The sequence below is a fragment of the Allobosea sp. genome, assembly GCF_030695125.1.
In the GTDB taxonomy this organism is placed as follows: Bacteria; Pseudomonadota; Alphaproteobacteria; order Rhizobiales; family Beijerinckiaceae; genus Allobosea.
In genome coordinates, this window is sequence record NZ_JAUYTP010000008.1 from 114,393 (window position 1) to 171,379 (window position 56,987).

Annotated in this window: 50 protein-coding genes (2 of these 50 cut by a window edge); 35 read left to right on the forward strand and 15 right to left on the reverse strand. The window is 67.2% G+C overall.

What is annotated here, in order from left to right; all coding sequences use genetic code 11:
* The 5 genes from Q8S38_RS01815 to Q8S38_RS01835 form a co-directional block, all read left to right on the forward strand.
* On the forward strand, positions 1-90 hold the end of the coding sequence (locus tag Q8S38_RS01815) for an acyl-CoA dehydrogenase family protein (protein WP_305678703.1). It extends 1,089 nt beyond the left edge of the window; 90 of the gene's 1,179 nt are visible here — the last part of the coding sequence; the start codon falls outside the window, past its left edge; the stop codon is at positions 88-90.
* A 165-nt stretch (positions 91-255) separates the two neighbouring features.
* Positions 256-2,574, forward strand: a complete 2,319-nt coding sequence (locus Q8S38_RS01820; protein ID WP_305678704.1) for a putative bifunctional diguanylate cyclase/phosphodiesterase — start codon at positions 256-258, stop codon at positions 2,572-2,574.
* A 73-nt stretch (positions 2,575-2,647) separates the two neighbouring features.
* Positions 2,648-3,691: a histone deacetylase family protein gene (locus Q8S38_RS01825; RefSeq protein WP_305678705.1), complete on the forward strand. Its 1,044-nt coding sequence runs from the start codon at positions 2,648-2,650 to the stop codon at positions 3,689-3,691.
* 86 nt (positions 3,692-3,777) lie between these two features.
* Positions 3,778-4,026, forward strand: coding sequence for a DUF1902 domain-containing protein (locus Q8S38_RS01830; RefSeq protein ID WP_305678706.1), 249 nt, complete (start codon positions 3,778-3,780; stop codon positions 4,024-4,026).
* A 1-nt stretch (position 4,027) separates the two neighbouring features.
* The gene (locus Q8S38_RS01835; protein WP_305678707.1) at positions 4,028-4,225 is read left to right on the forward strand and encodes a type II toxin-antitoxin system HicA family toxin; all 198 of its coding nucleotides are present in this window, start codon (positions 4,028-4,030) and stop codon (positions 4,223-4,225) included.
* Positions 4,226-4,250: 25 nt separating this feature from the next.
* Here Q8S38_RS01835 and Q8S38_RS01840 read toward each other — a convergent pair whose 3' ends face one another.
* On the reverse strand, positions 4,251-5,804 hold the full coding sequence (locus Q8S38_RS01840; RefSeq protein WP_305678708.1) for an acetolactate synthase large subunit: 1,554 nt from the start codon (positions 5,802-5,804) through the stop codon (positions 4,251-4,253).
* Between the two features lie 245 nt (positions 5,805-6,049).
* Here Q8S38_RS01840 and Q8S38_RS01845 point away from each other — a divergent pair, with 245 nt between their 5' ends.
* The 8 genes from Q8S38_RS01845 (at position 6,050) to Q8S38_RS01880 (ending at position 14,134) form a co-directional block, all read left to right on the forward strand.
* Positions 6,050-7,012 (forward strand): ABC transporter substrate-binding protein, encoded by a 963-nt coding sequence (locus Q8S38_RS01845; protein WP_305678709.1) that lies wholly within the window; start codon positions 6,050-6,052, stop codon positions 7,010-7,012.
* Between the two features lie 128 nt (positions 7,013-7,140).
* Positions 7,141-7,914 (forward strand): ABC transporter permease, encoded by a 774-nt coding sequence (locus tag Q8S38_RS01850; protein ID WP_305678710.1) that lies wholly within the window; start codon positions 7,141-7,143, stop codon positions 7,912-7,914.
* An 11-nt stretch (positions 7,915-7,925) separates the two neighbouring features.
* The gene (locus tag Q8S38_RS01855) at positions 7,926-8,705 is read left to right on the forward strand and encodes an ABC transporter ATP-binding protein (protein WP_305678711.1); all 780 of its coding nucleotides are present in this window, start codon (positions 7,926-7,928) and stop codon (positions 8,703-8,705) included.
* A gap of 240 nt (positions 8,706-8,945) precedes the next feature.
* A complete protein-coding gene (locus tag Q8S38_RS01860; protein ID WP_305678712.1) occupies positions 8,946-9,725 on the forward strand; it encodes a FadR/GntR family transcriptional regulator in 780 nt (259 codons plus the stop codon).
* A 100-nt stretch (positions 9,726-9,825) separates the two neighbouring features.
* Positions 9,826-10,797 carry a sialic acid TRAP transporter substrate-binding protein SiaP gene (locus tag Q8S38_RS01865; protein ID WP_305678713.1) on the forward strand — a complete coding sequence of 324 codons (972 nt, stop codon included), beginning with the start codon at positions 9,826-9,828 and terminating at the stop codon, positions 10,795-10,797.
* Positions 10,798-10,955: 158 nt separating this feature from the next.
* Positions 10,956-11,534: a TRAP transporter small permease gene (locus tag Q8S38_RS01870; protein ID WP_305678714.1), complete on the forward strand. Its 579-nt coding sequence runs from the start codon at positions 10,956-10,958 to the stop codon at positions 11,532-11,534.
* 7 nt (positions 11,535-11,541) lie between these two features.
* Positions 11,542-12,948, forward strand: a complete 1,407-nt coding sequence (locus Q8S38_RS01875) for a TRAP transporter large permease (RefSeq protein ID WP_305678715.1) — start codon at positions 11,542-11,544, stop codon at positions 12,946-12,948.
* A gap of 37 nt (positions 12,949-12,985) precedes the next feature.
* Positions 12,986-14,134: an oxidoreductase gene (locus Q8S38_RS01880; RefSeq protein ID WP_305678716.1), complete on the forward strand. Its 1,149-nt coding sequence runs from the start codon at positions 12,986-12,988 to the stop codon at positions 14,132-14,134.
* Between the two features lie 8 nt (positions 14,135-14,142).
* On the opposite strand, the gene hutU is transcribed toward Q8S38_RS01880, so the two are convergent.
* From hutU to hutI, 4 genes are all read right to left on the reverse strand, one after another.
* Positions 14,143-15,813 (reverse strand): urocanate hydratase, encoded by a 1,671-nt coding sequence (gene hutU / locus Q8S38_RS01885; protein WP_305678717.1) that lies wholly within the window; start codon positions 15,811-15,813, stop codon positions 14,143-14,145.
* A complete protein-coding gene (hutG, locus tag Q8S38_RS01890; protein ID WP_305678718.1) occupies positions 15,810-16,616 on the reverse strand; it encodes an N-formylglutamate deformylase in 807 nt (268 codons plus the stop codon). Before hutG ends, hutU begins: the two co-directional genes overlap by 4 nt.
* Positions 16,617-16,857: 241 nt before the next feature.
* Entirely contained in the window at positions 16,858-18,393 is a 1,536-nt protein-coding gene (hutH, locus tag Q8S38_RS01895; RefSeq protein WP_305678719.1) for a histidine ammonia-lyase, read from the reverse strand.
* On the reverse strand, positions 18,390-19,622 hold the full coding sequence (hutI, locus tag Q8S38_RS01900; RefSeq protein WP_305678720.1) for an imidazolonepropionase: 1,233 nt from the start codon (positions 19,620-19,622) through the stop codon (positions 18,390-18,392). Before hutI ends, hutH begins: the two co-directional genes overlap by 4 nt.
* A 104-nt stretch (positions 19,623-19,726) precedes the next feature.
* On the opposite strand from hutI, the gene Q8S38_RS01905 reads away from it, so the two are divergent.
* Positions 19,727-21,094: a formimidoylglutamate deiminase gene (locus tag Q8S38_RS01905; RefSeq protein WP_305678721.1), complete on the forward strand. Its 1,368-nt coding sequence runs from the start codon at positions 19,727-19,729 to the stop codon at positions 21,092-21,094.
* A 5-nt stretch (positions 21,095-21,099) separates the two neighbouring features.
* Positions 21,100-21,849, forward strand: a complete 750-nt coding sequence (gene hutC / locus Q8S38_RS01910; RefSeq protein WP_305678722.1) for a histidine utilization repressor — start codon at positions 21,100-21,102, stop codon at positions 21,847-21,849.
* Between the two features lie 75 nt (positions 21,850-21,924).
* Here the strand turns inward: hutC and Q8S38_RS01915 are convergent, their stop codons facing one another.
* On the reverse strand, positions 21,925-22,188 hold the full coding sequence (locus tag Q8S38_RS01915) for a glycine zipper domain-containing protein (RefSeq protein WP_305678906.1): 264 nt from the start codon (positions 22,186-22,188) through the stop codon (positions 21,925-21,927).
* A gap of 302 nt (positions 22,189-22,490) precedes the next feature.
* Between Q8S38_RS01915 and Q8S38_RS01920 the strand changes: the two genes are divergently transcribed.
* The 5 genes from Q8S38_RS01920 to Q8S38_RS01940 all read left to right on the forward strand — a co-directional run bounded on the left by Q8S38_RS01920 (position 22,491) and on the right by Q8S38_RS01940 (position 26,079).
* Positions 22,491-22,892, forward strand: a complete 402-nt coding sequence (locus Q8S38_RS01920; RefSeq protein ID WP_305678723.1) for a PRC-barrel domain-containing protein — start codon at positions 22,491-22,493, stop codon at positions 22,890-22,892.
* 235 nt (positions 22,893-23,127) lie between these two features.
* A complete protein-coding gene (locus Q8S38_RS01925) occupies positions 23,128-24,021 on the forward strand; it encodes a transglutaminase-like domain-containing protein (RefSeq protein ID WP_305678907.1) in 894 nt (297 codons plus the stop codon).
* Between the two features lie 77 nt (positions 24,022-24,098).
* On the forward strand, positions 24,099-24,998 hold the full coding sequence (locus Q8S38_RS01930; RefSeq protein WP_305678724.1) for a diacylglycerol/lipid kinase family protein: 900 nt from the start codon (positions 24,099-24,101) through the stop codon (positions 24,996-24,998).
* 74 nt (positions 24,999-25,072) lie between these two features.
* Entirely contained in the window at positions 25,073-25,753 is a 681-nt protein-coding gene (locus Q8S38_RS01935; RefSeq protein WP_305678725.1) for a phosphatase PAP2 family protein, read from the forward strand.
* Positions 25,754-25,926: 173 nt separating this feature from the next.
* A complete protein-coding gene (locus Q8S38_RS01940) occupies positions 25,927-26,079 on the forward strand; it encodes a hypothetical protein (protein WP_305678726.1) in 153 nt (50 codons plus the stop codon).
* 26 nt (positions 26,080-26,105) lie between these two features.
* Here Q8S38_RS01940 and Q8S38_RS01945 read toward each other — a convergent pair whose 3' ends face one another.
* Entirely contained in the window at positions 26,106-27,320 is a 1,215-nt protein-coding gene (locus Q8S38_RS01945; RefSeq protein WP_305678727.1) for a polyhydroxyalkanoate depolymerase, read from the reverse strand.
* Between the two features lie 177 nt (positions 27,321-27,497).
* On the opposite strand from Q8S38_RS01945, the gene Q8S38_RS01950 reads away from it, so the two are divergent.
* The 3 genes from Q8S38_RS01950 (at position 27,498) to Q8S38_RS01960 (ending at position 30,855) form a co-directional block, all read left to right on the forward strand.
* Complete coding sequence (locus tag Q8S38_RS01950; RefSeq protein WP_305678728.1) at positions 27,498-28,154, forward strand: glutathione S-transferase family protein; 657 nt, start codon at positions 27,498-27,500, stop codon at positions 28,152-28,154.
* A gap of 111 nt (positions 28,155-28,265) precedes the next feature.
* Complete coding sequence (locus tag Q8S38_RS01955; RefSeq protein ID WP_305678729.1) at positions 28,266-29,711, forward strand: aldehyde dehydrogenase family protein; 1,446 nt, start codon at positions 28,266-28,268, stop codon at positions 29,709-29,711.
* A gap of 157 nt (positions 29,712-29,868) precedes the next feature.
* A complete protein-coding gene (locus Q8S38_RS01960) occupies positions 29,869-30,855 on the forward strand; it encodes an alpha/beta hydrolase (RefSeq protein WP_305678730.1) in 987 nt (328 codons plus the stop codon).
* 27 nt (positions 30,856-30,882) lie between these two features.
* Here the strand turns inward: Q8S38_RS01960 and pobA are convergent, their stop codons facing one another.
* The 4 genes from pobA to Q8S38_RS01980 all read right to left on the reverse strand — a co-directional run bounded on the left by pobA (position 30,883) and on the right by Q8S38_RS01980 (position 39,072).
* Entirely contained in the window at positions 30,883-32,055 is a 1,173-nt protein-coding gene (gene pobA / locus Q8S38_RS01965; protein WP_305678731.1) for a 4-hydroxybenzoate 3-monooxygenase, read from the reverse strand.
* A 208-nt stretch (positions 32,056-32,263) separates the two neighbouring features.
* The gene (locus Q8S38_RS01970; RefSeq protein ID WP_305678732.1) at positions 32,264-33,142 is read right to left on the reverse strand and encodes a transglutaminase family protein; all 879 of its coding nucleotides are present in this window, start codon (positions 33,140-33,142) and stop codon (positions 32,264-32,266) included.
* Positions 33,139-35,631 (reverse strand): circularly permuted type 2 ATP-grasp protein, encoded by a 2,493-nt coding sequence (locus tag Q8S38_RS01975; RefSeq protein WP_305678733.1) that lies wholly within the window; start codon positions 35,629-35,631, stop codon positions 33,139-33,141. Before Q8S38_RS01975 ends, Q8S38_RS01970 begins: the two co-directional genes overlap by 4 nt.
* 36 nt (positions 35,632-35,667) lie before the next feature.
* Positions 35,668-39,072: a transglutaminase family protein gene (locus tag Q8S38_RS01980; protein WP_305678734.1), complete on the reverse strand. Its 3,405-nt coding sequence runs from the start codon at positions 39,070-39,072 to the stop codon at positions 35,668-35,670.
* A gap of 245 nt (positions 39,073-39,317) precedes the next feature.
* On the opposite strand from Q8S38_RS01980, the gene Q8S38_RS01985 reads away from it, so the two are divergent.
* The 8 genes from Q8S38_RS01985 (at position 39,318) to eda (ending at position 47,759) form a co-directional block, all read left to right on the forward strand.
* Entirely contained in the window at positions 39,318-40,922 is a 1,605-nt protein-coding gene (locus Q8S38_RS01985; RefSeq protein ID WP_305678735.1) for an ABC transporter substrate-binding protein, read from the forward strand.
* A gap of 112 nt (positions 40,923-41,034) precedes the next feature.
* The gene (locus Q8S38_RS01990) at positions 41,035-42,099 is read left to right on the forward strand and encodes an ABC transporter permease (protein WP_305678736.1); all 1,065 of its coding nucleotides are present in this window, start codon (positions 41,035-41,037) and stop codon (positions 42,097-42,099) included.
* A 7-nt stretch (positions 42,100-42,106) separates the two neighbouring features.
* Entirely contained in the window at positions 42,107-42,997 is an 891-nt protein-coding gene (gene nikC / locus Q8S38_RS01995) for a nickel transporter permease (protein WP_305678737.1), read from the forward strand.
* Positions 42,998-43,002: 5 nt separating this feature from the next.
* The gene (locus Q8S38_RS02000) at positions 43,003-43,854 is read left to right on the forward strand and encodes an ABC transporter ATP-binding protein (RefSeq protein WP_305678908.1); all 852 of its coding nucleotides are present in this window, start codon (positions 43,003-43,005) and stop codon (positions 43,852-43,854) included.
* Positions 43,855-44,011: 157 nt separating this feature from the next.
* On the forward strand, positions 44,012-44,764 hold the full coding sequence (locus tag Q8S38_RS02005; RefSeq protein WP_305678738.1) for an ABC transporter ATP-binding protein: 753 nt from the start codon (positions 44,012-44,014) through the stop codon (positions 44,762-44,764).
* A gap of 119 nt (positions 44,765-44,883) precedes the next feature.
* Complete coding sequence (zwf, locus tag Q8S38_RS02010) at positions 44,884-46,386, forward strand: glucose-6-phosphate dehydrogenase (RefSeq protein WP_305678739.1); 1,503 nt, start codon at positions 44,884-44,886, stop codon at positions 46,384-46,386.
* On the forward strand, positions 46,383-47,075 hold the full coding sequence (locus tag Q8S38_RS02015) for a 6-phosphogluconolactonase (protein WP_305678740.1): 693 nt from the start codon (positions 46,383-46,385) through the stop codon (positions 47,073-47,075). Before zwf ends, Q8S38_RS02015 begins: the two co-directional genes overlap by 4 nt.
* A gap of 39 nt (positions 47,076-47,114) precedes the next feature.
* Positions 47,115-47,759: a bifunctional 4-hydroxy-2-oxoglutarate aldolase/2-dehydro-3-deoxy-phosphogluconate aldolase gene (eda, locus tag Q8S38_RS02020; protein WP_305678741.1), complete on the forward strand. Its 645-nt coding sequence runs from the start codon at positions 47,115-47,117 to the stop codon at positions 47,757-47,759.
* A 123-nt stretch (positions 47,760-47,882) separates the two neighbouring features.
* Here the strand turns inward: eda and Q8S38_RS02025 are convergent, their stop codons facing one another.
* The 4 genes from Q8S38_RS02025 to Q8S38_RS02040 all read right to left on the reverse strand — a co-directional run bounded on the left by Q8S38_RS02025 (position 47,883) and on the right by Q8S38_RS02040 (position 51,783).
* Positions 47,883-48,989, reverse strand: coding sequence for an NAD(P)/FAD-dependent oxidoreductase (locus tag Q8S38_RS02025; RefSeq protein WP_305678742.1), 1,107 nt, complete (start codon positions 48,987-48,989; stop codon positions 47,883-47,885).
* Positions 48,990-49,015: 26 nt separating this feature from the next.
* Positions 49,016-50,188 (reverse strand): M20 aminoacylase family protein, encoded by a 1,173-nt coding sequence (locus Q8S38_RS02030; protein ID WP_305678743.1) that lies wholly within the window; start codon positions 50,186-50,188, stop codon positions 49,016-49,018.
* Positions 50,189-50,260: 72 nt separating this feature from the next.
* Positions 50,261-50,650: a cupin domain-containing protein gene (locus Q8S38_RS02035; protein ID WP_305678744.1), complete on the reverse strand. Its 390-nt coding sequence runs from the start codon at positions 50,648-50,650 to the stop codon at positions 50,261-50,263.
* Between the two features lie 164 nt (positions 50,651-50,814).
* Positions 50,815-51,783 carry a threonine ammonia-lyase gene (locus Q8S38_RS02040; protein WP_305678745.1) on the reverse strand — a complete coding sequence of 323 codons (969 nt, stop codon included), beginning with the start codon at positions 51,781-51,783 and terminating at the stop codon, positions 50,815-50,817.
* Positions 51,784-51,955: 172 nt separating this feature from the next.
* On the opposite strand from Q8S38_RS02040, the gene argE reads away from it, so the two are divergent.
* The 4 genes from argE to Q8S38_RS02060 form a co-directional block, all read left to right on the forward strand.
* On the forward strand, positions 51,956-53,116 hold the full coding sequence (gene argE / locus Q8S38_RS02045) for an acetylornithine deacetylase (RefSeq protein WP_305678909.1): 1,161 nt from the start codon (positions 51,956-51,958) through the stop codon (positions 53,114-53,116).
* Positions 53,117-53,273: 157 nt separating this feature from the next.
* A complete protein-coding gene (locus tag Q8S38_RS02050; protein ID WP_305678746.1) occupies positions 53,274-54,875 on the forward strand; it encodes an ABC transporter substrate-binding protein in 1,602 nt (533 codons plus the stop codon).
* A gap of 175 nt (positions 54,876-55,050) precedes the next feature.
* A complete protein-coding gene (locus Q8S38_RS02055) occupies positions 55,051-56,034 on the forward strand; it encodes an ABC transporter permease (RefSeq protein WP_305678747.1) in 984 nt (327 codons plus the stop codon).
* 184 nt (positions 56,035-56,218) lie between these two features.
* On the forward strand, positions 56,219-56,987 hold the 5' portion of the coding sequence (locus Q8S38_RS02060; protein WP_305678748.1) for an ABC transporter permease. 179 nt of this gene lie beyond the right edge of the window; the window shows 769 of its 948 coding nt (coding positions 1-769); the start codon lies at positions 56,219-56,221; the stop codon falls past the right edge of the window.

A 56,987-nucleotide genomic window follows, 5' to 3' on the forward strand; every position in this document is an offset into this window, starting at 1 on the left:
ATCGAGCGCATGACCCGCGACGCCCGCGTCCAGACCATCGGCGGCGGCGCTACTGAGGTCATGCTGGAAGAGGTGGCCAAGCGATTGTGAGCGGCCCGCGCGACGGTCGACAGACGCCGGTTCGTCCGGGCCCGGCGGCGGCTTTCCCGGAAATGCGCCGGTATGCCTACTGCAAGCCGACGCGAAAGCTCAACGCGTCGGAAGCAAGTGCCTGACTTAACTTCGTTTTGAGGGATTATCGCAGACAAGCCGCTCATGTCTGAGGCAAAACTCAAATTCGGCGGCGAATTTCGCGACACGGCGATCGAGCAGGCCTTCACGACCGCACGTTTCGACGAGACGCTCCGGCAATGCCGGCTGCTCTTTGCGCTTTCGGCCGTGCTCAACACCCTGTTTCTGCTGAGTGATTGGCGCTTCGCCGGCACGCCGCATTTCTTTGTCGCCGTACCCGCCCGCTTGTCGGTCGTCGCCTTCTCGCTGCTATGTGTCTGGCTCGTTGCACGGGCGACCACTGTCGCGCGGGCAGAAGCTGTGACCGTGCTCTGGCAAGCCACGACGGCGGTGGCAGTGGCGTTCCTCGTCAGCTCTCGCAGCGATCTCGCATTGTTCGTCGTCCTGCTGCTGCCGTCGATCTTCTATCTCGTCGCGCCGACCTCGTTCCGCTTCACGCTGCTCATGGGGATCGGCACCAGCGTGCTGATGTTGATGGGTTATCTCGGTCGCGGGCCTTACCCGACGACCTTGCTTGGCCTCGTGCTCGTCCTCGCCATGCTGAACTTCGCGCTCAGCCTGGTGGTGATCCATGCCAACCGCCTGCGCCGGCTGGAGTGGCTCGCCACGCAATCAGAGCGCTCGGCGAGGGAGGCGCTGGAAGAAAGCCAGGCCTTGCTCGAGCGGGTTTTCATGGCGGTGCCGATCCCGCTGGTCGTCACCGCGGTCGCCGACGGCGCCTATCTGCGGGCCAATGCAGCGGCGATCCGCTATCTCGGCGGTCCGGACGCGACCGATCTCGCCGGTCTCGTGATCGCCGACAGCATCGGGCTCGACGATCGCCGCCGTGCCATGGCCGAACTCAGGGAGCGCGGGCAGATCGAGGCGCTGGAGGTCGCTCTGCGTGATGGCTGCGGACGGGCGCGCGACGCCGTCATCACCGCCGCAACGGTCCCGATCGGCCAGAATCAGGCCTTTGCGGCGGGTTTCGTCGACATCACCGAGCGCAACGCGGCTGCTGCCCAGATGCGCTGGCAGGCGACGCATGACGCGCTCACGGGCCTGCCCAACCGCCTGTCGTTCCATGAGAGGCTGACCGAAGCCCTGAGTCGCCGCACGGATGGCTCCGTCGCGCTGTACCTGGTGGACCTCGACGACTTCAAATCGATCAACGACACGCTCGGCCATGATGTCGGCGACCACCTGCTGATCGCCGTGGGCGAGCGTCTGCAGCAGGCGCTGGAGCCGGGGGATGTCGTCGCGCGTCTCGGCGGCGACGAATTCGTGGTGATTGCCGAATTGGCGGGCGGGTTGGATCAGGCGGCCGCCAGGGCCGAAGGCCTGATGCAGGCTTTGTGCAAACCGTTCTCGGGCGTCGAGATCGCCGGGCCGATGCGCGCGAGCATCGGCTACGCCCTGTCGCCGCATCACCATGATGACGTCGGCGAACTGCTCAAGGACGCCGATCTCGCGCTCTACCGGGCCAAGGCGCTGGGCCGGAACATGGCGCTCGTCTATGATCCGGCGATGCGCGAGGCCATGCATGCGCGCGTCGAGATCTGCGCGGCGCTGTGCGATGCGGTCGCCCAGGGACGGGTCGTGCCGTTTTACCAGCCGCAGATCGACCTGCGCAGCGGTGCGATCGATGGCCTGGAGGTCCTCGCGCGCTGGGACCATCCGCAACGCGGGATCGTGCCGGCCGGCGCCTTCCTGCTGGCCCTGCAGGACCCGGAGACGGCGCGTCAGATCGGCGACGCGGTGTTGCGGGGCGCCATGGCCGATTGCCGAGCCTGGCTTGATGCCGGGCTCGTCGTGCCGCGGCTCTGGATCAACCTGGCGCCGGGCGTCTTCCGGGATCCCGCATTTCCAGACATCCTGCTCGACAGGTTGGGGCAGGCCGGCCATGTGCCGGCGCAATTCGGGGTCGAGGTGACTGAAAATGTCCTGCTGACGCGGCAGGGTGAGCAGGCCGGGCCGGCGCTTCAGCGGCTGCGCGCGGCGGGCATCAGCGTGGCGCTGGACGATTTCGGCACAGGCTACGCGTCATTGACGCATCTGCGGCGGCTGCCGGTCGACGTGGTCAAGATCGACCGCGCCTTCGTGGCGCGGGTCGGTGAAGGCGGCGAGGATGCGGCGATCGTGCGGGCGGTCGTTGCGCTGACGGCCGAATTGCGGCTGGACGTCATTGCGGAAGGCATCGAGACCGTGGAGCAGCAGGAATTCCTGCGTGCGCAGGGCTGCCGCTTGGGGCAGGGCTATCTCTATGCTCGTCCGGTGCCGGCCAGCGAGGTCCCGGCGCTGATCGCGCGTGCGGATCTGTGGCCCGCCACCGACGCAGGGCAGGGCGGCGCCGCCACGGCCTGACGCCACGCTCCGGCCTTTGCTAGCCTTGCGCCATTCGACGCCGAACCGCCCGTTGCAGGAGATTCAACGACCCATGCGCGCCTTCTATCATCCCGACCAGTCGCTGCACGATCCCCAGCAATATCTGCGTTACGGCCGCGTCGTGGCGCCCAAGGACCTGCCGGAGCGCACGGCACGCCTGCTCGCGGCGCTGGAGCGGCACGGCATCACACCGGAGCGGCCGGCCTCGCACGGCACCGGCCCGGTGCTGGAGATCCATGATGCCGGCTTCGTCCGTTTCCTGGAGACGGCCTGGGCGCGCTGGCAGGATCTGCCGGCCGAGCGCGGCCCGGAGGTCTGGCCCAGCACCTTCCCCTATTGGAGCGGCCGCCCTGAAGAGGCCGTCCGCCCGCCCTGCCGCCCGACCGGCTTCATCGGCCAGCTCGGCTGGTATCTCGGCGACATGTCGGTGCCGATCGGCGAGCATTGCTGGCATTCGACGCTGCTGTCGGCCGAGACGGCTGTGACGGCGGCCGACGCCGTCATCGCAGGCGAGCGCGCCGTCTATTCGCTCTGCCGTCCCTCCGGCCACCACGCCCGCACTGATCGCGCGACGGGCTTCTGCTACCTGAACAACACCGCCATCGCGGCGCAGCGCCTGCGGTCCAAGTTCGGCAAGGTCGCGATCCTCGACGTCGACGCCCATCACGGCGACGGCACGCAGCAGATCTTCTACCGCCGCGACGACGTGCTGACGATTTCGGTCCATGCGGATCCGTCAAACTACTACCCGTTCTACACGGGCTATGAGGACGAGCGCGGCAACGGCCCGGGGGAAGGCTTCAACCTCAACCTGCCTCTGGCCCATGGCGCGGGCGGCGCCGAGATGGCCGCGGCCGTCGATCAGGCGGGCGAAGCGATCAAGGCCTTCGGCGCCGATGTCGTCATCGTCGCGCTCGGCTACGACGCCCACAAGGACGATCCGATCGGCGTGCTGAAGCTCGACGCCGCCGATTTCGGCACCATCGCCAGCAAGGTGAAGGGCTTCGGCCTGCCGACATTGGTGGTGCAGGAGGGCGGCTACGCGATCGAGGCGATCGGCGAGTGCCTGGATGCGTTCCTGGGTGGGTTCAAATAGGCAGCCGGCCCCGACGTCGACGGACGTTGGAAATGAGCGGATCATGAGGCATGATTGAGCGTGCCTCTCCAGACGCGAGCTGATCGATGGACAGCAAGTTGGCCTTACGGGTCTTCGTTTCGCATGATGCAGCCAATTCCGTTTGGTTCGTCGTGGAATCGGACATCCCCGGTTTGAACGTCGAGGCTCCGAGCCTCGATGCGCTGGTCGAGGCTGTCACCGACCTCGCGCCTGACCTGATCGGCGATAACATGCGGGATCGCGACCGTGCTTCGAGCGAGATTGCGATCTCCATCCGTCATCAATTGACGGTGAAGCCGCTCCAAGCCGCTTGAGATGGGCGGAAACCTCTACCCTGACCTGGTCAGGCTGCTCAAGGCCGCCGGTTGCGAATTGCTTCGTCAGGGGAAGGGGTCCCATGAAATCTGGTACAGCCCCAAGACCGGGTGCAAATTCACGGTGCCTCGCAACACCGTGAAATCTCACACCGCCAACAATGCGCTCAAGGACGCCGGCCTGCCGAAGGCGTTTTGAACGCGTTGGTCATGAGACGGTCGCGTCAGATCACGGCCTCGATCAGGAACGGCCCCTTGCGGCCGAGCGCGCCCTTGAACAGCCTGGTGAACTCCTCGGCCGTGGTCGCACGTGCCGCTTCCACGCCCATGCCGCGGGCCATCGAGACCCAGTCCAGCGCCGGCTCGTCGAGATTCAGCATCAGCGTGGCGTTGCGGCCGAAATCATTGACGCCGACGGCGCGCATCTCGCCATGCAGGATCGCATAGGTCCGGTTGGCGAAGATCACGGTGACGATGTCGAGGTTCTCGCGCGCCTGCGTCCACAGGCCCTGGACCGTGTACATGCCGGATCCGTCGGCCTGCATGCCGATCACCTTGCGATCGGGGCAGGCCACCGCCGCACCGACGCACATCGGGATGCCTTCGCCGATCGCGCCCCCCGTGAGCTGCAGATAATCGTGCTGCGGCGCATTGTGGCACTGCTGGTAGAAGACGCGGCCGGAAGAGACCGACTCGTCGCAGATGATCGCATGCTCGGGGAGCAGGCGCGCCACGATGGTGCAGGCCTTGTCGGCATCGAGAGTGCCCGTGGGCAGCGCCGTATCGGTCTGCGCCTTGGCGATGAAGGCGGGTGCGGCCTTCGTGGCTCCCGTCTCTTCCGCCAGCGCATCGAGCGCGGCGACGAGGTCGTCGCCCATCTTGCCCAGCGTGGTCACGGTGCAGCCGTCATGGATCAGCCGTCCGGGCTTGCCGGGATAGGCGAAGAAGCCGACCGGAATCTGCGCGCCGACGAGCACCAGCAGGTCGATGTCCTTCAACTGCTCCAGCGCCATGTCGATGGGGTAGAACACCTTGGGGATCGCGACGCGCCCGGCGCCCCGCTCGATCCGGCCGTTCGACATCTGCCCGTACATCTTGCAGCCGGTCGCCGCGCAGATCCGCGCCGCGGTCTCGAGCGGCCCCTCCCGCAGGGATGCGCCCGTCATCATCAGCGCCGCGCGCGCGCCGTGTTTGCGCAAGGCTGCGGCGACGTCGCGCACGGTCTCGGCGGCGACCATCTTGAAGGCCGGAACGGGCGTGGCCTTGACCTCGGCCGGCTCGACTGAACCCCAGGCGCAGTCGCCGGGCAGGATCACGGTCGCGACGCCCGGCAGCGACATCGCCGCCGCATAGGCCTCGCCGATTGCGGGGCCGACATCCTCCGGCGTCGTGATCCGGTGCACATAATGCGACATCGGCCGTGCCAGGCTCTCGATGTCGCTGGTCAGCGGCGCATCGTGCTGGAGATGATAGGTCGCATGATCGCCGACGACGTTGAGCATCGGCGTCCAGGCCCGCCTTGCATTGTGCATGTTGGCGAGTGCGTTCGCCATGCCCGGTCCGCAATGCAGCAGCGTCGCCGCCGGCTTGTCGGCCATGCGGGCGTAGCCGTCGGCCGCGCCCGTCACCACGCCCTCGAACAGGCCGAGCACGCAGCGCATCTCCGGCTTGCGGTCGAGCGCCGCGACGAAATGCATCTCGGACGTGCCGGGATTGGCGAAACAGACATCGACACCGTTGACGAGCAGCGTGTCGCAGAGGCGGTCGGCACCGTTCATTCGGATCGTTCCTGGACGAAGGGGAGGCGGGTCGGGGAAAGGCCGCTCAGGGGAAGGGATGTTCCCGTTCCTGTCAAACGAGAGAATGTCATCACTGTCCCCAGCCTCGGTGATCGACGGCTTGACGGATTTGCATATGCATTTAACCTCGGCTGGAACGAAGGTTGCATCCGGCTTCGGCATAGGTTGCGATGGGCTCGTCCCGCGCAGCCGGCTGGACATCACAACAGGGGAAAGGTCGCGTCATGACTGCTTTGAAGCGTTTGGGAACGGTGGCGGGCCTCGGCTTGGCGGTGGCGCTCGCCGCCGGTGGCGCGCAGGCGCAGACCAAGGTCAATATCGGCATTTCCGGCTGGACCGGCTTCGCGCCGCTGACGCTGGCCAAGGAAGCCGGCATCTTCGCGAAGAACGGCCTCGATGTCACCATCAAGAAGATTCCGCAGAAGGACCGCCACCTCGCCATCGCGTCGGGCGACATCCAGTGCGCGGCGACGACCGTCGAGACCTGGATCGTCTGGGACGCCGCGGGCGTGAAGACCAAGCAGATCTTCCAGCTCGACAAGAGCTACGGCGCCGACGGCATGGTGACGCGCGCCGCCACCGGCTCGATCAAGGACCTCAAGGGCAAGACGGTCGCGGCCTCGGCGCCGGGGACGTCGCCCTATTTCGCGCTCGCCTGGATGCTGAAGGAAAACGGCATGACCATGAAGGACGTGACCGTCGTCAACATGGAGCCCGGCCCCGCCGCGCAGGCCTTCATCGCCGGCCAGAACGACGCCGCCATGACCTATGAGCCCTTTCTCTCGGCCGTGCGCGACCGGCCCGATGCCGGAAAGATCATCGCCACCACGCTCGACTATCCGATGGTGATGGACACCTTCGGCTGCACGCCGGCCTTCCTGGCAGCCAATGACGCGGCCGCGGCTGCGCTGACGAAGAGCTATTTCGAGGCACTCGAGATGATTGCCAAGGAGAAGGACAAGGCCTTCGGGATCATGGGCGCCGATGTGAAGCAGTCGGCCGAGCAGTTCGGCAAGTCGGCCGCCTTCCTGAAATGGTCGGATGCGGCGGGCAACAAGGCCTTCTTCTCGGGCGAGTGGCAGGCCTTTTCGGCCAAGGCCGCGGACCTGCTGCTCGAGATCGGCCTTATCAAGGCCAAGCCCGACCTCGCCAGCCTGGTCGAGACGAAATACGTCGCCGGCAAGTGAACTGACGTTTCAACCGTCATGCCCGGGCTTGACCCGGGCATCTCTGGATCACGAGCTTCTCGGGTCCGCGCGGCGCGCGGCCCGAGAATGACGGCTGCGAGCGGCCGGCATCAACCGAGACAGTCCTCATGAAACCCCTGCAGCCGGTCTCCGCGTCCTCTCGCGTCGCCTACGGCATCGCCTTCTTCGCGCTGTTCGTGGCGCTGTGGTCGGTCGCGACCTTCGGCGGCTATGTCCAAAAGCTGTTTCTCGCCGACCCCATCACGATGGTCCGCGAGGGCTACAACCTGATGGTCGAATACGGCTTCGCCTTCGACATCGGCATGACGATCTGGCGCGTCGTCGGCGGCTTCGTGCTGGCGGTCATCGTCGCGCTGCCGCTCGGCATCATGATGGGCGCCTACAAGCCGGTCGAGGCCTTCCTCGAGCCCTTCGTCTCCTTCGCGCGCTACCTGCCGGCCTCGGCCTTCATCCCGCTGCTGATCCTGTGGGCCGGCATCGGCGAGGCGCAAAAACTCCTCGTCATCTTCATCGGCTCGGTCTTCCAGCTCATCTTGATGATTGCGGTCGCGGTCGGCGGCGTCCGGCGCGATCTGGTCGATGCCGCCTACACGCTGGGTGCCAGCGACACCTCGGTGGTGCGGCGCGTGCTGTTGCCCAATGCGGCCCCCGAGATCGCCGAGATCTTCCGGCTCGTTCTCGGCTGGGCCTGGACCTATGTCATCGTCGCCGAGCTGATCGGCTCGTCCTCGGGCATCGGCCACATGATCACCGACAGCCAGGCGCTGCTGAACACCGGCCAGATCATCTTCGGCATCATCGTCATCGGCCTGATCGGGCTGATCTCGGATTTCCTGTTCAAGGCGGTCAACCAGCGCCTGTTTCCGTGGGCGCAGAGGTAGTCGGTCGCAAGATGAGCAAGCTTCTTGTCGAGAATGTCGGGAAGATCTTCCCGGCCCAGCGCGGCGGCCAGCCGACGCGCGCCCTGATGCCGACCTCTCTCAGCGTCGGCGACAACGACTTCATCGCCATCCTCGGGCCCTCGGGCTGCGGAAAATCCACCTTGCTGCGCATCATCGGCGGGCTGGAGACGGCGAGCGAAGGCGAGATCATGCTCGACGGCGTGCCTGTCGTCGGCCCCGGCGCCGATCGCGGCTTCGTCTTCCAGAGCTACACGCTGTTTCCCTGGCTGACGGTGGCGCAGAACATCGCCTTCGGCCTGCGCGAGAAGGGCGTGTCCGAGCGGCAGCGCATCGACATCGCCCGGCAATGGGCCGACCGCGTCGGGCTGTCGAACTTCATCGATCATTTCCCCAAGCAGTTGTCGGGTGGCATGCAGCAGCGCACCGCGATCGCGCGCGCGCTCGCCAACGATCCCAAGATCCTGTTGCTCGACGAGCCGTTCGGCGCGCTCGACAACCAGACCCGCGCCCTGATGCAGGAAATGCTGCTCGGGATCTGGGAGCGCGAGCGGAAGACTGTGCTCTTCGTCACCCATGACATCGAGGAGGCGATCTTCGTCGGCTCGCGCGTCGTGGTGATGAGCGCCCGGCCCGGCCGCATCAAGGCCGATATCCCCGTCGATCTGCCCCATCCCCGGCCCTACACGATCAAGACCAGTCCGGAATTCGTGGCGCTGAAGGAACGCCTCGTCGAGGAGATCCGCGCCGAGGTGATGGCGAGCGCGCACTGACACGGCCGTTCGGTATTCGAACCGGGCGCGCGCGCCGCTAGCGTTATCCCGATGTCCGCTGTGGGTTACCCTCGGCGACCGCGCGGCGGGGGGCGGGTTCAGCATCTCGGCCGATCAGAGGCCCGCGATTGACACGCTCTGCCGATGGTGGTTGTCTCCCCGTCAATTGGCCTGACCATATGGCCAAATAGAGCACTCCCGAGAAGCGGAGAGCCAGGGAAACGCAACCGGGAGCATACAGTGCCGCTCGAGGCTGTCGAGTCGCCGCGTCTTTACCGACAGATCGCCGACCAACTCCGCCATCTCATCGATCGGCGTGAGTATCCGGCGGGCGGTCGGCTGCCGCCTGAACGGGAACTCGCCGAGAAGCTCGGCGTCTCCCGCCCCTCTGTCCGCGAGGCGCTGATCGCGCTGGAGGTCGAGGGACGGGTCCGCATCCGCATGGGCTCGGGCGTCTATGTCGTCGACCGGCCTGCGGGCCATCCCGCGCTGGCAGCCCTGGCCGAAGAAGCTCCCGAAGGGCCCTTCGAGGTGCTCAAGGCCCGTGAACTGATCGAGAGCGCGGTCTGCGCGGAGGCGGGTTCGACCGCGGGGCCCGAAGACATCGCCTCGCTCGACGATATTCTCGCGCGGATGCGGCAACCGGGCCTGACGGGCGATGAGCTCGTGGCCCTCGACCGGTCCTTTCACGTCGCCATCGCGTCGATCCTCAGCAATGCCGTGCTGGCGCGCTTCGTCGGCATGTTGTTCGACCAGCGCATCAATCCGTATTTCCGGCAGCTCGCGAGCTATTTCGAGAACGCCGACTCATGGCGCGAGGCGGTGGAGGAGCATCGCGACATCCGCGATGCCATCGCCGCCGGACGGGGCGATGCAGCGCAGGCGGCGATGCGCCGCCATCTGCAGCGCTCGCAGGAGCGGTTCTCGCAAAGCTTCGGCGAGGGGCCTCCCCCGACGAAAGCAGGGCGAGGCGAGCGTGGGCGGGAAGGCGTCGTGACCCGTCTCATCCGCAAGACATGACGCCAGCACGGAAAGAGATGCACCAAGAAGACCTAAGAAATACGGCTTGGTTCAGCGACGTTGAGATCAACAAGAGCGATCCCATGGGAGGGACAACAGAATGAAGACCTATCTGACGATGGCGGCCGTAGCCGCGAGCCTGATCGTCGCCGGCGCCCCGGCGCAGGCCCAGACCAAGCTCAAATGGGCCCATGTCTACGAGACCTCGGAGCCCTTCCACACCGAATCCGTCTGGGCGGCCGACGAGTTCAAGAAGCGCACCAATGGCCGCTATGAGATCACCGTCTATCCGGCCTCGCAGCTCGGCAAGGAAACCGACATCAACCAGGGCCTCACGCTCGGCACGGTCGATATCATCATCTCCGGTTCGAGCTTCGCCGCGCGCGCCTTCCCGCCGATCGGCGTGACCTACTACCCCTTCACCTTCCGCAGCCCCGAGCATCTGCTCGCCTACACCAAGAGCGATGTCTTCACTGACATGGCCAAGGGCTATCAGGAGAAGAGCGGCCACCAGATCGTCTCGGTGACCTATTACGGCACGCGCCACACCACCTCGAACAAGCCGATCAAGAGCTGCGCCGATATGAAGGGCCTGAAGATCCGCGTGCCCGACGTGCCGGCTTATCTCGCGATGCCGCGCGCCTGCGGCGCCAACACCGCGCCGATCGCCTTCGCCGAAGTCTATCTCGCGCTGCAGAACGGCACGGTCGAGGCCCAGGAGAACCCGCTGACCACGATCGAGGCCAAGAAGTTCTACGAGGTCCAGAAGCACATCGTCCTGACCGGCCACATCGTCGACCACCTCAACACGGTCGTCGCCAAGCAGCTCTGGGACAAGCTCTCGCCCGAGGATCGCAAGATCTTCAGCGAAGTCGCGCAGGAGGCCTCCGCCCGGGCCACCAAGAAGATCCAGGCCGACGAGGTCAAGCTCGTCCAGTTCTTCAAGGACAAGGGCCTGACCGTGACCGAGGTCGACAAGGCCGAGTTCCTCGCCAACGTCCAGAAGAACGTCACCTTCGAGCAGTTCGGCTACCGCAAGGCCGACTGGGAGCGCATCCAGGCGATCAAGTAAGTCTCTCTCTTGCCTCCTCGCGACGACGTTCTCGTCATTGCGAGGAGGCGCAGCCGACGAAGCCATCCAGAGCCGCCGCGCGGGCCCCCTGGATGGCTGCGCTGCGCTGGCAATGACGATGGCCGCCTCGGCCTAGCTCCTCACGACTGGACCAGCCTATGACCACAGCCCCCGAAATCCACACGCCCGTGACCGGCGAGGAACTCGCCCACGTCTTCGACGAGGCGGCGCCGCCGGCCGACCTGTCGGTCTACGGCGTCGAGGATTGGATCACGATGGCCGCGTTCTGGGTCATGGTCGGCTGCGTCATCCTGCAGTTCTTCACCCGCTACGTGCTCAACAATTCCTTCGCCTGGACCGAGGAGATCGCGATCAACGCGCTCGTCGTTGTCGTCTTCCTGGGCGCCTCGCTCTGCGTGCGCGCCTCCCGCCACATCCAGGTCGATTTCCTCTACCGCTACATGTCGCCCGGCATGGGCCGGATCATGGCGACCTTCGTCGATGCCGTGCGCATCGGCTTTTTCGCCTACGGAACCTGGCTGATGTACAAATACGCGTCGCTGATCCCCGACGAGATGATGACGACGGTCGATCTGCCGAAGTCCATCATCTTCAACGCCGTCGTCCTCGCCTTCGCGCTGATGACGCTGCGGGCGCTCCATGTCGCCTGGCAGAACATGCGCCGCGGCTATTCCGTGCTGGAAAAGCCGGAAGCCTTCGACGGCTCGGAGGCCTGAGACCACCATGCTGATCCTGCTCGGTTCCTTTCTTGGCCTGATGATCCTCGGCGTGCCGGTGGCGATCGCCATGGCCGTCGCCTCGCTCGCCTTCATCGTCATCTCGGGTACCGTGCCCGACGTCATCCTCGCGCAGCGCATGATCGCGGGCGTCGAGAGCTTCCCGCTGCTTGCCGTGCCCTTCTTCATCCTGGCCGGCAATCTCATGAACATCGCCGGCGTGACCGGCCGCATCTATGCCTTCGCGGTCGCGCTCGTCGGCTGGATGCGCGGCGGCCTGGCCCAGGTCAACATCATCGGCTCGGTGATCTTCTCGGGCATGTCGGGCACCGCGATCGCCGATGCCGCCGGCATCGGCACGATCGAGATCAAGGCGATGAAGGACCACGGCTACCCGACCGAGGTCGCCGTCGGCGTCACGGCGGCCTCCGCCACGCTGGGACCGATCATCCCGCCCTCGCTGCCCTTCGTCATCTACGGGATGATGTCGAACACCTCGATCGGCGCGCTCTTCCTCGCCGGTGTCGTCCCCGGCGTGATGATGACGCTGTTCATGATGATCACTGTCGCGATCTTCGCGCGTATCTATAAATGGGGCTCGGACGCCACCTTCTCTCTGCGCGAGATCGGAACGGCCGGCATCGAGGTCGCGGTCGTTCTCGGCTTCCCGCTGCTGGCCTATTGCCTGCTCTGGGCGGGCCTGCCCGACAACCTCGCGATCGGCCTTGCGCTCGCGGTGCTGCTGGGGCTCGACTACTATTTCGACTTCTCGGCCGTGATGGCGCTGATGACGCCGGTCATCCTGATCGGCGGCATGACGATGGGCTGGTTCACGCCGACCGAGGCCGCTGCCGCCGCGGTGATCTGGTCGCTCTTCCTCGGTCTCGTCCGCTATCGCTCGATGACCATGCGCAGCCTGACCAAGGCGACCTTCGACACGATCGAGACCACGGCCTCCGTGCTCTTCATCGTCACGGCGGCCTCGATCTTCGCCTGGCTGCTGACGGTCTCCAACACCGCCCAGATCCTGTCTGACCTGATCCTCAGCCTGACCCAGAACAAATGGGTCTTCCTGGTGCTGGTCAACATCCTGCTGCTCTTCATCGGCTGCTTCCTCGATACCATCGCCGCCATCACCATCGTGGTGCCGATCCTGCTGCCGATCGCGCTGAAGCTCGGCGTCGACCCGATCCATTTCGGGCTGATCATGGTGCTGAACCTGATGATCGGGCTTTTGCACCCGCCACTCGGCATGGTGCTGTTCGTGCTCTCGCGCGTCGCCAAGCTCTCGGTCGAGCGCACTACCATGGCGATCCTGCCCTGGCTGGTCCCGCTCTTCGCGGCGCTGATCGCGATTACCTTCATCCCCGAACTGACGCTCTGGCTGCCGCGCCAGATGGGGATGGTACGGTGAGGATGGTCCCGGCCCGTGAGAGGGAGCCGGTGGAGGCATGACCGATCCGTGGACCCCCTTCCGCTTCGGCGGCGGGCGCACTCTGCCCAACCGCTTCTTGCTGGCGCCGATGACGACGGATGCCTCCGATCCCGACGGAATGGTCAGTGCCGGGGAGCGCGCTTTCGTGCGGCGACGCAGCCTGTCGGGTTTCGGTGGCCTGATCAGCTCATGCGCTTACGTTCATGATGATGGTCGCTCCTGGAACGGCATCGGAGCGGCAAAGCCCGGGCACCTTCCGAGCCTCGAGGCGCTGGCTGGGGATCTTCGTGCCGGCGGCGGTCTTGCGATCCTGCAGATCTACGATGGCGGCCGCATTGCGCGGCCCGCCCTGATCGGGGAGGGACGGATGCGTGCCCCGTCGGCCGTCGCGTCGCTACGACCCGGCGCGCTGACCCCGCGCGAGATGACCGGAGCCGAGGTCGATGATCTCGTCGGCTGCTTTGGTGCCGCAGCGGAGCGGGCGCGACAGGCCGGCTTCAACGGCGTCGAACTCCATGGCGCCAATCACTACCTGCTGCACCAGTTCTTCTCGCCGCGCGCCAACCGCAGGCGGGACCGCTGGGGCGGTGACCGCGATGCGCGGATGCGCTTTCCACTCGCCGTGGTGCAGGCGGCCCGAGAGGCGTTGGGGCCGGGCATGGTTCTCGGCTACCGGATCACGCCGTTCGAGCCTGAGCCCGATGGCTACAGGCTCGATGACGCGCTCGCGCTCGTCGATCGGCTCGCCGGTCTCGGCCTCGACTACATCCATGTGTCTCTCGATGATTTTCGCCTTCAGCAGCCGCAGCGCGAGGATCGCAATTATCTAATTCCCACCGCGCCGACCGGCAGTGACGGTCGCAGCCCGCTGGCGGAAATCCGTGCGGTGATCGCGGGGCGCTGCACGGTCATCGCCTGCGGCGGCGTCGGTACGCTCGCGGATGCCCAGGCCGCTATGGCGGCGGGCGGAGATCTCGTCGCGGCTGGCCGGGCGCCATTGATCGACCCGGACTGGCTTCGCAAGCTCGCTGACGGTCGCGAGGCTGACATCGCGTTGCGATTCCCAAACGCGCCCGAGGACATCGCGGCGCGCTGCGCGATCCCGCCGCGCATGGTCGATTATCTGCTGAGCCGGCCCGGCTGGATCAAACGCGAGGACGCCTGAGCGGGGCCTCAACCTATCCCCATCCCCGGCAGCCTCAGCCCCTTCTCGCGGGCGCAGTCCTGAGCGATCTCGTAGCCGGCATCGGCATGGCGCATCACACCGGTCGCCGGGTCGTTCCAGAGCACGCGTTCGAGCCGCTTGGCCGCTTCCGGCGTGCCGTCGGCGACGATGACCACGCCCGAATGCTGCGAATAGCCCATGCCGACGCCGCCGCCATGATGCAGCGAGACCCAGGTCGCGCCGCCGGCCGTGTTGAGCAGGGCGTTGAGCAGGGGCCAGTCGGAGACGGCGTCCGAGCCGTCCTTCATCGCCTCCGTCTCGCGGTTGGGCGAGGCGACCGAGCCTGAATCGAGATGATCGCGGCCGATCACGACCGGCGCCTTCAGTTCGCCCTTCGCCACCATCTCGTTGAAGGCGAGGCCGAGCCGGTGCCGGTCACCGAGCCCGACCCAGCAGATGCGCGCCGGCAGGCCCTGGAACTGGATGCGCTCGCGCGCCATGTCGAGCCAGTTGTGCAGATGCGCGTCGTTGGGCATCAGCTCCTTCACCTTGGCGTCGGTCTTGTAGATGTCCTCCGGATCGCCCGAGAGGGCCGCCCAGCGGAACGGGCCGATGCCCCGGCAGAACAGCGGGCGGATATAGGCGGGCACGAAGCCGGGGAAGTCGAAGGCGTTCTCGACGCCCATGTCCTTCGCCATCTGGCGGATGTTGTTGCCGTAGTCGAGCGTCGGCACGCCCATGCGCTGGAAGTCGAGCATCGCCTTGACGTGCTCGGCCATGGAGCGCTTGGCGGCCTGGATCGTCCCGGCCGGGTCACGCTCCTTGCGCTCCTCCCACTCTGCAATCGTCCAGCCGGCGGGCAGATAGCCGTTGAGCGGATCATGCGCCGAGGTCTGGTCGGTGACGACGTCGGGTCGGATGCCGCGGCGGACCATGTCGGGGAAAATCTCGGCGGCATTGCCGAGCACGCCGACCGAGACGGCCTTGCCCTTCGCATGCGCCGCTTCGACGATCTTCAGGGCGTCTTCGATGCTGTCGGCCTTCTCGTCGAGATAGCGCGTGCGCAGGCGGAACTCGATCGAGGAGGGCTTGCACTCGACCGCGATCATCGAGGCGCCAGCCATGGTCGCGGCGAGCGGCTGGGCGCCGCCCATGCCGCCGAGCCCGCCGGTCAGTATCCATTTGCCCTTGAGCGAGCCGCCGTAATGCTGCCGGCCGACCTCGACGAAGGTCTCGTAGGTGCCCTGAACGATGCCCTGCGTGCCGATATAGATCCAGGAACCGGCCGTCATCTGGCCGTACATCATCAGCCCGAGCTTATCGAGATGGTGGAAATGCTCCCAGTTCGCATAGGCCGGGACGAGGTTGGAGTTGGCGATCAGGACGCGCGGCGCGTCGGGATGCGTCCGGAAGATGCCGACCGGCTTGCCGGACTGCACCAGCAGCGTCTCGTCCGCCTCCAGCGAGCGCAGCGAGGCGCAGATCCGGTCGAAATCCTCCCAGGTGCGGGCGGCGCGGCCGATGCCACCATAGACCACGAGTTCGCCCGGCTTCTCGGCGACGTCGGGGTCGAGATTGTTCATCAGCATGCGCAGGGGCGCTTCGGTCAGCCAGCTCTTGGCGGAGAGCTCCGTGCCATGGGGGCTGCGGATGACGCGGCTGTTGTCGATGCGGGTCATGAACGGCTCCGTTCGTGCTGGGCCGCCGCGTCCAGCGCTGCGGCGATGATGGCGGAGAGGGAGGATTGCAGGGTCGCGGCGATGGCCGCGTCGAAAGTCCAGGGCGCCGCTTCCGTGGCGAGATAGGCGCTGAGCGCCTTTTCCATCTGCAGCGCATGGACGTGTTCGGCGGGCCGGCCGTAATGGCGGGTGATCCAGCCGCCTTTGAAGCGGCCGTTGACGACATGGGTCAGCGGCTGCGCGGCCATCGCCGCCGCTGCCGCCGCCTCGATGGCGGGTGCGCAGCTCGCGCCTGAATTGGTGCCGAGATTGAGCGTCGGCAGCGTGCCGGGAAACAGCCGCGGGATCACCGACTTGATCGAGTGGCAGTCCCACAGCACGGCATAGCCATGGGCGGCCTTGACGCGGTCGATCTCGGCTGTGAGCGCCTCGTGATAGGGTTGGAAATAGACGGCGCGGCGCCGCTCGATCTCGGCGGCGTCAGGCAACACCGTCCAGATCGGCGCTCCGTCGAAGGTCGTCGTCGGCACCAGCTCGGTCGTGGCCTGTCCGGGATAGAGCGAGACGCCGGAGGGATCGCGGTTCAGGTCGATGACGAAGCGCGACAGCTTCGCCTCGACGATCGTCGGCTGGAAGCGCTCCGCGAAGGCATAGACCTCGCGCATGTGCCAGTCGGTGTCCTCGACCAGCCGCCCGCGTTCGTTCAGCGCAGCATCGACTTCTGAGGGCAGCCCGGTGCCGGGATGCGGCATCGAGAGGATGAGCGGGGAGGGGCCCCGGGTGACGGTGACGATCGAGGTCATGAGCGTCTCTTCGCGAGCGTTGCGTCTTGTCCATCGAGGCGCGGGGAACCCCTCTCCTGTAAGGAGAGGGGCAGGGGTGAGGTGTAGGCCCCTGGACCAGCGAAACGCACTCCTGACGGCGGCTCCGGGGAGGTCACGGCCACGGTGTCAAACGGCCGACCCCTCACCCCTGCCCCTCTCCCTACGGGAGAGGGGTTCCCCGCGCCTGCTCGGTTGACGAGGACCGCTCTTTGCCAACGCCTCACGCCGAAAACTCCGCAAACGAATCCAGCCCCGCCGCCCGGCCCACAGCCCCCGACAGAACCAGATCCGTCGCCGCGGCGAGATCGGGCGCGAGATAGCGGTCCTCCGTCAGCGGCGCGATCCGGCTCCGCAGCAGCGCCAGAACAGGCTCCAGCCGCGGGCTCGTCGTCATCGGGCGGTGATGCTCGATCGCTTCCGCCGCCGCCATCAGCTCGACGCCGATGATGCTCGCGGCATTCGCTGCCATGTCGAGCAGGCGATAGGCGCCATGCGTCGCCATCGAGACATGGTCTTCCTGGTTGGCCGAGGTCGGGATGGTATCGACCGAGGCCGGATAGGCCTTCTGCTTGTTCTCGGAGGCCAGCGCGGCCGCGGTCACCTGCGCGATCATGAAGCCGGAGTTGAGCCCCGCATCGCGCGCCAGGAACGGCGGCAGGCCGCTCATCACGGGGTCGACCAGAAGCGCGATCCGCCGCTCGGAGAGGTTGCCGATCTCGCATAGCCCCATCGCCAGCATGTCGGCGGCAAAGGCCACCGGCTCGGCATGGAAGTTCCCGCCCGAGACGACCTCGCCCGGCCCCAGCACCAGCGGGTTGTCGGTGACGGCATTGGCCTCGATCGCAAGCGTCGCGGCGGCATTGGCGAGCAGGTCGCGCACCGCGCCCATCACCTGCGGCTGGCAGCGCAGCGAATAGGGGTCCTGCACCTTGCTGTCGCCGAAGCGATGGCTGTCGCGGATCTGGCTGCTGGCGATCAGTTCGAGCAGCAGCGCCGCGACGCGGATCTGGCCGGGCTGGCCGCGCAAGCGTTGGATGCGCGGGTCGAACGGCGTGTCGGAGCCCTTCAGCGCATCGACCGAGAGCGCGCCGGCGACCAGTGCGGCATCGAACACCCGCGCCATGGCGGTGAGGCCAGTGAGCGCCAGCGCGGTCGAGACCTGCGTGCCGTTGATCAGCGCCAACCCCTCCTTGGGTCCGAGCGCCAGCGGCGCCTGGCCGATCCGTGCGAGCGCGTCCGCAGCCGGCATCACCTCGCCCTTCAGCCTGATCTCACCGACGCCCATCAGGGCGGCGGTGAGATGGGCGAGCGGCGCGAGATCGCCCGAGGCGCCGACCGAGCCCTTCGCCGGAACGACCGGAAGCGCGTCGGCCTTGAGCGCGCCGAGCAGCGCCTCGACCACCACAGGCCGCACGCCGGACGCGCCACGCGCCAGGCTCGCCGCCTTCATCGCGAGAATGAGCCGCACCACGCCGTCGGGGAGGGCCGGGCCGGTGCCGACCGCATGCGACAGGATCAGATTGCGCTGGAGCGTCGCGAGGTCGCCATCCGCGATCCGCACGCTGGCGAGCTTCCCAAAGCCGGTGTTGACGCCATAGGTCACGGTGCCCGCCGCGACGATGTCGTCGACGATCGTCTGGGCGGTACGAATCGCATCCGCACTCGCCGCCGACAGCGTGATCGACGCGCCGTCGATCACGTCGCGCCAGTGAGTCAGGGCGGCATGGCCGGGGTCGAGGAGAAGGGGCGTGCTCATTGTCCGTTCCAGATCCGGGCGTGAAGCGGGTTGAAGCCGATGCGGTAGGCGAGCTCGGCCGGGCGCTCAATGTCCCAGATCGCGAGGTCGCAGGCCTTGCCGGCTTCCAGCGTGCCGATTTCGTCGGAGAGGCCGAGCGCCTGCGCGGCATGAAGGGTCAGCCCCGCCAGCGCCTCCTCCGGCGTCAGCCGGAACAGCGTGCAGGCCATGTTCATCACCAGCAGCGGCGAGGTCAGCGGCGAGGAGCCGGGATTGGCGTCGGTCGCGAGCGCGATGGGCACGCCATGTCGGCGCAGCAGCGCGATCGGCGGCTTCACCGTCTCGCGCAGGAAGTAGAAGGCCCCGGGCAGCACCACGGCGACCGTGCCGGCCTTGGCCATGGCGATCACGCCGGCCTCGTCGAGATATTCGAGATGATCCGCCGAGAGCGCACCCAGGCCGGCTGCCAGCGCCGCGCCGCCGAGATTGGAGAGTTGCTCGGCGTGGATTTTGATCGCCAGCCCCTTCGCCTGAGCGGCCTCGAAGACGGCCCGCGTCTCCTCGGGCGAGAAGGCGATGCCCTCACAGAACACATCGACTGCATCCGCCAGGCCCTCAGCCGCGATGGCGTCCAACATCGGCCCGGCGACGAGCGCGGTGTAGTCGCCCGAGCGACCCTTGAATTCGGGGGGCACGGCATGGGCGCCGAGGAAGGTCGTGCGCACCCGCACCGGCCGCTCCCGCCCGATCCGGCGCGCGACCCGCAGCGTCTTGACCTCGGCCTGCGTCTCCAGCCCGTAGCCCGACTTGATCTCGACCGTGGTCACGCCCTCGGCCAGTAGGGCCGACAGCCGCCGGTCGGCATTGGCGAACAGCGCGTCCTCGCTCGCCGCCCGGGTCGCGGTCACCGTGGAGAGGATGCCGCCGCCGGCGCGCGCGATTTCCTCATAGCTCGCGCCCTGCAGGCGCAGCTCGAATTCGTGGGCGCGGTCGCCGCCATAGACGAGATGGGTGTGGCAATCGATCAGCCCCGGCGTGATCCAGCGCCCGCCGCAATCGATCGTCTCCGCCGCCGCGAAGGCCGGCGCCTGGCTGCGCGGCCCGGCATAGAGGATGCGCCCGTCGCGGGCGGCCACGACGCCATCCTCGACCGCGCCATAGGGAGTCGCCACCGAGGGCGCCATCGTGGCCAGCCGGGCCCGCGTCCAGAGCCGGTCGCAGGTCGGGGTCTCAGCCGACATCGTCGCCATGTCGCGTCCTCTCGACTATCCTCGAATGGAGAGTATGCTAGCTAATTGCATATGCAAATGACAAGCCCTTAATTGCATAGGCAATTGGACGCTGGAGAGACGCCGTGACCCTGACCCTGCATCTGCAGCAGGCCCTGCTGCCGGACGGTTTTGCCGAGAATGTGCGCCTGACCCATTCGGGGGGAACGATCACGGCGGTCGAGCCGGGCGTCGCGGCGCAAGCGGGCGACATCAGGCTCTCCGGGCTGGCGCTGCCCGGCATGCCGAACCTCCACAGCCACGCCTTCCAGCGCGGCATGGCCGGCCTGTCGGAGCGCCGCGGCGCGAGCGAGGATTCGTTCTGGACCTGGCGGGAGGTGATGTACCGCTTCCTCGACCGGCTCGACCCCGATGACGTGCAGGCGCTCGCCGCCCAGGCCTTCGTCGAGATGCTGGAGGGCGGCTTCACGGCGCTCGCCGAGTTCCACTATCTGCATCACGACAAGGACGGTCGCCCCTATGCCGACATCGCCGCGATGGGGGCCGGCATTGCCGCGGCCGCCGAGGAAACCGGGCTCGGCCTGACGCTGCTGCCGGTCCTCTACCGCTTCGGCAATTTCGGCCAGGCGCCCTCGGTCCACGGCCAGCGCCGCTTCGTCAACGACCGCGACTCCTATCTCAGGCTGATCGAGGCGAGCGAGGCCGCGCTCCGTCCTCTGTCCGACGCTTGCCTCGGCTTGGCGCCGCATTCTCTGCGCGCCGTGGCGCTGGAGGATCTGGACTGGCTCGCCGGCCTGCGCCATGGCACGCCCCTGCACATCCATGTCGCCGAGCAGATGCGAGAGGTCGAGGATTCGATCGCCATCATGGGCAAACGGCCCGTCGCCTTGCTCAATGACACCATCGCGCTCGACGCGCGCTGGTGCCTGATCCACGCCACCCATCTCGACGATGCCGAGCGCGATGCGATCGCAGCCAGCGGCGCCGTCGCGGGCTTATGCCCCATCACGGAAGCGAGCCTCGGCGATGGCATCTTCGATGGCGTGCGCTACCGGGCGTCGGGCGGCCGCTACGGTGTCGGCAGCGATTCCAACATCCAGATCGATGCCGGCGCCGAACTGCGCCTGCTCGAGTATTCGCAGCGCTTCCGTGACCGCCGCCGCGCGCTGCTGGCGGAGGAGGATGCCTCGACCGGCGTCGCGCTGTGGCGCGCTGCCGCCACCGGCGGCGCCCAGGCCTGCGGGCGGGCACTTGGGGCTCTCTCGCCGGGCATGAGGGCCGATCTCGTGACGCTCGATCCCGACCATCCGGCCCTCATCGGCAAGACGGGCGGGGCGGCCCTCGACAGCGCGATCTTCGCCACCAACGCGCTGCCCGTTCGGGATGTCGTCGTCGGCGGCCGGCATCTCGTGGCGGAGGGGCGGCACCTTGCCCGCGTCGCGGTCAAGACGCGCTTCGGCACCGTCATGCGCAAGCTGCTGGCGGCGCTGTGACGGCGATGGCTCAGGATCGGCTCGATGCGGTGAAGCTGGATGGCACCGGTCCGATCTATGATCAGATCCGCCGGTCTATCCGCGATCTCATTCTCGGCGGCACCTGGCCTCCCGGCACGTCGGTCCCGCCCGAGCACGCGCTGATGGAGCAGCTCGGCGCCTCCCGCATGACCGTCCACCGCGCGCTCGTACAGCTGGCGCGCGAGGGGCTGATCACCCGCCGGCGCCGCTCGGGCACCGTGGTGGCGAGCCCGCCGACGACCCATGCCATGCTCGACATCCTGTCGATCCCCGCCGAGGTGGAGCGGCTCGGGCAGCGCTATGCCTATGAGGTTCTGGCGCGGCATGACGGGCGGCCCTCGCCGGAACTGGCGCTGCGCTTCGGGCTGAAGCGAGGCGAGAAGATCGCCCATCTCGTGACGCTGCACCGGGCCGACGACCGGCCGCATGTGCTGGAGGAACGCGTCATCCACCTTGCGACCGTACCGGCCGCAGCCGCAGAGGATTTCGCGAGGACCCCACCGGGCGACTGGTTGCTGCAGCACAGTCTCTGGTCGCAGGCGGAGCACGCCATCAGCGCCATTCCGGCCGAACCGGACGATGCCGCGCTGCTCGACATCGCAGCCGGGGAAGCCTGCCTGCTGATCGAACGCCGGACCTGGAACCAAGCCGCTCCGGTCACGGCGGTGCGGCTGCTGTACCCTGGAAACCGCCACCGTTTCGTCGGCCGTTTCGGGCCTTACGGAGCGGTCTGACGCCGACACGAAAAAGCCCGGCCGGCGCGATGCGCCAGCCGGGCCTCGAACTCACCGCAGGAGCGGTCGGGTCGCTCAGCAATCGTAGCGGAAGCGACGGCCATACTCGTCGCGGCCGACGCAGGTGCGGGTCGGCGAAGTGGCCCCGCCGATTGCGCCGCCGGCGACACCCCCGATCGCGGCGCCCGCGAGAGCGCCACCGGCGCGGCCCGTTGCGAGGCCGCCGATGACGGCGCCCGTGCCGGCGCCGATCAGGGCGCCACCGCCGATACGTTCTTCCTGAGCCGTGCAGGCACCCAACGAGGCTGCGATGGCGGCGATGATCATGATTTTCTTCATGGCGATGTGTCCTTGGCGCTTCGGGTTCATGGCGATGGCCGTGGGTACCGATGTACGACACGCGAGCGTGGCATGGCCATGGCCGACCGTCCCGACCAAACGTCGTACTGTCCCGAATGTTCCTTTTATTCGCGCCAGCGCGGCGTTTGGCCGACGCTCCGCTGGTCATTCTGTCGATCTGTGATGGTCATTCTCGAAATCCGCCCACGCGTGCGACAACCTGCGATTTCGCTCCGGAACCTTTCCCGGCCGCGCGACGTTGTCCCGGTAATCGCATCACTCGCTGTCCGGAGACATTGTCCATGACCCTGGTTGACACGTTCGACTCTGAAGTTGCGCAGGTGCAGGCATCGTCGAACCCGCTGATTTCCGGCGCTCGCGTCGCAGGCACCGCGGTCTTCAACACCTCAGGCGACCGGCTCGGCGAGATCTACGACATCATGCTCGACAAGCGGACCGGCAAGGTCGCCTACGCGATCATGTCGTTTGGCGGCTTTCTCGGGGTTGGCGAGAAGTATCACCCGATTCCCTGGAGCGTGCTCGATTTCAATCCTGAACAGGGCGGATACGTCGTGCCGATGACCAGGGACAAGCTCGAGGCGGCGCCGATGTATGACAGCCAGGGCGAGCCCAATTGGGACGACAAGGCCTATGGCCAGCGCGTCCACGACTACTACGGAACCATGCCCTACTGGATGATGTAGGCGCTGACCAGACGCAGGTCGCGGCGGTTGCTATCCCCCCAGCCGAACCGTCGTGATGGCGGGATGCGGGCCGAAAGGCCCGCATCTTCCGTTTTTTGAGCAGGTCGATTCGACGGGGCGTCTGGTGCGCAGCCGTTTGCCGCAAGGCAGCCGAATCGGGCACCGGCAGACCTCCGGACCGCCGCGTCCGGCATCGACGGCGGAAGGCCACTCGATGGAAACCCGCGAGAGCGTCATGCGCATCCGCTACGGCTACGACATCGAGATTGTTTGCCAGCAGGAACTCCCGCTCGTCACCTTGCTCGATGTCCACCCTTCGCGCCGGCACGATCTGGTCGAGCCCGACGAGATGACCGTGACGTCGCTGCGCGATCCGTCCTTGCGGATCGACGCCAAGCAGTACACCGACCAGTTCGGCAACATCTGTCGCCGCATCACGGCCCCGCCGGGAGGCATCGCCCTGCGTGCGCAGGGGATCGTCCGGGATTCGGGGCAGCGCGACCCGGTCGATCCGGCGGCTGGAGAGGTTTCGCCAGCCCGTCTGCCCGACGATGCCCTGGTTTACCTGATGGGCAGCCGCTATTGCGAAACCGACAAACTTTCGGCGCAGGCCTGGAGCCTGTTCGGTCACATCCCCGGCGGATGGGCGCGCGTTCAGGCGATCGTCGACTTCGTCCACAACCACCTGACGTTCGGCTACCATTTCGCCCGCAGCACCCGCACGGCGGCGGAAGCCTTCGAGGAGCGCATCGGCGTCTGCCGCGATTTCGCGCATCTCGCCGTGGCGCTGTGTCGCTGCGTCAATGTTCCGGCGCGCTACTGCAATGGATATCTTGGCGACATCGGCGTTCCGCGCGATCCCGCCCCAATGGACTTCAATGCCTGGTTCGAGGTGTTCCTGGGCGGACGCTGGTACACCTTCGATGCCCGCCACAACATGCCGCGCATTGGCCGAGTGGTGATCGCGCGCGGACGAGACGCCACGGACGTCGCGATGGTGAGCTCGTTTGGCCCGCATGTCCTGCAGCGCTTCGAGGTGATCACCGAGGAAGTCGAGGATGCCGTTGCCGGCATGCCGGTTCAGCCATCGCGTTTCGGCCAGCACGGGAATGAGGCGGCCCGCGCGTGACCCCCATCGTCGGGGAACAGACCAAGCCGGCCGCCATCTTGCGATCGGGTCGACGGCCAACCAAGTCTCCGAGGGCCATGCATCACACCGTCATCGTCAATGCCCGTGCCGGCACTGCCCTCGAGGCCGGGCCCGACGCGTTTGCCGCCCGAATCATCGCGGCTTTCGAGGCCAGTGGCTGCACGGCGGACGTCCGCATGGTGCATCCGCGCGAACTCGACGACGCGTTGTCGCTCGCCATTGACGATCGGGAGTGCGTGCCGGTCATCGCCGGCGGCGATGGCACGATCAATGGCGTTCTCCCTGTCCTCATTCACGCCAACCGCCCCGTCGGGATCCTCCCGCTGGGCACGGTCAATGTGCTCGGCCGCGATCTCGGCCTCGCCGGGACGCTCGAACACCAGATCGCGGTCCTCTGCCAGGGCGAGCCGATCGTGCTGGATGTCGGCAGCGTCAATGACCGCCTGTTCCATTCGCTGTCGGGCATGGGCTTTTTCAGTCTCATGGCGCGCGAGCGTGAGCAGGCGCGCCGACGCTTCCCCTTCAGCCGGGCTCTGGCCTTCTTCGTCGCGGCGACGCGCTCGGTCCTCTTTACCCGCGCGATCACGGTCGATGTCGGGGTCGGCCCCGATCGTCGCGTGGTGCAGGCGGATGCCGTCTTGGTCACCGTCAATGCGTTCGAGGGCGCCGACTGGCACCGGCCGCGTTTGGACGGAGGCGTCTTCGAGGTTCACATCCTCAATGCCGGTGGCCTCTTCTCCCGCTGCAAGGCGGCGTTGTCGATCGTGTCCGGCAGTTGGCGCACCTCGCCCAACCTGACCTCGTTCACCGGTGCGGACGTGACCTTGACGCGCAAGGACAAGCGCCGCGGCCACATCACCTTCGACGGCGAGGTCGAGCGCAAGGCCGGGCCGCTGGTTTACAGCCTGATGCCGGGGGCCGTGACGTTGATTGGGGCCCGTGGCCGGTCTGCCTGAGCGGGCAAGGCGGAATTGAATGAAACTCGCCGCGCCGCCTGCGCTGCGGCGCTTTGACCGGAGACGTCGTTCCCTTGCTTCAGCCGCGCATCCTGATCCCCCTGGCCGCCGCTTTTGCCTTTCTGGGTTTGGCGCTGTTCATCGCGTCTGGTCGCAGCTTTGCTTTCGATCGCAGTTTGGTCCTGCTCTTCCGCGAGGCCGGCAACCCGTCTGTCCCGATCGGGCCCGCCTGGCTGCGCGAGGCCGTGCGCGACGTCACGGCGCTCGGCAGCTTTACCGGGTTGGGCCTCATGACCATTGTCGCGAGCCTCACGCTCTGGCTCTGCCGCCACCGCCCTCTTGCGATCGGGCTCGTCTTGACCGTTGTCTCGGCCACGGTCGTCTCGACCTGGCTGAAGATCTGGATCGGCCGCGATCGCCCCGACATCGTCGAGCATGCGGCGCTGACGTTCACGGCGAGTTTTCCGAGCGGCCACGCCTTTTTGTCGGCCGCGACCCTCTTGAGCATAGCGGGCTTCGTCGGCCTGGCGGCGCGCCGGGACGACATCACCCGGCTCTGCATCGCTCTCGCCTGGGTGATGGTCGTCGTCATCGGGATCAGCCGCGTCTATCTCGGCGTTCATTGGCCGACCGATGTCATCGGCGGCTGGTGTCTCGGCATCGCCTGGTCGGGCCTGGCGGTCGGATTGCTGGGACGCAGAATGGCGAAGGCGGAAGCGCTGGCCGCGAGGAGGGCTCCCGGCCAGGCTGGCTGAACGGCTGGAGGGTGGCCCGCCGCTGACGCGCGGGTCCGAGCCAAGCGCGCGCCGGCATCGTCGCGGCTTGGGCTTGGCTCCGCCGGGAGCCCGACCTGATTGTGGGAACAATGAGGCGGCTGACGGGTTTCCGACGCGCCGTCTCCTGGACGGTTCACATTCGGAAAGCCTCCATGCTCGCATCCCGCAATCTTCTCGTCGCCCTCGTCGTGGTTCTTGTCGCCGGCCTCGCCGCCACCGGCTACGCGCTCTATCAGGAAAAGAAGCAGCCCGAGGGCGTCGAGATCTCGGTCGGCAAGAGCGGCCTGTCGATCAAGGAGAAATGATCGCGAGGGCTTCGGCGGCCAGACGCTCAGCTGTTGGCGAGGATCATGTTGCGGACGATCGGGTAGATCTGCCCGTCCCATTTGCGGCCGGAGAACACGCCGTAATGGCCGACACCGGCCTGCATGTGGTGGCGCTTGCGGAAGGGCTTCAGCCCGGTGCAGAGATCGTGCGCCGCCGAGGTCTGCCCGAGCGCGCAGATATCGTCGCGCTCGCCCTCCACCGTCAGAAGCGCCGTCTTGCGGATCGCGCGGCAATCGACGACGTCACCGCGATAGGTCAGGGTACGCGCCGCCAGCCGCGCCTCCTGGAAGATCCACTCGACCGTTTCGAGGTAGAATTCCGCCGGCAGATCCAGCACGGCGAAATACTCGTCGTAGAACGACTTGATCTTCTGCGCTTCCTCGGTCTCGCCAGCCGCGAGATGGGTGAACAGGTCGATATGCGCGTTGACGTGCCGTTGCATGTTCATCGCGACGAAAGCGCCGAGCTGGATGAACCCCGGATAGACCCTGCGCCCCGCCCCGGGATAGCGCGACGGCACCGTCGCGATCAGGTTCCGGCGGAACCAGTCGATCGGCTTGTCCATGGCGAGCTTGTTGACGGTGGTCGGGTTGACGCGCGTGTCGACCGGCCCGGCCATCAGCGTCATGCTGCGCGGCTGGAAGGCGCTGCCCGCCTGCGCCATCACGGCGGCCGCCGTGAGCACCTGCACGCAGGGCTGGCACACGGCGACCACATGCGTCTGGTCGCCGAGTGTCTCGATGAAGCGGATCAGGACATCGACATAGTCGTCATAGCCGAAGGGGCCGGCGTCCAGGCCGACGTCGCGGGCATTGTGCCAGTCGGTGATGTAGACGTCGTGGTCGCGCAGCAGCGTCGCAACGGTGTTGCGCAGCAGCGTGGAGAAATGCCCAGACATCGGCGCGACGACCAGCACCTTGGCCTGCGGCGTGTCGCTGTCCTTCTTGAAGCGCAGCAGATCGCCGAAGGGCAGGCTCAGCACCACCTCCTCGGTGACGGGGACGTCGCGATTGCCCTCGCGGACGCTGTCGATCTCGTAGGAGGGCCGATGATGGGTCAACCCGGCGCGCGTCACCATTTCGCAGGCCGCCGCTGTGGCCCGCCAGTCGATGGGCTGCCCCGTCATCGCCCGGGCGCCCAGCGCCGCCAGCGCCGATTGGGCCAGCAGACGCGCAGGGTTCATCAGGTCCGACTGGGCCTGGTAGGCGAGATAGAGCATCGGTGTGCGACCTCGGATGGACAGACCTCCCGCCGCCACCGGCATCGATCCGGCGGCGGCGGGAGGCCCTAAGCGATGTTGCACTGCAAAAGGGGGGTTCCGCAAGATTGTTCTAATCTGACCGCGCTCTTGGAATGCCTCTTGCGTCAAATGTGACAGCCGCAGAGGATGCCTGTCATGAGCAACGCCACCCTGACGATCAGCAGCAAGAACTATTCCTCCTGGTCGTTGCGCGGGTGGCTGCTCTGCATGATGGCCGGGCTGGAGGTCGAGGAGTTGATGCTGTCGGCCGACGATCCCTCGACGCGGGCCGAATTGCTGCTGCTCTCCCCCTCCTTCCTCGTGCCCTGCCTGAGGCATGACGGCATCACCGTCTGGGACACGCTCGCCATCGCCGCCTATCTCGACGAGATCAGGCCCGCTGCCGGCCTCGTGCCGAAGGACGCCGCCGCCCGCGCGCATTGCCGCGCGATCTGCGGCGAGATGCATTCCGGCTTCGCCAATCTGCGCTCGGCCCTGCCGATGAACCTCAAGGCGCATTACCCGGGCTTCAAGGTCTGGGCTGGCGCCCAGGCCGACATCGATCGCGTCACCGAGATCTGGCGCAATTGCCTGTCGACCTATGGCGGGCCCTATCTCTTCGGCAAGACGCTGACCATGGCGGATGCGATGTATGCCCCCGTCTGCCTGCGGTTCCTGACCTATGACGTGGCGCTGGACCCGCTGTGCCAGGCCTATTGCCGGACCATCTCGGCTTGGCCCGCGCTGCGGCGCTGGATCGAGGCCGCCAAGGCCGAGCCCGACGACGTCGAAGAACTCGACGCCGAGTTCTGAACGCAGCCATCATGCATCGCGGGACAGGGCCGATGCCCCGGCCCGCATTGGCCATCTCGCGCCAAAGACGCTAAACCCCCACGAACGTTAAAACGCCGTGGGAGGCCGCTGATGACCGAGATGTTCAAGAACCTGATTGCCGGCGAATGGGCCGGTGGCACGAATGCTTCGCGCAACATCAACCCCTCCGACACCAACGACGTCGTCGGCGAGTACGCGCAGGGCACGGTCGAACAGCTCAACGACGCGGTCGCCGCCGCCAAGGCCGCCTTTCCCGCCTGGAGCCGCTCCGGCCCGCAGGAGCGCTACGAGATCCTGAAGAAGGCCTCCGATGAGATCCTCGCCCGCAAGGAGGAACTCGGCCGCCTGCTCTCGCGTGAAGAGGGCAAGACCCTGGCCGAGGGCATCGGCGAGGCCGGCCGCGCCGGCCAGGTCTTCGCCTTCTTCGCCGGCGAGTGCCTGCGCCTGACGGGCGAGGCGCTGCCCTCGGTGCGTCCGGGCGTCGGCGTCGAGATCACGCGCGAGCCGGTCGGTATCGTCGGCATGATCACGCCCTGGAACTTCCCGATCGCGATCCCCGCCTGGAAGATCGCGCCCGCGCTCGCCTACGGCAACTGCGTCGTGATCAAGCCGGCCGATCTGGTGCCGGGCTCGGCCTGGGCGCTGGTCGACATCCTCCAGCGCGCCGGCCTGCCCAAGGGCGTGCTCAACCTCGTCATGGGCCGCGGCTCGGTCGTCGGCCAGGCTCTGCTGCAGCACAAGGACGTCCACGCCATCTCCTTCACCGGCTCGGTTTCGACCGGGCGCAAGGTCGCCGAGGCCTGCATCGCCTCCTCGCCGATGAAGAAGGTCCAGCTCGAGATGGGCGGCAAGAACCCGCTCGTCGTGCTCGACGACGCCGATCTGAAGACGGCCGTCGAGGCCGCCGTCACCGGCGCCTTCTTCTCCACCGGCCAGCGCTGCACGGCCTCCTCGCGCCTGATCGTCCAGGCCGGCATCCATGACAAGTTCGTCGAGGCCTGCATCGAACGGCTGAAGGGCGTCGTCGTCGACGATGCGCTGAAAGCCGGCACCCATATCGGCCCGGTGGTCGACCAGAGCCAGCTCGACCAGGACCTCAAATACATCCAGATCGCCAAGGACGAGGGCGGCAAGCTCGCCTTCGGCGGTGAGTTGCTGAAGCGCGACACCCCCGGCTTCTATCTCCAGCCGGCGCTCTTCACCGAGACCACCAACGCCATGCGGATTTCGCGCGAGGAGGTCTTCGGCCCCGTCGCCAACATCATCCGCGTCAAGGACTATGAGGAGGCGCTAAGCGTCGCCAACGACACCGAGTTCGGCCTGTCCTCGGGCATCTGCACGACCTCGCTGAAGCATGCGACGCATTTCAAGCGCAATGCCGAGGCCGGCATGGTGATGGTCAACCTCGCCACGGCGGGCGTCGACTACCACGTGCCCTTCGGCGGCCGGAAGGGCTCGAGCTACGGCCCCCGCGAGCAGGGCGCCTACGCCAAGGAGTTCTACACCACGGTGAAGACGGCCTACACGCTGGCCTGAGCCAGACAGAGCGACGCCGTCGACAAGGGCCGTGCCGGTGAGGCGCGGCCCGATTTATGTGGGCCAAGCAATCAGGGCGCCCGCCGTTACGAATGTCTTGGATGGGTCGACAGCGGACCTATGGTCTGTTTCATTCATTGGCCCATAGGGATCATAGATGAAGCAGAAGGTCACACGGTCTGTTCTGGCCTGCCTCATGGCCCTCGTCATTTCTCGACCGGGAACAGCGCAGATGAGTAGTCCCAGGATGATTGAAGCACCCGGCCCGGCCGGGCCGCTCTCGGGAACCGCGCTAGGCCCCTCCGACACCGATGCCCCCGTCGTCCTGATCGTCCCCGGCTCCGGGCCGACCGACCGCGATGGCAACAACCCGCTCGGTGTACGGGCATCCCCATACCGCTTAATCGCCGAGGGGTTGGCGGCGCGTGGGATCAGGAGCGTCCGTATCGATAAGCGGGGTATGTTCGGGAGCGACCGGGCCATCCCAGACGCCAACGCCATCACCATTGAGGACTACGCCGCAGACATCCAGACTTGGGCTACCACTATCCGTAAAACGATGGGTGTCCCATGCGTTTGGGTGCTGGGCCACAGCGAAGGCGGTCTGTCGGCGCTGGTCGCAGCCCAACAGCCCGGCGGCATCTGCGGGTTGCTGCTGGTATCGGCGACGGGACGCCGGCTGGGTGACGTGCTCCGTGAGCAGATCGCGGCGAACCCTGCCAACGCGCCCATCCGCCAACAGGCTGAAGCCATCATAACGCAGCTGGAGGCAGGCCAGCGGGTGGAGGCAGGAAACATCCATACGGTGTTGCGCCCACTGTTCCGACCTGAGGTCCAAGGCTTTTTGATCAGCACATTCGCTCTCGATCCGGCCAAGTTGATAGCGGCGTACGCGGGACCGGTACTGATCCTTCAGGGGCTGCGCGATATACAAGTGGGGCGGGTAGACGCTGAGCGATTGCACCATGCGCGACCGGACACCGATCTGGTTCTCCTCGCGGACGCAAATCACGTTCTGAAGGCAGTCCCATCCGACGACCGTGCTGCCAACATCGCGGCCTACCAAGACCCTGCTAGACCCCTTGCTGGAGGCGTGATCGAAGCTCTAGCCGCGTTCGTCCAAGCGCAGAGGAAGCTCCGCTAAGGGTCGAAAGCTGACACGTCACCCGCCTCAATATGGCAGCCCGACATAGTTCTCCGCCAGCGCCGCCATCGCATGCTTTGACGAGACGAGGTAATCCAGCTCGGCCTGCTGCATGCGCTGCTCGAACGGGCTCTGCTCGGGGAAGAGGTGCATTAGCGACGTCAGCCACCAGGAGAAGCGCTCCGCCTTCCAGACCCGCGCCAGCGCCTTCTGCGAATAGGCGTCGATGCCGGCCTCCGAATGGTCGAGGAAGAGCTCGCGCAGCGCCTCGAACAGGTAATGCACGTCGCTGGCGGCGAGGTTGAGGCCCTTGGCGCCGGTGGGCGGCACGATATGGGCGGCGTCTCCCGCCAGGAACAGCCGCCCGAAGCGCATCGGCTCGGCGACGAAGGAGCGCAGCGGCGCGATCGACTTCTCGATCGAGGGGCCTGTCGTCAGGTTGGCGGCCGTTTCAGGGTCGAGCCGGCGGCGCAGTTCGTCCCAGAACCGCTGGTCCGACCAGGCATCGACCCGCTCGTCGGTCCCGCACTGGACATAGTAGCGGCTGCGCGTGGCCGAGCGCATCGAACACAGCGCAAAGCCGCGCTGGCTGCGGGCGTAGATGAGTTCGTCGGAGACCGGCGGGACGTCGGCGAGGATGCCGAGCCAGCCGAAGGGATAGACCCGCTCGAAGATGCGCAGCGCGCTGGCCGGGATGCTGGCGCGCGAAACGCCATGATAGCCGTCGCAACCGACGATGACATCGCAGTCGATGCGCCGCGGGATGCCGTTTTCGAGATAGGTCACATAGGGGCTGGCGCCGTCGAACCCGTGCAGGTTCACATCGTCGGCCTCGTAGACGGTGACACCGTTCTGCGCCAGGCGCTGCTCCATCAGGTCGCGCGTTACCTCCGTCTGCCCATAGACGGTGACATGCTTGCCGCCGGTCAGCGCATCGAGCGCGATGCGGTGGCGCTGCTCCCCGAAGAGCAGGTCGAAGCCGTCATGAACCAGCCCCTCGGCATGCAGCCGCGCGCTCGCGCCCGCCTGGTCGAGCAGCCCGACCGTCCCCTGCTCGAGCACGCCGGCCCTGATGCGGGAGAGGACGTAGTCGGGGCTCTTGCGTTCGAGGATGACGCTGTCGATGCCGGCCTGATGCAGCAATTGTCCGAGCAGCAGCCCCGACGGGCCGGCTCCGATGATGGCGACCTGGGTTCGCAACTGTATCCTCCCTGAGCCCGCCTTGCCGACGCGCGATTGATCAACAAGTTGCCATGGCAACCAATCAAAGGGAAGTCTTCCGTGAAGGCTGTCCGCTCTTCCGGCACTATGGAGGGGACGGGTTTCCCGGAGGGCGGAAGCTGGGGTGGGGCCCCACCCGGCGCCATGCCGCCACGGCCTCGATCTCGCCGCGCGTTGCGGGGCCGCTTCAGCCGACGGGGATGACGTCGACCGCGATGCCGATCTTCTGCGAGCCCGGCCCGATCACGACTCCGTCGAGCGGCGAGACATCGGCATAATCGCGGCCGAACGCCGTGACGATATGGTCGTCGGCGACGATCAGGTCGTTGGTCGGGTCCAGCCCGATCCAGCCCGTTTCCGGCCCGCACCACAGCATCACCCAGGCATGGCTGGCATCGGCGCCTTCGAGACGCTTTTCGCCCGGTGGCGGGATGGTGCGGATATAGCCGCTGACATAGGCCGCCGGCAGGCCCAGGCCCCGCAGGCCCGCAATCATGACATGCGCGAAATCCTGGCAGACGCCATGCCGCTCGCGGAAGGCCTCCTCGAGCGGCGTCGAGACCTCGGTCGCCTCCGGATCATAGGTGAACTCGCGGCGGATGCGCCCCATCAGCTCGCTCGCGGCTTCGAGGACGGGGCGCTGCGGTGCGAAGCTCTGGCGGGCATAGTCGGTCACGGCAGAGACCGGAGGCACAAGCCGGCTCGGATAGAGGTGATGCGCCGGCGAATCGGGGGCCAGGCTGTCGGAGGCCAGCGCCAGCGCGCCGACTGCTTCCCAATGCCGTGTCAGGCCGGGAAAGGGGGGCGGCGTGCGCCTGACCTCGACACGGGCGCGCATCTCGACCTTGAGCTCGCGATGCGGCTTCGAGATGGTCAGCGTCGTCATCCGGTTGCCGAAGAAGCAGATATCGTCGACGCGCTCGGCCGGGCGCGGCGTGACGATGAGTTCGCTGCGCTGGACGCTCTGGCCGCCGTCGTCGCGCGGTTGCAGCCGCAGGATGCAGCGCGCGAACGGGACCGGACGGCTGTAGCCGTAGGTGGTGATATGCCGGACGTCGTAGATCACGCGATGCCTGTGAGGCGCGAGCCTTCCGGGCCGCTGTTCTGGAGAAAATAGCGGTCGGCGATCGCGCTGGAGACGCCCATCAACAACTGCTCGAACAGGAGGATGCTGGTGCGGTCGAGCCGGGAGGCCTCGGCTGTCCGGCACTCGGCGGCGAGTTTCAGGATCAGCCGGCGCGGCGCCTCCAGCATGCCGTCCTCGGTCAGCGACGGCAGATCGCGGATCTCGGTGTCGAGACGGTCGATCTGGAAAGCGACCGAGCGCGGGTTGAAGGGATCGAGCATGACGAGATCGAGCACGGGCTGCAGGCTGGCGCCGAGCAGGTAGCGCGAGCGATAGGTGATCTGCGAATCCGTCAGGTCGAGCAGCGCGTCGAGCGCGTCGCTGGGCGCCGTCGTCTCGGCGAAGTGGCGCGCGAAGCGGCAGGTCGCGATGCCGCGCTCCAGCCGCCGCCCGATGTCGAGGAAACGCCAGCCAGGCCCGCGCACCATGTTCTCCTGGCTGAGGCCGGAGAAGGCGGCGAGCGATTTCAGCGCGCGGTCGGCGGTTTCATAGGCCTCGCCCTCGCTCGGCTTGCGCCCCTCCCCGAGGGTGAGTTGCTGCTGCATGTCGCCAAACAGCCGCCAGGCATCGACCGACAGCCTTTCGCGGATGACCGAGGCCGTCCGCCTCGCTTCGCGCGTCGTCGAAATCGCCGAGCCATACTGGTCCAGCGCGTGCAGCGCGGCCGAGGCCTGGCTGGCCGGCGTTTGGCCGCGGCCGCCCGGCGACGCGCCCCAGGAAACCAGCAGATGGGCGAGCCGGCGCAGCGTCTCGTTGCGTCCCTGGGTCGGGTCGGTGTCGATCAGGCGGCCGAGCAGCGCGCGCACCAGCCGCAGTGTCGCCTCGGTCCGTTCGAGATAGCGCCCGAGCCAGAACAGGTTGTCGGCGGCGCGGCTCGGCAGGGTGCCGGTGATCCGGCGGATCGGGATGCGGTCGGGCGTCGGCAGTAGCGTGACATGGTCGACGGGCCCGTCCGACGTCACCCAGACATCGCTCGAGCGCACGCCGCTGCGCAGGCTGACGGCGCGCGCATCGGGCTCGTCAGAGATGCGACAGAAGCCGCCCGGCATCACCTTCCAGCCATCCGGCGTGGCGGCGGCGAAGACGCGCAGCGTCATCGGGCGCGGCTGCAGACGGCCGTTCTGGAAGACGGGCGTCGTCGAGAGCCGCACCACCTCCTGGCCGACATAGTCCATGCCCCGCGCCTCGACCCTGGCCCGCAGCGCCTCGCGCTGCTCGGCCGACAGGTCGGCGGCGACCACGGGCCCGGTGTCGAGCCCGCCGCCGGCGCTGCGGAATGCCGGCGCGATGCTCATCTCGTCGAGCCGGCTGAGCACGTCGGCGCGCTCGCGCGGCTGCCCGCACCACCAGGTCGCGACATTGGGCAGGATCATCTCCTCGCCCAGGATCTTCTCGCCCAGCGCCGGCAGGAAACTCATCAGCGCCCGCGCCTCGACGACGCCGGAGCCCAGCCCGTTGGCGATATGGACGCTGCCCTTGCGCACGGCCTGGACGAGGCCGGCGACGCCGAGCGCGGAGGAGGCGTTCAATTCGAGCGGGTCGGCGAAATCGCCGTCGATGCGGCGCCAGATCACGTCGGCGCGCTTGAGGCCGGCGATGGTGCGCACATGCACGCGGCCCTCCCGCATCACGAGATCGCCGCCTTCGACCAGGAGGAAGCCGAGATAGCGCGCCAGATAGGTCTGTTCGAAATAGCTTTCGTTGAGCGGGCCCGGCGTCAGCAGGCAGATGCGCGGCTCGACCCGCTTCGAGCGGGCGACGAGCCCGGCGCGGAAGCCCTGGAAGAAGGCCGCCAGCCGCTCGATGTTCATCGTCCGGAACATGTCGGGAAAGGCGCGCGACAAGGCGAGCCGGTTTTCCAGCGCATAGCCGGCGCCCGAGGGCGCCTGCGTGCGGTCCTGCAGAACCCACCAGCGCCCGTCGGGCCCGCGCCCGAGATCGGCGGCGTAGAGCTGGAGCGCGCCGCCGCCGGGAGCCCCCTGCAGCGGGCGCAGATAATCCGGGCTGCCGGTGACCACCGAAGCGGGAAGCAGCCCGTTGGCGATCATCTCGCCGGGGCCGTAGATGTCGTCGAGCAGGCGGCTGAGCAGATCGGCGCGCTGGGCGACGCCGGCTGCGATCGTCTGCCATTCGGCGCCGGTGATGACCAGCGGGACATGGGACAGCGGCCAGGCGCGCTCGCCTGCCGTGGGATCGCGCGGGTCGATGTCGCCATGGACGCGGTAGGACACGCCGGTATCGTGGACATGCCGGTCGGCGAGGCCGAAGCGCTGGGTCAGCTCGTCGGGCGAAAGCGCGCACCATTCCGACAGGAACGGCTCCCAATGCGGGCGAATCTGCCCGTCCGGGCCGACGAGCTCGTCATGCACGCCGGGAAGCGGGCGATAGCCCGCCAGCAGAGCGTTGCGCCGCTCCGTCCTCGTGCGCACAGACGGTGATCGGCTCTGTAATGCCATCGGTTGCGTCTACACTCCGGGAGGACGCCGCAAATCCAGAGTCAGCGGAAATTCGGCGCTGCGCTCTTCGGGCGGAATCGCCAGCGCGCCGGGAGTATGACCGATCGCTTCGAAACGTGCGAGCCGGCGCGCCTCCGCCTCATAGGAATTCACAGGCGGCGTCTCATAATTGCGACCGCCGGGATGGGCGACATGGTAGACGCAACCGCCGAGCGAGCGTCCGACCCAGGTATCGACGATGTCGAAGGTCAGGGGTGCATGCACCGGGATCGTCGGATGCAGCCCAGAGGCCGGCTGCCAGGCCTTGAAGCGCAGGCCCGCGACGCTCTCGCCCGGCGCTCCCGCCGCCGTCATCGGCAGGCGCCTGCCGTTGCAGGTGATGAGGTGGCGGCCGGGCACCAGCCCTTTGGCCTTGACCTGCAGGCGTTCGACCGACGAGTCGACATAGCGCACCGTGCCACCGATCGCGCCCTCCTCGCCCATGACATGCCAGGGTTCGAGCGCCTGCCGGATCTCGATCTCGACGCCGCCATGCTCCACCTTGCCGAAGAACGGGAAGCGGAATTCGGCCTGCGCCTCGAACCAGACCGGATCGAAGGCGTAGCCGGCGCGCCCGAGATCGCCGAGCACGTCCTTGAAGTCCTGCCAGACCATCTCGGGCAGCATGAAGCGGTCATGCAGCGTCGTGCCCCAGCGCGTCAGGCTGCCCGTCTGCGGCTCGCGCCAGAACCACGCGATCAGCGCGCGCACCAGAAGCTGCTGCGCCAGGCTCATGCGCGCATCCGGCGGCATCTCGAAGCCGCGGAACTCGATGAGCCCGAGCCGCCCCGTCGGCCCGTCGGGCGAGTAGAGCTTGTCGATGCAGATCTCGCTGCGGTGGGTGTTGCCGGAGACGTCGACCAGCAGGTTGCGCAGCAGCCGGTCGACCAGCCAGAGCGGGATCGCGGGCTCGCCCGGACGCGGGATCTTGGCCAGCGCGATCTCGAGTTCGTAGAGCGCGTCGTGCCGGCCCTCGTCGATGCGCGGCGCCTGGCTGGTCGGGCCGATGAACAGGCCCGAGAACAGGTAGGACAGCGAAGGGTGCCGGTTCCAGTACAGCACCAGGCTCTTGAGCAGGTCGGGGCGCCGCAGGAAGGGCGAGTCGGGCGGGGTGATGCCGCCGAGCACGACATGGTTGCCGCCGCCGGTGCCGGTGTGGCGCCCGTCGACCATGAGCTTCTCGGCGCAGAGCCGCGACTGCCGCGCCTCGTCATAGACGCCCCGCGTGATCTCGACCGCTTCACGCCAGTTGCGGGCCGGATGGATGTTGACCTCGATAACGCCGGGGTCGGGCGTGACCTTGACGACGTTCAGCCGCGGGTCGTGCGGCGGCGGGTATCCCTCGATATGGACCGGCTGGTTGCGCTCGCGCGCCACCTGCTCGACGCTGGCGATCAGGTCGAGGTAATCCTCCAGCCGCTCGACCGGCGGCAGGAAGACGCACAGCACCTTGTCGCGGATTTCGAGGCTGATCGCAGTGCGCACATGCTCCCCGCCGATCTCCTGCTCGGTGCGGTCCTGAGCGGAGGCGCCACTCGCCTCGACCGAACGCGACATCTGGTGCGGGGGCTGCTGGGAGAACGGCGCCTCGACATGAATCGGAGCCTCTGGCGGCGGCGGATCGGCGGCCGGACCGAATCCCCCGGCGATGCGCGGCAGCGGCGGGCGCGCCTCCATCGGGTCCTGCGGGTGGACATGCGGATACTCTGCCTTCGGTACCACCGGCAGCGAGCCGAGCGGCAGCCGGTAACCGACGGGGGAATCGCCCGGCACGAGGAAGAGCTTGCCGCGCCTGAGCTTCCATTTCTCCGAGCGCCAGCGCTTGTCGCCCGCCTGGCTCTGCCAGCGCTGGACGGGAATGACGTAGCCACGCGGCTTGCCCAGGCCCAACTGGAAGACCTGCTGCATGCGCGCGCGTTCTTCCGGGTCGGCCAGACGCGGGTCGAGCGGGTCGACATTGTCGGGAAGCTGGGCCTCCTTCAACAGCCAGTAGCCGGTGTCCTCATAGGCTGGCATCACATAGTCGGAGCCGAGCCCGAGCTTGTCGGACAGGCCCTCGGCCAGCGCCTCGGCCTCGGCCATCGTCGCGCCGGCTTCCAACTCGCGATCGCCTCCCGTCGGGGCGCCGGGCTCGCGGGCGATCAGCGCGGCGTCGCGCCAGATCGGCTCGCCATCGGCGCGCCAGTACAGCGCGAAGGCCCAGCGTGGCAGGCTCTCGCCGGGATACCATTTGCCCTGGCCGTAATGCAGCATGCCGCCCGGCGCGAAACGCTCGCGCAAGCGTCGGATCATGACGTCGGCGCGTTGGCGCTTGGTCGGCCCGACAGCGGCGATGTTCCATTCCTCGCCGGTCTGGTCGTCGACGGAGACGAAGGTCGGCTCGCCGCCCATGGTCAGGCGGACATCGCCGGCCTGGAGATCGGCCTCGACCTGCTCGCCCAGCGCATCGAGCCGCTGCCAGGATTCATCCGAGAAGGGCAGGGTGATCCGCGGCACCTCATGCACGCGCGCCACGCTCATCTCGAAATCGAAGGTCGTCTCGGCATAGCTGGCGACACCCGAGACCGGCGCGGCCGAGCGGTAATGCGGCGTCGCCGCCAGCGGCAGATGGCCCTCGCCGGTCAGGAGCCCTGAGGTCGGGTCGAGCCCGATCCAACCGGCGCCGGGGATATAGACCTCCGCCCAGGCGTGGAGGTCGGTGAAATCCTTGTCCGTGCCGGCCGGCCCTTCCAGCGGGTCGATATCCGCCTTCATCTGGATCAGGTAGCCGGAGACGAACCGCGCGGCGAGGCCGAGCTGTCGCAGGATCTGCACGAGCAGCCAGCTCGAATCGCGGCATGAGCCGGATCTGATGTCGAGCGTATGCTCCGGCTCCTGGACGCCGGGCTCCATGCGGATACCGTAGGCGATCGCGCCGGAGAGCCGCGCATTCAGGTCGACGACGAAGTTGACGGTGTTGGTCGGCTCGCGCGGGATCGTCGCCAGGAAGGCCTGCAGCAGCGGCCCGGCCGGCTCTGTCACGAGATAGGGGGCCAGCTCCGCCCGCAGCTCGTCAGGGTAGCTGAAGGGGAAGATCTCGGCATCGGTTTCGACGAAGAAGTCGAAGGGGTTGATGATCGACAACTCGGTGACGAGATCGACCTCGATGCGGAACTCGCTCACCGGCTCCGGAAAGACATAGCGCGCCAGCCAGTTGCCGCTCGGGTCCTGCTGCCAGTTCACGAAATGCTCGGCCGGGGTGACCTTCAGCGCGTAGCTGTTGATCGCGGCCCGGCAATGCGGCGCCGGCCGCAGCCGGATGATCTGCGGCCCGAGCGTGACCGGGCGATCATAGCGGTAATGGGTGACGTGGTGGAGCGCGGCGATGATGGCCAAGGGCTGGGCACCTGCTTGTCATGGGCCGGCAAGATGCCGGGATGTCTCACGTTAGCGAGGCCGGCATGGCTCGCAAAGCCGCATCTCGCGACGCATTGCCCGATCCGGGCGGCTCGATGCACAAGAACTGTGCAGCAACATCTGGACACGGGCCTCGTCCTGCTGGACAGAAGCCGCCGACTGGTTCCACATTCACGCCAATGGCCGACGCGTTCGGCCGACAATCCAAAACGATGGGGACTGCGATGCGTCAGGTTGCGAAATTGATGATGGCGTCGGCCTTCACCGCCTTGCTGGCGACGACGGCCCATACCACGGGGGCGCTGGCCCAAACCCCGAAGGACACGGTGGTGATGGCCAAGCAGATCGACGACATCATCTCGCTCGATCCCGCCGAGGCCTTCGAATTCTCCGGCGTCGAAGTCGTCACCAACCTCTACGACAAGCTGATGGGCGTCGATCTCGCCAAGAACAACGAACTCGTCCCGGAACTCGCCCAGAGCTGGACGGTCAGCCCCGACAACCTGACCTACACCTTCAAGCTCCGTCCCGGCGTGAAATTCCATTCCGGCAACCCACTGACGGCGGCCGACGTGGTCTATTCCTTCCAGCGCGCTGTGACGCTCAACAAGTCGCCGGGCTTCATCCTCGCCCAGTTCGGCTTCACCAAGGACAACGTCACGGACAAGGTGAAGGCGACCGACGACGGCACGGTCGTGATCACCGTCTCCAAGCCCTTCGCGCCGACCTTCTTCTTGAACTGCCTGACCTCGGGCGTCGCCTCGATCGTCGACACCAAGCTGGTCAAGGCCAATGAGAAGGACGGCGACTGGGGCAATGGCTGGCTGAAGCAGAACTCGGCCGGCTCCGGCGCCTACAAGGTCCGCGCCTACCGCCCCAACGAGCAATACGCGCTCGACGCCAACGAGGCCTGGTACAAGGGCGCGCCGAAGAACAAGCGCATCGTCGTGCGCCATGTCGCCGAGCCGGCTTCGCAGCGCCTCCTGCTCGAGAAGGGCGACATCGACATCGCCCGCAACCTCTCGAAGGACCAGCTTGCCGCGGTCAAGACCAACAAGGACGTCGACATCGTCCAGGGCGACAAGGGCTACATCCTTTATCTCGGCCTCAACACCAAGAACCCCAACTTCGCCAAGCCCGAAGTGCGCGAGGCGCTGAAATACCTCGTCGATTACGCCTCGATCGAGCGCAACATCGTCGAGGGCACCTACAAGGCCCATCAGTCCTTCCTGCCCAAGGGCTTCCTCGGCGCGATCGACGACAAGCCCTACACATTCAATCCGGCCAAGGCCAAGGAACTGCTCGCCAAGGCAGGCCTCCCCAACGGCTTCAGCGTCACCATGGATGTCCGCTCGGTCAGCCCCATCACCGACATCGCCCAGGCGATCCAGGCGAACTGGGCCCAGGCAGGCATCAAGCTCGAGCTGCTCCCAGGCGACGGCAAGCAGACCCTGACCAAGTACCGCGCCCGCACCCATGACATCTATATCGGCCAGTGGGGTCCGGACTATCTCGACCCGCATACCAATGCCGAGACCTTCGCCATCAACGAGAACAATGGCGAGGACGCGAAGTCGAAGACGCTGGCCTGGCGCAATGCCTGGGACATCCCCGAGATGACCAAGACGACGCAGGCCAACGTCCTCGAGACGGACGCCGCCAAGCGCGCCGCCGTCTACGGCACCCTGCAGCGGGAACACCAGAAGGTCTCGCCCTTCGTCATCATGTTCCAGCAGGTCGAAGTCTCGGCCGATCGCAAGAACGTCAAGGGTTGGGCCATCGGGCCGAGCTCGGACACCAACTTCTACGCGCCGATCTCGAAGAACTGAGATCATCTGACCAGCCAGCCCCGCCTCGGCCTCTTAGGGCTGCGGCGGGGCTTTTGCTTCCGGTTGGCCCTGCAGGGCCGGTCCCGGTCAAAGAAAACGGAAACAAGCTGGCATGACGAGCGTGGTGGAAAGCCCGGTTCGCAGGCGCTCATGGGGCGAGACGGCGGGACGCTGGGCGAAGATCGCCTCGCGCGAGCTCAGCACGGTCGCGATCACCATCTTCGGCCTGTTGCTGATCACCTTCTTCATCGCCCGCGTCATCCCGATCGACCCTGTGCTCGCGGTCGTCGGCGACAATGCCCGCCCCGAGACCTATGAGGCCGCGCGCATCGAGCTTGGCCTCGACAAGCCGCTCTGGCAGCAGTTTGCTGTCTATGTCGGCAAGGTCTTCACCGGCGATCTCGGCCGCTCGGTTCTGACCTCCAACACCGTCGTCGACGACATCAAGCGCGTCTTCCCGGCGACGCTGGAACTGGCGACGCTCGGCACGCTGATCGGCTGCCTGCTCGGCATCCCGCTGGGTGTGGTCGCGGCGGTCTATCAGGGCCGCTGGCCGGACCAGGTCGCCCGCGTTATTGGGCTGTTCGGCTACTCGATCCCGGTCTTCTGGCTCGGCCTGATGGGTCTGCTGTTGTTCTACGCCAAGCTCGGCTGGGTCGGCGGGCCCGGCCGCGCCGGTGTCGCCTTTCAGGATCTGATCACGCCAATCACGGGCATTCTGGTGATCGATGCCGCGATCGAGGGCGATTGGGAGGCGTTTCGCGACGCCTGGTCCCACCTCATCCTGCCTTCCGCCGTGCTCGGCATCCTGAGCGTGGCCTATATCAGCCGCATGACCCGCAGCTTCATGATCACCGAGCTGCAGCAGCAATACGTCATCGCCGCGCGGGTGAAGGGACTCTCCGAGTTCCGCGTCGTCTGGCGCCACGCCATGCACAACGCCTTCGTGCCGCTGGTGACGGTGATCGCCGTCTCCTACATGCACCTGCTCGAAGGCTCCGTGCTGACCGAGACGATCTTCGCCTGGCCCGGCCTCGGCCGCTACCTCACCCATTCCCTGCTGAACGCCGACATGAACGCCGTGCTCGGCGGCACGCTGGTGATCGGGGCGGTCTTCATCGCGGTCAACCTGCTGTCCGACATCCTCGGCCGGCTGGTCGATCCGCGGACGCGATGAGGCGCTCATGACCACCTGGACCGACTACCTCCTCTCCGATTCGCCAGCCTCCCGCCGTCAGGCCCGCCTGGGCCAGGCCTATCGCAAATGGCTCGCCTTCCGGCGCAACCCACTCGCCATGGTCGGGCTTTGCATCATTGTCGCGCTCCTGCTGGTCGCGGCCTTCGCGCCGCTGATCGCCACCGCCGATCCGCTGGCGCAGAATCTCGACCGCCGGCTGCTGCCGCCCTCGGGCACCAATATCTTCGGCACGGATTCGCTCGGCCGCGACATCTTCAGCCGCATCGTCTACGGCACCCGCGTCACGCTGGTCATCGTGCTGCTCGTCGTGGTGTCGGTGGGGCCGATCGGCCTCCTGATCGGCGCGACCTCGGGCTATCTCGGCGGCTGGGTCGATCGGCTGTTGATGCGGATCACGGACGTATTCCTGGCCTTTCCTCGGCTCGTGCTGGCGCTCGCTTTCGTGGCCGCGCTCGGCCCCGGTCTGGAGAACGCCGTCATCGCTATCGCCATCACCGCCTGGCCGCCCTATGCGCGGGTCGCCCGCGCCGAGACGCAGATCATCCGCCAGCAGGACTATATCGCTGCGATCCGCCTGCAGGGGGCCTCGCAATGGCGCATCGTCTGGAAGCATGTCGTGCCGATGTGCCTGCCCTCGCTGATCGTGCGCACCACGCTCGACATGGCCGGAATCATCCTGATCGCGGCGGGCCTCGGCTTCCTGGGTCTCGGCGCCCAGCCGCCGATCCCCGAATGGGGCGCGATGATCTCGGCCGGCCGCGAGCAGATCTTCGACCAGTGGTGGGTCGCGACCTTCCCCGGCATCGCCATCTGCGTCGTCGCACTCGGCTTCAACCTGCTCGGCGACGGCCTGCGCGACGTCATGGATGCGAGGTGAGCGTGATCGACCAGCCCCTCCTCGAACTCGACAATCTGCGCGTCGATTTCCACACGCCCACAGGCATCGTCCATGCCGTGCGCGGCCTGTCCTTCACGCTCGGCCGCGAGCGGCTCGGCATCGTCGGCGAGTCCGGCTCCGGCAAGTCGATGACCGGGCGCGCCATCCTCGACCTGATCCCGCCGCCCGGCGTCGTCGCGGCCGACCGCATGGTCTATCGTGGCCAGGACCTGCAGACGATGGACAAGCGCGAGCGCCGCAAGCTGCGCGGCCGCCACATCTCGATGGTGATGCAGGACCCGAAATTCTCGCTCAACCCGGTCCGCACGGTCGGCGACCAGATCGCCGAGGCCTATCGCGTCCACCACAAGGCCAGCGCCCGCGAGGCGAAGCAGCGCTCGCTCGCCATGCTGGAACAGGTCCAGATCCGCGAGCCCGCCCGCGTCTACGGCCTCTACCCGCACGAGGTCTCGGGCGGCATGGGCCAGCGCGTCATGATCGCGATGATGCTGATCGCCGAGCCCGACATCCTGATCGCCGACGAGCCGACCTCGGCGCTCGACGTCACCGTCCAGCTGCAGATCCTCAAGATCCTCGACGATCTCGTCACCCAGCGCGGCATGGGGCTGATCTTCATCAGCCATGATTTGCATCTGGTGCAGTCCTTCTGCGACCGCGTCATCGTCATGTATGGCGGCAAGGCGATGGAAACGTTGCCGGCGGCCGAACTCGCCGACGAATCCGCCCGCGCGAGGCGCCACCCCTACACGCTGGGCCTGCTCGGCTGCCTGCCCGATCTCGACCATCCCAAGGCCGAACTCGCCACGCTCACCCGCGACCCGGCATGGCTGGCATGATGAGCTCGACCCTCCTCTGTCATTCCGGGGCGCTGCGCAGCAGCGAACCCGGAACCCACGACCGGGTTGAGCCTGCATGCAGTCCGACCGGTGCGCCCGGTCGTGGGTTCCGGGTTCTTCGCTGCGCGAAGCCCCGGAATGACAGCGAGTTGCCCGCATGACCACTGAACCCGCCATCCGCGTCGAAAACCTCAACGTCTCCTTCGGCGACTCGCATGTCGTGAAGGACCTCTCCTTCTCGGTCGCCTCCGGCGAGAGCTACGGCATCGTTGGCGAATCGGGCTCGGGCAAGTCGACCGTGCTGCGCGTGCTCTCGGGGCTGAACCGGCACTGGAGCGGCACGGTCGAGATCGCCGGGCAGACCCAGCCGAAGATCCGCGACAAGGCGTTCTACCGCGCCGTCCAGATGGTCTTTCAGGACCCCTACGGCTCGCTCCACCCCAAGAAGACGGTCGATGACACGCTGGCCGAGCCGCTCGCCATCCACGCCATCGGCGACGCCGAGACGCGGATCGGCCGGGCGATGTCGGAGGTCGGCCTGCCCGCCTCCTTCCGCTTCCGCTATCCGCACCAGCTTTCCGGCGGTCAGCGCCAGCGCGTCGCGATCGCGCGCGCCCTGGTGCTCGAACCCACCATCCTGCTGCTCGACGAGCCGACCTCGGCGCTGGACGTCTCGATCCAGGCCGAGGTTTTGAACCTGCTGCAGGCGCTGCGCCACGAGCGGAAGCTGACCTACATCCTCGTCAGCCACGATCTCGCCGTCGTCGCGCATATGTGCCAGCGTTTGCTGGTGATGCAGTTCGGCCAGGGTGTCGAGGAGATGACGGCCCAGACGCTCGCCGCCCGCACGCCGAAGACGGATTATGCCCGGCAGCTGTTGACCGCGAGCGAGGGCTTCCGGCGAGTCTGAGGGGCGCCCCTCGATCTGAGCGTTTGGCAATCCCGCGGCTTGGTCGCATTCTCGTCGCAAGCCCGCGGTCCAGATGGACGCCGCCCGATATTGCGACCGGGCATGGAGAAAGCAAAGACATGGATGCCATTGCCGAGCGCGCCCTCCGGCCCGAGACGATCCCCGAGCGGACCCCGGTTCCGTCCTTCGATCTGGTGATCTTCGGCGCCGGCGGCGACCTGGCCCTGCGCAAGCTGTTCCCGGCGCTGGCCCAGCGCAGCCGCGAGGGCGTGCTCCCGGGCGAAAGCCGCGTGCTCGGCATCGTCCGCAAGCAGGAGGATGTCGAAGGCCTGCCCAAACAGGTCGCCAAGCGGCTGAAGGAGGAAGGGCTCTCGCCCGAACACATCCGCGACTTCCTGCAGCGCCTCACCATGGTCCTGCTCGATGCCGTGAAGCCCGAGACCTACAAGGCGCTCAAGCAGGCGCTGGGCGACAACAACCGCGTCCGCTCCTTCTATCTCTCGACGCCGCCAGACCTGTTCATCCCGATCTGCGAGAACCTCGCCGCCGCCGACATCCTGACGCCGACCTCGCGCGTCATCCTCGAGAAGCCGCTGGGCCGCGATCTCGCCTCGGCGCGCGAGATCAACGACGCCGTCGCGCGCATCCTGCCGGAGGACCGGACCTACCGGATCGACCATTATCTCGGCAAGGAAACGGTGCAGAACCTCCTGGTTCTGCGCTTCGCCAACACGCTGTTCGAGCGCTCCTGGACCGGTCGCGACATCGACCATGTCCAGATCACCGTCGCCGAGACGGTGGGGCTCGAAGCCCGCGCCGGCTACTACGACAAGGCCGGGCAGATGCGCGACATGGTCCAGAACCATCTTATGCAGCTACTGACCCTCTTCGCCATCGAACCGCCCAATCTGCTCGAGGCCGGCGCCGTGCGTGACGAGAAGATCAAGGTTCTGAAGGCCCTGCGGCCGATCGTCGGGCCCGATGTCGAGCGCTACACCGTGCGCGGCCAGTACGGCGCGGGCCAGATCGACGGCCAGCGTGTGCGCGGCTATGCCGATGAGCTCGGCCATCTCAGCAACACCGAGACCTTCGTCTCGATCCGCTGCGAACTCGACAATTGGCGCTGGGCCGGCGTGCCGATCTATCTGCGCACCGGCAAGCGCATGGCGCAGCGCTATTCCGAGATCGTCGTCACCTTCAAGCCGGTGCCGCATTCGATCTTCGGCGGCGGCTCCTGCGACAAGCTCTATGCCAACCGCCTGCTGATCCGCCTGCAGCCCAATGACGGCGTCCAGCTCCAGCTGATGATGAAGGTGCCGGGCTCGGGCCGGCTCAAGATCGTGCCGCGCCAGCTCGACCTGCGTTATTCCACCGCCTTCGACGAGCGCACGCCTGACGCCTATGAGCGGCTGCTGACGGATGTCATCCGCGGCGACCAGACGCTGTTCATGCATCGCGACGAGGTCGAGCAGGCCTGGCGCTGGGTCGATCCGATCATCGCAGGCTGGCAGGAATACGCCCCGCATCCGCATCGCTACGCCGCCGGCTCCTGGGGGCCGTCGCAGGCGATCGGCCTGATCGAGCGCGAAGGCCGCTCCTGGGCCGATCCGGACTTCGAATGATGCAGCCGCAAGGTCCCGTCGCCTGGCATCGCTTCGCAACCCTCGCTGACGCCTCCGAGGCGTTGGCCGAGGCCGTTGTCATCCGCCTGCGCGCGCTGCTGGCGGGGCAGGGCAGGGCCTCGCTCGCCGTGCCCGGCGGCACGACGCCGGCCCGCTTCCTCGCCGATCTCGGCACGCGTGAACTCGCCTGGGAGAAGGTGACGCTGCTGCCGACCGACGAGCGCTTCGTTGCCGCCGACGATGCCGCCTCGAACGAACGCATGATCCGCGCGCAATTCGCGCCGCTGCGGGAGGGGCGGGTCGGGTTCCTCTCCTTCCATGACCGTGGCGGCGACATCGAGGCGGCCGCCGCCGCGCTCTCCTCCGAACTCGCGAGCCTGCCGCCGCTGGATCTCGTCGTCAGCGGCATGGGCACCGACGGCCATATCGCCTCGCTGTTTCCCGGCGAGGAGGATTGTTTCTCCGCCATGCCCGACAGCGGCATCTGCATCGCCATGCCGCCCGGCCTGCCGCCGCGTCTCTCGCTCTCGCCCGCGCGTCTCGCGGGCGCGGGCTGGGCGAGCCTGCTGGTCTCGGGCGCGCAGAAGGAGGCCGTGCTGAAGGCTGCTCTGGATCGCCTCCAACCGCTGCCCGTCGACCTCCTCCTGGACCGCCCGCAGGGCCTCGACGTCTACTGGGCGAAAGAGTAGACCGCCCGCACCCGTTCAAACGATTGAAAGACGCCGACGATGGACGAGACCGCCGCGATTGCCCGCCTCGAAGCCTGTGGCGTGATTCCGGTCGTGGTGATCGAGGACGCCTCGCGCGCCATCGACCTGGCGCACGCCCTCGTCGCCGGCGGCATCGACGTCGTCGAGGTCACGCTGCGCCGCCCGGCCGGGCTGGCCGCGCTGGAGGCGATCGCCAGATCGGTGCCGGGCGCGCTGCCGGTCGCAGGCACGGTCGTCACGCCGACGCAGGTCCAGCAGGTCAAGGATGCCGGCGCGAAAGCCGTGGTCAGCCCCGGCTTCAGCGAGGCGGTCGACGAGGCGCTGAAGGCGGCGGGGCTGCCCTGGCTGCCGGGCGTCGCCACCGCGTCGGACTGCATGCGCGCGGTTGCCGCCGGCCGCACCGTCGCGAAATTCTTTCCCGCCGAGACGGCGGGCGGCCCGCCCGCGCTGAAGGCGCTGTCGGGGCCGTTCCCGCAGATGCGCTTCTGCCCGACCGGCGGCGTCGGCCTGAACAATCTCGCGAGCTACCTCGCCTTGCCGCAGGTCATCTGCGTCGGCGGCTCCTGGCTGGTGCCGGCGGACGCCATCGCATCCGGCGACTGGACGCGCGTGACGAAGCTCGCGAAAGAGGCGAGCGAGGCGTTCAGGGCGCTGAGGGGCTGATCGCAAGCGTCATTCTCGGGCGAAGCGCAGCGCAGACCCGAGAATCTCCTGCAGGATGGAATACGGGCACGAAGGCCTCATTGGCCTGAGATGCTCGGGTCTTCGCCCGAGCATGACGCTGTGTCAGGCCCTTAGCCGCTCCACCACCATCTCCGCGATCGCCAGCGAACTCGTCAGCCCCGGGCTCTCGATCCCCAGCAGATTGACCAGCCCGTCCACCCCATGGACCTGCGGCCCGTCGATGCGGAAATCGGGCATCGGCTGCGTCGAATCATGCAGCTTCGGGCGGATGCCGGCATAATCGGCGACGAGCGCGCCGTCAGGCAGGGCCGGCCAATAGGTCCGGATCGCGGCGTAGAACTTCTCGGCCCGCTGCGGATCGACGACGAGGTCCTGATCGTGCGCGACCCATTCGACATCGGGGCCGAACTTGACCCGCCCGCCCATGTCGATCGTGGCGTGGATGCCCAGGCCCGCTGCCTCGGGCACCGGGTAGACCAGATGCGAGAAGGGCTGCTTGCCGAGCAGCGCGAAGTAATTGCCCTTGGCGTAGTGCTGCACCGGCACATGCTCGGGCGGGAATCCCTCCAGCGCGCCGAGCAGTTTCGGCGCGCCATGGCCGGCCGAATTCACGATCGTCCTGACGGTATAGGTCGCGGGCTCATCGCCGCCGAAATCGACGCTGAAGCCGTCCGCCTCGCGACGCCATCCGCCGATCGGTGTGTTGAGCGCGAGCGAGCCACCGGCCGCCTCGCATTCGCCGAGCAGCGACAGCATGAAGGCATGGCTGTCGACCACGCCGGTTTCGGGAGACAGCAGCGCGATCTCACAACGCACCTCCGGTTCCCTCGCCTTGGCCTCCGTGGCGTCGAGCCAGCGCAGGCTGTCGACGCCCGAGGCCTGGGCGCGGGCCATGATCGTCTCCAGCGCCGGCTTCTGCGCCGCGCTGGTGGCGACGATCAGCTTGCCGCAGGCCTTGTGGGGCAATCCGCGCTCACCGAGATAGGCATAGAGCCGCTTGCGCCCCTCGACGCAGACCTTCGCCTTCAGCGAGCCCGGCGGATAATAGATTCCCGCATGGATGACCTCGCTGTTGCGCGCCGAGGTCTGCGTGCCGATGCCCTCGGCTGATTCGGCGATCACGACCTCGCGGCCGGCCAGCGCCAGGGCGCGGGCGACGGCGAGGCCGACGACGCCGGCCCCGATCACCAGGCAATCGATGTCATGCATGCCCAAGGCCTTCCAACTCCGAGGCTTTAGGCCTTCGCAGGCATCGCGGTTTCGATGAGGTTCGCCCAATAGGTGACGCCGACCGGAATGACCTCGTCGTTGAACTCATAGGCCGGGTGATGCAGCCCGGCCGACTCGCCATTGCCGATATTGATGAAGGCCCCGGGGCGCTCCTCCAGCATGTAGGAGAAATCCTCCGAGCCCATGGTCGGCGGCACGGTCGTGTCGACCTTGCCCTCGCCGAAGGCGGCCTCGATCGTGCCGACGACGAAGTCCGCCTGGTCCGCATGGTTGAAGGTCACGGGGTAGCCGTGGAGATAGTCGCAGACGAAGCTCATGCCGAAGGCGGTCATGATGCCGGCGGTGACTTCCTTGATCCGCTTCTCGGCGAGTTCGCGCATCTGCGGCGTCAGCGTCCGCACCGAGCCCTTGAGCTCGACGGTCTGCGGGATGACGTTGAAGGCCTCGCCGGCATTGATGGCCGTCACCGAGACGACGATCGAATCCAGCGGGTCGGCATTGCGCGAGGAGATCGTCTGCAGCGCGGTGACGAGCTGGCAGGCGGCGACGATCGGATCGTTGACGCGGTGGGGCGCGGCGGCATGGCCGCCCTTGCCCTCGATCTTGATATGGATGCGGTCGGCGGCGGCCATGGTCGGGCCCTTGCGGACGTCAAACTGGCCGACGGCTAAGCCCGGCTTGTTGTGCATGCCGTAAACTTCCTGGATTCCGAAGCGGGTCATCAGCCCGTCATCGATCATCGCCTTGGCACCGGCGCCGCCTTCCTCCGCGGGCTGGAAGATCACCACCGCGGTCCCGTCGAAATCGCGCGTTTCGGCGAGGTACTTTGCTGCGCCCAGCAGCATGGTGGTGTGGCCGTCATGGCCGCAGGCGTGCATCTTGCCCGGCACGGTCGAGCGATGCTCGAGATTGGTCTCCTCATGGATCGGCAGCGCGTCCATGTCGGCGCGCATTGCGACGACCTTGCCCGAGCCCTGGTTGCGGCCCTTGATCACGCCGACGACGCCGGTCTGGCCGATGCCCGTCACGACCTCGTCCACGCCCCAGGCCTTCAGCTTCTCGGCGACGACACCGGCCGTGCGGTGCACGTCGTACATCAGCTCGGGATGGCGGTGCAGGTCGCGGCGGATCGCGGTGAGCTCGGGATGGATCGCGGCGATGAGTTCGGCTTTGGGCATCGTGACCTCGAAAGGGCTGAACCGATCCACTGGGGGCGGATCGCAGGGTAAGCGGGTTGTCAGCGGCGCCGATCAGGCGTCGGTGGGCACGTAGCGGCGCGACAATTCGTTGCGGTCGTCATAGGACGCCTCGAAGATGGCGGCGGCCAGCGTGGCGCGCACATGCAGCGTGTCGGTGCCGATGTTCTTGAAGCCGTGCCGGGCGCCCGCCGGCACCAGAACGGACTGGTTGGCGGTGACGACCATGGTCTTGTCGCGCAGATAGATCTCGGCCGTGCCGCCCATCACCTCGAGCACCTCCTCGACCGCGTGCAGATGCATCGGCGCGCCCAGTCCGGGCTCGCAGAACTGCTCGAAGATGCAGAGCTGCTTGCTCTGGACCAGCGCCGAGACCCGCATTTCGGTCATCACGCCATCGCGCCATTTGTCCTGCGGCTGCGTCTTGTGGTCGAGGATCGTCATCGTGAAATCCTTAGTGTTCGGCCGCGCCCCGTCGAAACAGCCCCCCGCCGGATCAGGCGAGCGCGGGCCCATCCTCCCAAACCCGAACGCGGCGCAGCGTCAAGGCCGGGCGTCGCGACCCTGCCGCGCGCCCGCGACACGTCGGCCAGCGGCGAGGCGCCGCTTCAAACCCCGAACTGCGTCCGCCAGGCGGCGATGTCGTCGAGCGCGACATTCGAGCCGCAGAGCACGAGGCCGACGCGCTCGCCCGGCTGGAACAGCTCCTTGCGCGCCATCGCCGCTGCGACGACGCAGGAGGCTGCCGGCTCCAGCAGCACGCGCCCGTTCTGCAACACCCAGGTGATCTCGCGCACCGCCTCGGCGTCGGGCACGATCACGATGTCCTCCAGGAACTGGCGCGCAGCGGCCATGGTGCGCTCGGTGGCGAAGGGGGCGCCCAGCGTGCGCGCGATCGAGGTCGGGCGGATCGGAACCGGCTGGCCGGCCTCCAGCGCCTGCGTCATCGCGGTCGCGCCCTCCGTCTCGACGCCATGGATGCGCAGGGCCGGGTCGAGCCCCTTCATCGCCGCGCCGACGCCGGCCGCGAAGCCGCCGCCGCCGATCGAGATGAAGACATGGTCGAGCCGCCCGCCGGCATCGTTGTTCATCTCCAGCCCGAGCGAGCCATGGCCCGCGATGATCGCCGGATCGTCGTAGGAATGGACATTGGTCATACCCTGCGCGGCGTAATCCTCGGCCTTTGCGAAGGCTTCGATCGAATCCGCGCAGAGCTCGATCTCGGCCCCGAGCCCGCGCGCCATCTCGACGTTGAAGGTGGCCGCATTCTGCGGCATCAGCACCAGCGCGCGGCAGCCCATCGTCTTGGCGACCAGCGCGACCGCGATCGCATGATTGCCGCCGGACACGGTGACGACGCCGCGCGCCAGCTCCGCCTCGCTCAGCCCCATCAGCTTGTTGAAGCAGCCACGCACCTTGAAGGAGCCGCCGAGCTGCAGGCTCTCGACCTTGACCACCGTCTCGACACCCAGCCGTGCCGAAAGCCCGGCACTGTAGAAGGTCGGCGTGCGCCGGATCTTGCCGGCGATGCGGGCCGCGGCGGCCTGGATGTCGCCGAGTGTGACGTCGAAATTCATGAAAGGCGCCTCTTGCTTCGTCGCACCCTTATAGGAGTGCATTGCGGCTCACGGAAACGCGCCGTTGGCAGGCGGGGCGAGGGCGCCTACACAATATATCAGGACAGCCGAATGATGCGCCACGGCACGAAATCTGCCTCGGGTCGCTTTTCTGGAGAACCGCCTCGTGACCATGACGCCTGCACCATTCACGCCCAAGGACATGCTGGCGAAGCTGGTTTCGTTCAACACGGAATCGCAGCGCAGCAATCTCGAGCTGATCCATTTCTGCCGCGACTATCTCGCCGGCCTCGGCGTCGAGAGCACGCTGGCGTTCAATGCCGATGGCGACAAGGCCAATCTCTACGCCACGATCGGGCCGAAGCTGGATGGCGGCGTCGTCCTCTCCGGCCATACCGACGTGGTGCCGGTGGCGGGGCAGGACTGGACCTCCGACCCCTGGACGCTGACCGAGCGCGACGGCAAGCTTTTCGGCCGCGGCACCTGCGACATGAAAGGCTTCGACGCCATCGCGTTGGCGCTCGTCCCCGAGATGCTCGCCGCCCCGCTGAAGCGGCCGATCCATATCGCGTTGTCCTATGACGAGGAGGTCGGCTGCCAGGGCGCCCGCGTCCTGATCGCCGCAATGGCCAAGGACGGTCTGAAGCCCGCAGCCGTCGTCGTCGGCGAGCCCTCGATGATGCAGGTCGTCACCGGCCATAAGGGCGGCTTGCGAATGAAGACGACCGTGCGCGGCCACGCCGTCCATTCCAGCCGCGTCGACATCGGCGTGCCCGCGGTGATGATCGCCGGCCGGCTGATCGACTGGCACAACCGGGTGATGGCGGAAAACAAGGCGAAGGCCGACGCCGCCAACGGCTTCGAGCCGCCTTACACCACGCTGCATGTCGGCGTCGTCAACGGCGGCACGGCGGTCAACATCACCGCCGAGCATTGCAGCTTCACCCATGAGGTCCGCTGCATCCCCGGCGAAAGCTTCGAAAGCTATGTCGAGCGCTACCGCGCCGAAGTCGCGCAGCTCGAAGCGCAGATGCAGGCGATTGCGCCTGCGGCCGGCATCGACTTCGTCGTCACCTCCGACACCCCGGCGATGGGGCCCGAGGAGAACGGCGCGGCCGAGGAGCTCTGCCGCCGTCTGACCGGCGACAATGGTCGCCATGTCGTCGCCTATGGCACGGAGGGCGGCCTGTTCCAGCGCGCCGGCTGGTCGACCGTGGTCTGTGGCCCCGGCGACATCGCCCAGGCCCACCAGCCCGACGAGTTCATCACGGTGGCGCAGCTCGAGGCGGGGACTGGCTTTGTGCGGAAGCTGATCGCGGAGCTGTCGCGGTAGCGGCTGAAGCGGCCCGCGGCAGATGACAAAAAATTGTGCAGGCATTGCCTTATGCCATGCGCCAGGCGCGCATGAGGCCCGTGACTCGCGCGCAGCCTGCCCCTAACATCTTTTCTTTCGGGCGCCCCATCGCGCCCGCGACGGGAGGTGTCATTCGATGAAAGCGCGTGTTTTCGGCCTTGCGGCCGCTCTGCTCGGGGTTTCGCTGCTGGCGCTCGGCGCCGCCGAGGCCCGGCCGTTGAAATGGGCCGCCGCGGGCGACGCCCTGACGATCGATCCCCACGGCCAGAACGAGGGGCCGACGACGGCGCTTACCCAGCACATCTATGAAGCCCTGACCGAGCGCGACCATGCCGGCAAGCTCCTGCCGCTGCTCGCCTCGTCCTGGCGGGTGCTGCCCGACGATCCGACGACCTGGGAGTTCAAGCTCCAGCCGAACGTCAAGTTCCATGACGGCAGCGCCTTCACCGCCGACGACGTGGTGTTTTCCTATGAACGCGCCATGCAGCCGAGTTCCGACTTCAAGGGGCTGCTGACCTCCGTCGAGAAGGTCAGCAAGGTCGACGACCTGACGGTGCGCATCAAGACCAAGGGCGCCAACCCGCTGCTCGTCAACAACACCGTCTCGATCCGCATCATGAGCAAGGCCTGGGCCGAGAAGAACAACGCCACCAAGGCGCAGGACTTCAAGAACAAGGAAGAGAATTTCGCCGTCCGCAATGCCAACGGCACCGGCCCGTTCACGCTGGTCACCCGCGAGGCGGACGTGAAGACGGTGATGAAGCGCAACGACGCCTACTGGAACAAGGCCAAGGTGCCGCTCGAGATCACCGAGCTGACCTACGTGCCGATCAAGCAGGACGCCACCCGCGTCGCCGCGCTGCTCTCGGGCGAAGTGGACTTTGTCCAGGACGTTCCGGTGCAGGACATCGCCCGCCTCAAGAGCCAGTCCACGCTGCGGGTCAATTCGGGCGCCGAGAACCGCACCATCTTCTTCGGCATGGACGTCGCGTCCGCCGATCTCAAGGGCGACGACGTCCAGGGCAAGAACCCCTTCGCCGACAAGCGCGTCCGCCAGGCCCTCAACATGGCGATCAACCGCCCGGCGATCCAGCGCGTCGTCATGCGCGGCGAGTCGATCCCCACCGGCGTCATCATGCCGCCCTTCGTGAATGGCTGGACCAAGGAGCTAGACGCTTTTCCCGCGGTCGACAACGCCAAGGCCAAGGCCCTGCTCGCGGAAGCCGGCTACCCCAACGGCTTCTCGGTGACGCTGCACTGCCCCAATGACCGCTATGTCAATGACGAGGGCATCTGCCAGGCGGCCGTCGGCATGTTCGCGCAGATCGGCGTCAAGGTGAACCTGGTCTCGCAGTCGAAGTCGATCCACTTCACCCTGATCCAGAAGAACCCGCCGGAGACCGAATTCTACCTCGTCGGCTGGGGCGTCCCGACCTTCGACAGCGACTACATCTTCTCCTTCATGTACCATTCGCGCACCGGCTCGCAGGGCTCCTGGAACGCCACCGGCTTCAAGAATGCCGAGGTCGACGCCATGATCCAGTCGCTCTCGCAGGAGGTCGACATTCCCAAGCGCGACGCCACCATCTCCAGGATCTGGACGCGGCTGAAGGACGAGACGATCTATCTGCCGATCCACCATCAGTCGCTGAGCTACGCGATGAAGACCAATCTCGACATTCCCGTCGACGTGTCGAACTCGCCGAAGCTGAAGATGGTGAGCTTCAAGGGCTCGTAGTTCCCTCTGCCTCGTTCGTGAACCTCCGACGTCATCCCGGACAAGCCGCGTCAGCGGCGCTGATCCGGGATCCATGCCTGAACGGTTCCGGCATGGATCCCGGGTCTGCGCTGCGCTCCGCCCGGGATGACCTGGAGACTTGTTTTTCTGACGGTGTTGGGAAAGTAGCCCCGTAATGCTCGCCTACATCCTGCGCTCGCTGATGCAGGGCATCGTCGTGATGCTGGCCGTCGCCTTCATCGCCTTCTCGATGTTCCGTTTCGTCGGCGACCCCGTGGTCAATATGCTCGGCCAGGAGGCGACGCTGCAGGACCGCGCCGAACTGACGGAGCGGCTCGGCCTCAACGACCCCGTGCCGCTGCAATTCGCCCGTTTCGTGGCCGATGCGGCACAGGGCGATTTCGGCATCTCCTACCGCCAGGGGCGCAAGGTCTCCTCGCTGATCCTGGAACGTCTGCCGGCGACGGTGGAACTCGCCGTGCTCTCTGCCATTTTCGCCTTCGTCGTCGGCATCGCGCTCGGCGTCTATGCAGCGATCCGGCGCGATGGCTGGATCGCCAACCTCGTGATGGCGCTGTCGCTGATCGGCGTCAGCCTGCCGACCTTCCTGATCGGCATCGGGCTGATCTACATCTTCGCGGTCGAACTGCGCTGGCTGCCCTCCTTCGGGCGGGGCGATACGGTCGCGATCGGCTGGTGGACGACCGGGCTGCTGACCACGAGCGGGCTGAAATCGCTGGTCATGCCGGTGCTGACGCTCGGCTTCCTGCAACTGACCTTGATCATGCGCCTCGTCCGCTCCGAAATGCTGGAGGTGATGCGCACCGACTTCATCCGCTTCGCCCGGGCCCGCGGCATCCCCGAGCGGCGCATCGAGTTCCGCCACGCGCTGCGCAACACGCTGATCCCCGTCATCACCATCGCCGGCGTGCAACTGGGCGGCGTCGTCGCCTTCGCCATCGTCACCGAGACGGTGTTCCAATGGCCGGGACTCGGCGCGCTCTTCGTCAACGCCGTGCAGTTCGTCGATGTGCCGGTGATGTCGGCCTATCTCCTGTTCGTGGCCTTCGTCTTCGTGCTGACCTCGCTCCTGGTCGATCTCGTCTACGTCGCGCTCGATCCGCGCCTGCGCAGCGGCAATCCGGCCATGGCGAAGTGAGGGCGGCGATGAGCGCATCCATTGTCATTCTGGGGCGGCCCATAGGGCTGAACCCGGAACCCACGACCGGGCGAGCCCTGTCGGATCAACCTTCCCTGATCACGATTCGCGTCGAGGCGGCTCACCCGGTCATGGGTTCCGGGTTCTTCGCGGTGCGAAGCCCCGGAAAGACAGAGGGCGCACCGTGACGACGCTTCATCCGCCAAAGCCCCGCACTCCCGGCCGCCTCGCGCGCCTCTGGGATTCCGACATCGCCTTCTCCTTCCGCTCCTCGCCGGTGACGGTCGCCGCGACGCTGCTGGCGCTGCTGCTCGTGCTGGCTGCGGTCGCGGCGCCGCTGATCGCGCCCTATGATCCCTTCGATCCCGCCTCGCTCGATCTCTCCGACGGTTTCTCGCGGCCGATGGTGCCCAACGAGATCACCGGCAAGGTGTTCTGGCTGGGCTCGGACGCGCAGGGCCGCGACATCTTCTCGGCCATCCTCTACGGCTCGCGCGTCTCGCTTTTGGTCGGCGCGGCCTCCGTGCTGTTCTCGCTGGTCATCGGCGTCGGCCTGGGCCTCGTCGCCGGCTATGTCGGCGGCCGCACCGAGGCGCTGATCATGCGTGTCGCCGACGTCCAGCTCTCCTTCCCGGCGATCCTCGTCGCGCTTCTGGTCTTCGGCGTCGCCCGCGGCCTGATCCCGCCGGCGCTGCAGGAGCAGATGACGCTACTGGTGCTGGTCGTCGCCATCGGCCTCTCGAACTGGGCGCAATATGCCCGCACCGTGCGCGGCTCGACGCTGGTCGAGAAGAACAAGGTCTATGTCGACGCCGCCCGGCTGATCGGGCTGAAGGCCTGGCCGGTGATGCTAAGGCACGTCCTGCCCAACGTCGCAGGCCCCGTCCTGGTGATCGCCACCATCAACCTGGCGCTCGCCGTCATCGAGGAGGCGACGCTCTCCTTCCTCGGCG

What these genes read in the sequence shown, in the direction of transcription:
- Q8S38_RS01950 (WP_305678728.1), top strand. Translation starts at nt 27,498, where the DNA reads ATGAGCAACGCCACCCTGACGATCAGCAGCAAGAACTATTCCTCCTGG.
- Q8S38_RS02040 (WP_305678745.1), bottom strand. Translation starts at nt 51,783, where the DNA reads ATGAATTTCGACGTCACACTCGGCGACATCCAGGCCGCCGCGGCCCGC.
- Q8S38_RS01920 (WP_305678723.1), top strand. Translation starts at nt 22,491, where the DNA reads ATGACCCTGGTTGACACGTTCGACTCTGAAGTTGCGCAGGTGCAGGCA.
- Q8S38_RS01930 (WP_305678724.1), top strand. Translation starts at nt 24,099, where the DNA reads ATGCATCACACCGTCATCGTCAATGCCCGTGCCGGCACTGCCCTCGAG.
- Q8S38_RS02015 (WP_305678740.1), top strand. Translation starts at nt 46,383, where the DNA reads ATGATGCAGCCGCAAGGTCCCGTCGCCTGGCATCGCTTCGCAACCCTC.
- Q8S38_RS01875 (WP_305678715.1), top strand. Translation starts at nt 11,542, where the DNA reads ATGCTGATCCTGCTCGGTTCCTTTCTTGGCCTGATGATCCTCGGCGTG.
- Q8S38_RS01945 (WP_305678727.1), bottom strand. Translation starts at nt 27,320, where the DNA reads ATGCTCTATCTCGCCTACCAGGCCCAGTCGGACCTGATGAACCCTGCG.
- Q8S38_RS01845 (WP_305678709.1), top strand. Translation starts at nt 6,050, where the DNA reads ATGACTGCTTTGAAGCGTTTGGGAACGGTGGCGGGCCTCGGCTTGGCG.
- argE (WP_305678909.1), top strand. Translation starts at nt 51,956, where the DNA reads ATGACGCCTGCACCATTCACGCCCAAGGACATGCTGGCGAAGCTGGTT.
- hutU (WP_305678717.1), bottom strand. Translation starts at nt 15,813, where the DNA reads ATGACCCGCATCGACAACAGCCGCGTCATCCGCAGCCCCCATGGCACG.
- Q8S38_RS01925 (WP_305678907.1), top strand. Translation starts at nt 23,128, where the DNA reads ATGCGCATCCGCTACGGCTACGACATCGAGATTGTTTGCCAGCAGGAA.
- hutH (WP_305678719.1), bottom strand. Translation starts at nt 18,393, where the DNA reads ATGAGCACGCCCCTTCTCCTCGACCCCGGCCATGCCGCCCTGACTCAC.
- Q8S38_RS01955 (WP_305678729.1), top strand. Translation starts at nt 28,266, where the DNA reads ATGACCGAGATGTTCAAGAACCTGATTGCCGGCGAATGGGCCGGTGGC.
- Q8S38_RS01940 (WP_305678726.1), top strand. Translation starts at nt 25,927, where the DNA reads ATGCTCGCATCCCGCAATCTTCTCGTCGCCCTCGTCGTGGTTCTTGTC.
- zwf (WP_305678739.1), top strand. Translation starts at nt 44,884, where the DNA reads ATGGATGCCATTGCCGAGCGCGCCCTCCGGCCCGAGACGATCCCCGAG.
- Q8S38_RS02055 (WP_305678747.1), top strand. Translation starts at nt 55,051, where the DNA reads ATGCTCGCCTACATCCTGCGCTCGCTGATGCAGGGCATCGTCGTGATG.
- Q8S38_RS01825 (WP_305678705.1), top strand. Translation starts at nt 2,648, where the DNA reads ATGCGCGCCTTCTATCATCCCGACCAGTCGCTGCACGATCCCCAGCAA.
- hutG (WP_305678718.1), bottom strand. Translation starts at nt 16,616, where the DNA reads ATGACCTCGATCGTCACCGTCACCCGGGGCCCCTCCCCGCTCATCCTC.
- Q8S38_RS01870 (WP_305678714.1), top strand. Translation starts at nt 10,956, where the DNA reads ATGACCACAGCCCCCGAAATCCACACGCCCGTGACCGGCGAGGAACTC.
- Q8S38_RS01835 (WP_305678707.1), top strand. Translation starts at nt 4,028, where the DNA reads ATGGGCGGAAACCTCTACCCTGACCTGGTCAGGCTGCTCAAGGCCGCC.
- Q8S38_RS01915 (WP_305678906.1), bottom strand. Translation starts at nt 22,188, where the DNA reads ATGAAGAAAATCATGATCATCGCCGCCATCGCAGCCTCGTTGGGTGCC.
- eda (WP_305678741.1), top strand. Translation starts at nt 47,115, where the DNA reads ATGGACGAGACCGCCGCGATTGCCCGCCTCGAAGCCTGTGGCGTGATT.
- Q8S38_RS01840 (WP_305678708.1), bottom strand. Translation starts at nt 5,804, where the DNA reads ATGAACGGTGCCGACCGCCTCTGCGACACGCTGCTCGTCAACGGTGTC.
- Q8S38_RS01865 (WP_305678713.1), top strand. Translation starts at nt 9,826, where the DNA reads ATGAAGACCTATCTGACGATGGCGGCCGTAGCCGCGAGCCTGATCGTC.
- Q8S38_RS01960 (WP_305678730.1), top strand. Translation starts at nt 29,869, where the DNA reads ATGAAGCAGAAGGTCACACGGTCTGTTCTGGCCTGCCTCATGGCCCTC.
- Q8S38_RS02050 (WP_305678746.1), top strand. Translation starts at nt 53,274, where the DNA reads ATGAAAGCGCGTGTTTTCGGCCTTGCGGCCGCTCTGCTCGGGGTTTCG.
- hutI (WP_305678720.1), bottom strand. Translation starts at nt 19,622, where the DNA reads ATGGCGACGATGTCGGCTGAGACCCCGACCTGCGACCGGCTCTGGACG.
- Q8S38_RS01830 (WP_305678706.1), top strand. Translation starts at nt 3,778, where the DNA reads ATGGACAGCAAGTTGGCCTTACGGGTCTTCGTTTCGCATGATGCAGCC.
- Q8S38_RS01855 (WP_305678711.1), top strand. Translation starts at nt 7,926, where the DNA reads ATGAGCAAGCTTCTTGTCGAGAATGTCGGGAAGATCTTCCCGGCCCAG.
- Q8S38_RS02025 (WP_305678742.1), bottom strand. Translation starts at nt 48,989, where the DNA reads ATGCATGACATCGATTGCCTGGTGATCGGGGCCGGCGTCGTCGGCCTC.
- Q8S38_RS01850 (WP_305678710.1), top strand. Translation starts at nt 7,141, where the DNA reads ATGAAACCCCTGCAGCCGGTCTCCGCGTCCTCTCGCGTCGCCTACGGC.
- Q8S38_RS01985 (WP_305678735.1), top strand. Translation starts at nt 39,318, where the DNA reads ATGCGTCAGGTTGCGAAATTGATGATGGCGTCGGCCTTCACCGCCTTG.
- Q8S38_RS01880 (WP_305678716.1), top strand. Translation starts at nt 12,986, where the DNA reads ATGACCGATCCGTGGACCCCCTTCCGCTTCGGCGGCGGGCGCACTCTG.
- nikC (WP_305678737.1), top strand. Translation starts at nt 42,107, where the DNA reads ATGACCACCTGGACCGACTACCTCCTCTCCGATTCGCCAGCCTCCCGC.
- Q8S38_RS02035 (WP_305678744.1), bottom strand. Translation starts at nt 50,650, where the DNA reads ATGACGATCCTCGACCACAAGACGCAGCCGCAGGACAAATGGCGCGAT.
- Q8S38_RS02005 (WP_305678738.1), top strand. Translation starts at nt 44,012, where the DNA reads ATGACCACTGAACCCGCCATCCGCGTCGAAAACCTCAACGTCTCCTTC.
- Q8S38_RS02030 (WP_305678743.1), bottom strand. Translation starts at nt 50,188, where the DNA reads ATGCCCAAAGCCGAACTCATCGCCGCGATCCATCCCGAGCTCACCGCG.
- Q8S38_RS01990 (WP_305678736.1), top strand. Translation starts at nt 41,035, where the DNA reads ATGACGAGCGTGGTGGAAAGCCCGGTTCGCAGGCGCTCATGGGGCGAG.
- Q8S38_RS01820 (WP_305678704.1), top strand. Translation starts at nt 256, where the DNA reads ATGTCTGAGGCAAAACTCAAATTCGGCGGCGAATTTCGCGACACGGCG.
- hutC (WP_305678722.1), top strand. Translation starts at nt 21,100, where the DNA reads ATGGCTCAGGATCGGCTCGATGCGGTGAAGCTGGATGGCACCGGTCCG.